The organism is Nocardia sp. NPDC003482, assembly GCF_053588115.1.
Genome location: NZ_JBSFPI010000013.1, coordinates 1 through 54466, shown reverse-complemented (window position 1 = coordinate 54466; position 54466 = coordinate 1). Strand labels below are relative to the sequence as shown.

59 protein-coding genes and 2 pseudogenes (1 of these 61 cut by a window edge) are annotated in these 54466 nt (G+C 69.3%); 27 read left to right on the top strand and 34 right to left on the bottom strand.

The window, feature by feature from the left end:
- Positions 1-544, bottom strand: partial view of a UdgX family uracil-DNA binding protein gene (locus ACWDSJ_RS21240; protein ID WP_450033734.1) — the 5' portion only. Its footprint begins 65 nt before the window's first position; the window shows 544 of its 609 coding nt (coding positions 1-544); its start codon is at positions 542-544; its stop codon lies beyond the left edge, outside the window.
- 115 nt (positions 545-659) lie between these two features.
- Here ACWDSJ_RS21240 and ACWDSJ_RS21235 point away from each other — a divergent pair, with 115 nt between their 5' ends.
- The 4 genes from ACWDSJ_RS21235 (at position 660) to ACWDSJ_RS21220 (ending at position 3207) form a co-directional block, all read left to right on the top strand.
- Positions 660-1223 carry a type 1 glutamine amidotransferase domain-containing protein gene (locus tag ACWDSJ_RS21235; protein ID WP_387370190.1) on the top strand — a complete coding sequence of 188 codons (564 nt, stop codon included), beginning with the start codon at positions 660-662 and terminating at the stop codon, positions 1221-1223.
- Positions 1224-1338: 115 nt separating this feature from the next.
- Positions 1339-1776, top strand: coding sequence for a MarR family winged helix-turn-helix transcriptional regulator (locus ACWDSJ_RS21230; protein ID WP_387370188.1), 438 nt, complete (start codon positions 1339-1341; stop codon positions 1774-1776).
- A 10-nt stretch (positions 1777-1786) separates the two neighbouring features.
- Positions 1787-2209, top strand: a complete 423-nt coding sequence (locus ACWDSJ_RS21225) for an organic hydroperoxide resistance protein (protein WP_450033733.1) — start codon at positions 1787-1789, stop codon at positions 2207-2209.
- A 5-nt stretch (positions 2210-2214) separates the two neighbouring features.
- Positions 2215-3207, top strand: a complete 993-nt coding sequence (locus ACWDSJ_RS21220) for an alcohol dehydrogenase catalytic domain-containing protein (protein WP_450033732.1) — start codon at positions 2215-2217, stop codon at positions 3205-3207.
- A gap of 5 nt (positions 3208-3212) precedes the next feature.
- On the opposite strand, the gene ACWDSJ_RS21215 is transcribed toward ACWDSJ_RS21220, so the two are convergent.
- Positions 3213-3989 carry a VOC family protein gene (locus ACWDSJ_RS21215; protein WP_450033731.1) on the bottom strand — a complete coding sequence of 259 codons (777 nt, stop codon included), beginning with the start codon at positions 3987-3989 and terminating at the stop codon, positions 3213-3215.
- 190 nt (positions 3990-4179) lie between these two features.
- Here ACWDSJ_RS21215 and ACWDSJ_RS21210 point away from each other — a divergent pair, with 190 nt between their 5' ends.
- Entirely contained in the window at positions 4180-5373 is a 1194-nt protein-coding gene (locus tag ACWDSJ_RS21210; protein WP_450033730.1) for an NADH:flavin oxidoreductase, read from the top strand.
- A 42-nt stretch (positions 5374-5415) separates the two neighbouring features.
- On the opposite strand, the gene ACWDSJ_RS21205 is transcribed toward ACWDSJ_RS21210, so the two are convergent.
- The 3 genes from ACWDSJ_RS21205 to ACWDSJ_RS21195 form a co-directional block, all read right to left on the bottom strand.
- Positions 5416-6741 carry a bifunctional o-acetylhomoserine/o-acetylserine sulfhydrylase gene (locus tag ACWDSJ_RS21205; RefSeq protein ID WP_387370177.1) on the bottom strand — a complete coding sequence of 442 codons (1326 nt, stop codon included), beginning with the start codon at positions 6739-6741 and terminating at the stop codon, positions 5416-5418.
- Positions 6742-6911: 170 nt separating this feature from the next.
- A complete protein-coding gene (locus ACWDSJ_RS21200; RefSeq protein ID WP_450033728.1) occupies positions 6912-7454 on the bottom strand; it encodes a TerD family protein in 543 nt (180 codons plus the stop codon).
- Between the two features lie 119 nt (positions 7455-7573).
- Positions 7574-8896 carry a glycoside hydrolase family 1 protein gene (locus ACWDSJ_RS21195; RefSeq protein ID WP_450033727.1) on the bottom strand — a complete coding sequence of 441 codons (1323 nt, stop codon included), beginning with the start codon at positions 8894-8896 and terminating at the stop codon, positions 7574-7576.
- Positions 8897-9025: 129 nt separating this feature from the next.
- On the opposite strand from ACWDSJ_RS21195, the gene ACWDSJ_RS21190 reads away from it, so the two are divergent.
- Positions 9026-10486, top strand: a complete 1461-nt coding sequence (locus ACWDSJ_RS21190; protein WP_450033726.1) for an AMP nucleosidase — start codon at positions 9026-9028, stop codon at positions 10484-10486.
- 13 nt (positions 10487-10499) lie between these two features.
- Here the strand turns inward: ACWDSJ_RS21190 and ACWDSJ_RS21185 are convergent, their stop codons facing one another.
- A complete protein-coding gene (locus ACWDSJ_RS21185) occupies positions 10500-11450 on the bottom strand; it encodes a GlxA family transcriptional regulator (protein ID WP_450033725.1) in 951 nt (316 codons plus the stop codon).
- A gap of 185 nt (positions 11451-11635) precedes the next feature.
- Here ACWDSJ_RS21185 and ACWDSJ_RS21180 point away from each other — a divergent pair, with 185 nt between their 5' ends.
- From ACWDSJ_RS21180 to ACWDSJ_RS21165, 4 genes are all read left to right on the top strand, one after another.
- Complete coding sequence (locus ACWDSJ_RS21180; protein ID WP_450033724.1) at positions 11636-12100, top strand: hypothetical protein; 465 nt, start codon at positions 11636-11638, stop codon at positions 12098-12100.
- 3 nt (positions 12101-12103) lie between these two features.
- A complete protein-coding gene (locus ACWDSJ_RS21175) occupies positions 12104-12376 on the top strand; it encodes a hypothetical protein (protein WP_450033723.1) in 273 nt (90 codons plus the stop codon).
- Entirely contained in the window at positions 12373-12534 is a 162-nt protein-coding gene (locus ACWDSJ_RS21170) for a hypothetical protein (RefSeq protein WP_450033722.1), read from the top strand. The genes ACWDSJ_RS21175 and ACWDSJ_RS21170 overlap by 4 nt, the downstream gene beginning before the upstream one ends.
- A gap of 99 nt (positions 12535-12633) precedes the next feature.
- Complete coding sequence (locus ACWDSJ_RS21165; RefSeq protein WP_450033937.1) at positions 12634-13626, top strand: fused (3R)-hydroxyacyl-ACP dehydratase subunits HadA/HadB; 993 nt, start codon at positions 12634-12636, stop codon at positions 13624-13626.
- Positions 13627-13635: 9 nt separating this feature from the next.
- Here the strand turns inward: ACWDSJ_RS21165 and ACWDSJ_RS21160 are convergent, their stop codons facing one another.
- From ACWDSJ_RS21160 to ACWDSJ_RS21115, 10 genes are all read right to left on the bottom strand, one after another.
- A complete protein-coding gene (locus ACWDSJ_RS21160) occupies positions 13636-14838 on the bottom strand; it encodes a site-specific integrase (protein WP_450033721.1) in 1203 nt (400 codons plus the stop codon).
- Positions 14839-14923: 85 nt separating this feature from the next.
- Complete coding sequence (locus tag ACWDSJ_RS21155; protein ID WP_450033720.1) at positions 14924-15826, bottom strand: pentapeptide repeat-containing protein; 903 nt, start codon at positions 15824-15826, stop codon at positions 14924-14926.
- Positions 15827-15854: 28 nt separating this feature from the next.
- Positions 15855-16337, bottom strand: coding sequence for a hypothetical protein (locus ACWDSJ_RS21150; RefSeq protein ID WP_450033719.1), 483 nt, complete (start codon positions 16335-16337; stop codon positions 15855-15857).
- 383 nt (positions 16338-16720) lie between these two features.
- Positions 16721-17107, bottom strand: a complete 387-nt coding sequence (locus ACWDSJ_RS21145) for a peptidase inhibitor family I36 protein (protein ID WP_450033718.1) — start codon at positions 17105-17107, stop codon at positions 16721-16723.
- Between the two features lie 467 nt (positions 17108-17574).
- A complete protein-coding gene (locus tag ACWDSJ_RS21140; RefSeq protein WP_450033717.1) occupies positions 17575-20331 on the bottom strand; it encodes an ATP-binding protein in 2757 nt (918 codons plus the stop codon).
- Between the two features lie 441 nt (positions 20332-20772).
- Entirely contained in the window at positions 20773-21060 is a 288-nt protein-coding gene (locus tag ACWDSJ_RS21135) for a hypothetical protein (protein ID WP_387370151.1), read from the bottom strand.
- Positions 21061-21176: 116 nt separating this feature from the next.
- Positions 21177-21797 (bottom strand): hypothetical protein, encoded by a 621-nt coding sequence (locus ACWDSJ_RS21130; protein WP_450033716.1) that lies wholly within the window; start codon positions 21795-21797, stop codon positions 21177-21179.
- A 115-nt stretch (positions 21798-21912) separates the two neighbouring features.
- A complete protein-coding gene (locus ACWDSJ_RS21125) occupies positions 21913-22362 on the bottom strand; it encodes a DUF4440 domain-containing protein (RefSeq protein ID WP_450033715.1) in 450 nt (149 codons plus the stop codon).
- Between the two features lie 40 nt (positions 22363-22402).
- On the bottom strand, positions 22403-23512 hold the full coding sequence (locus ACWDSJ_RS21120) for an NADH:flavin oxidoreductase (RefSeq protein ID WP_450033713.1): 1110 nt from the start codon (positions 23510-23512) through the stop codon (positions 22403-22405).
- 41 nt (positions 23513-23553) lie between these two features.
- Positions 23554-24150, bottom strand: coding sequence for an NADPH-dependent FMN reductase (locus ACWDSJ_RS21115; RefSeq protein ID WP_450033935.1), 597 nt, complete (start codon positions 24148-24150; stop codon positions 23554-23556).
- Between the two features lie 118 nt (positions 24151-24268).
- Between ACWDSJ_RS21115 and ACWDSJ_RS21110 the strand changes: the two genes are divergently transcribed.
- Entirely contained in the window at positions 24269-25012 is a 744-nt protein-coding gene (locus ACWDSJ_RS21110) for a TetR/AcrR family transcriptional regulator (protein WP_450033712.1), read from the top strand.
- A gap of 226 nt (positions 25013-25238) precedes the next feature.
- Here the strand turns inward: ACWDSJ_RS21110 and ACWDSJ_RS21105 are convergent.
- Positions 25239-26162: pseudogene (locus ACWDSJ_RS21105) on the bottom strand (carboxylesterase/lipase family protein); the annotation flags it as partial.
- A 258-nt stretch (positions 26163-26420) separates the two neighbouring features.
- Between ACWDSJ_RS21105 and ACWDSJ_RS21100 the strand changes: the two are divergent.
- Together ACWDSJ_RS21100 and ACWDSJ_RS21095 are read left to right on the top strand one after the other, a co-directional pair.
- Positions 26421-27530 (top strand): hypothetical protein, encoded by a 1110-nt coding sequence (locus ACWDSJ_RS21100; RefSeq protein ID WP_450033710.1) that lies wholly within the window; start codon positions 26421-26423, stop codon positions 27528-27530.
- A gap of 140 nt (positions 27531-27670) precedes the next feature.
- Positions 27671-28267, top strand: a complete 597-nt coding sequence (locus tag ACWDSJ_RS21095) for a dihydrofolate reductase family protein (RefSeq protein ID WP_450033709.1) — start codon at positions 27671-27673, stop codon at positions 28265-28267.
- Here ACWDSJ_RS21095 and ACWDSJ_RS21090 read toward each other — a convergent pair.
- The 3 genes from ACWDSJ_RS21090 to ACWDSJ_RS21080 form a co-directional block, all read right to left on the bottom strand.
- Positions 28240-28998 (bottom strand): MerR family transcriptional regulator, encoded by a 759-nt coding sequence (locus ACWDSJ_RS21090; RefSeq protein WP_450033708.1) that lies wholly within the window; start codon positions 28996-28998, stop codon positions 28240-28242. The two genes, ACWDSJ_RS21095 and ACWDSJ_RS21090, sit on opposite strands and share 28 nt — an antisense overlap.
- 88 nt (positions 28999-29086) lie before the next feature.
- On the bottom strand, positions 29087-30415 hold the full coding sequence (locus tag ACWDSJ_RS21085) for a cytochrome P450 (protein WP_450033707.1): 1329 nt from the start codon (positions 30413-30415) through the stop codon (positions 29087-29089).
- 48 nt (positions 30416-30463) lie between these two features.
- Positions 30464-31591, bottom strand: coding sequence for a serine hydrolase domain-containing protein (locus ACWDSJ_RS21080; RefSeq protein WP_450033706.1), 1128 nt, complete (start codon positions 31589-31591; stop codon positions 30464-30466).
- 131 nt (positions 31592-31722) lie between these two features.
- Here ACWDSJ_RS21080 and ACWDSJ_RS21075 point away from each other — a divergent pair, with 131 nt between their 5' ends.
- Positions 31723-32328: a DUF308 domain-containing protein gene (locus ACWDSJ_RS21075; RefSeq protein ID WP_450033705.1), complete on the top strand. Its 606-nt coding sequence runs from the start codon at positions 31723-31725 to the stop codon at positions 32326-32328.
- A gap of 220 nt (positions 32329-32548) precedes the next feature.
- Here the strand turns inward: ACWDSJ_RS21075 and ACWDSJ_RS21070 are convergent, their stop codons facing one another.
- Positions 32549-33706 (bottom strand): epoxide hydrolase family protein, encoded by a 1158-nt coding sequence (locus tag ACWDSJ_RS21070; protein ID WP_450033704.1) that lies wholly within the window; start codon positions 33704-33706, stop codon positions 32549-32551.
- Positions 33707-33767: 61 nt separating this feature from the next.
- Here ACWDSJ_RS21070 and ACWDSJ_RS21065 point away from each other — a divergent pair, with 61 nt between their 5' ends.
- Both ACWDSJ_RS21065 and ACWDSJ_RS21060 read left to right on the top strand, forming a co-directional pair.
- Positions 33768-34736 (top strand): helix-turn-helix transcriptional regulator, encoded by a 969-nt coding sequence (locus tag ACWDSJ_RS21065; RefSeq protein ID WP_450033703.1) that lies wholly within the window; start codon positions 33768-33770, stop codon positions 34734-34736.
- Positions 34737-34849: 113 nt separating this feature from the next.
- Entirely contained in the window at positions 34850-36400 is a 1551-nt protein-coding gene (locus ACWDSJ_RS21060) for an FAD-binding oxidoreductase (RefSeq protein WP_450033702.1), read from the top strand.
- Position 36401: 1 nt separating this feature from the next.
- Here the strand turns inward: ACWDSJ_RS21060 and ACWDSJ_RS21055 are convergent, their stop codons facing one another.
- Positions 36402-37214 carry a cyclase family protein gene (locus ACWDSJ_RS21055; RefSeq protein ID WP_450033701.1) on the bottom strand — a complete coding sequence of 271 codons (813 nt, stop codon included), beginning with the start codon at positions 37212-37214 and terminating at the stop codon, positions 36402-36404.
- Positions 37215-37549: 335 nt separating this feature from the next.
- Here ACWDSJ_RS21055 and ACWDSJ_RS21050 point away from each other — a divergent pair, with 335 nt between their 5' ends.
- The 3 genes from ACWDSJ_RS21050 (at position 37550) to ACWDSJ_RS21040 (ending at position 39021) form a co-directional block, all read left to right on the top strand.
- Positions 37550-38131 carry a pyridoxamine 5'-phosphate oxidase family protein gene (locus ACWDSJ_RS21050; protein WP_450033700.1) on the top strand — a complete coding sequence of 194 codons (582 nt, stop codon included), beginning with the start codon at positions 37550-37552 and terminating at the stop codon, positions 38129-38131.
- Positions 38132-38136: 5 nt separating this feature from the next.
- Entirely contained in the window at positions 38137-38559 is a 423-nt protein-coding gene (locus ACWDSJ_RS21045; protein WP_450033699.1) for a nuclear transport factor 2 family protein, read from the top strand.
- A 117-nt stretch (positions 38560-38676) separates the two neighbouring features.
- Positions 38677-39021 (top strand): hypothetical protein, encoded by a 345-nt coding sequence (locus tag ACWDSJ_RS21040; RefSeq protein WP_450033698.1) that lies wholly within the window; start codon positions 38677-38679, stop codon positions 39019-39021.
- A gap of 155 nt (positions 39022-39176) precedes the next feature.
- Here ACWDSJ_RS21040 and ACWDSJ_RS21035 read toward each other — a convergent pair whose 3' ends face one another.
- The 3 genes from ACWDSJ_RS21035 to ACWDSJ_RS21025 all read right to left on the bottom strand — a co-directional run bounded on the left by ACWDSJ_RS21035 (position 39177) and on the right by ACWDSJ_RS21025 (position 41238).
- Positions 39177-39506 carry a hypothetical protein gene (locus tag ACWDSJ_RS21035; RefSeq protein ID WP_450033697.1) on the bottom strand — a complete coding sequence of 110 codons (330 nt, stop codon included), beginning with the start codon at positions 39504-39506 and terminating at the stop codon, positions 39177-39179.
- A gap of 138 nt (positions 39507-39644) precedes the next feature.
- Positions 39645-40190: a hypothetical protein gene (locus ACWDSJ_RS21030; protein WP_450033696.1), complete on the bottom strand. Its 546-nt coding sequence runs from the start codon at positions 40188-40190 to the stop codon at positions 39645-39647.
- Between the two features lie 163 nt (positions 40191-40353).
- Positions 40354-41238 (bottom strand): helix-turn-helix domain-containing protein, encoded by an 885-nt coding sequence (locus tag ACWDSJ_RS21025; RefSeq protein ID WP_450033695.1) that lies wholly within the window; start codon positions 41236-41238, stop codon positions 40354-40356.
- 287 nt (positions 41239-41525) lie between these two features.
- On the opposite strand from ACWDSJ_RS21025, the gene ACWDSJ_RS21020 reads away from it, so the two are divergent.
- The 3 genes from ACWDSJ_RS21020 (at position 41526) to ACWDSJ_RS21010 (ending at position 45066) form a co-directional block, all read left to right on the top strand.
- Positions 41526-42707 carry a helix-turn-helix domain-containing protein gene (locus tag ACWDSJ_RS21020; protein ID WP_450033694.1) on the top strand — a complete coding sequence of 394 codons (1182 nt, stop codon included), beginning with the start codon at positions 41526-41528 and terminating at the stop codon, positions 42705-42707.
- Positions 42708-42785: 78 nt separating this feature from the next.
- The gene (locus tag ACWDSJ_RS21015) at positions 42786-43715 is read left to right on the top strand and encodes an aminoglycoside phosphotransferase family protein (RefSeq protein WP_450033693.1); all 930 of its coding nucleotides are present in this window, start codon (positions 42786-42788) and stop codon (positions 43713-43715) included.
- 151 nt (positions 43716-43866) lie between these two features.
- On the top strand, positions 43867-45066 hold the full coding sequence (locus tag ACWDSJ_RS21010; protein WP_450033692.1) for a helix-turn-helix domain-containing protein: 1200 nt from the start codon (positions 43867-43869) through the stop codon (positions 45064-45066).
- A gap of 112 nt (positions 45067-45178) precedes the next feature.
- On the opposite strand, the gene ACWDSJ_RS21005 is transcribed toward ACWDSJ_RS21010, so the two are convergent.
- The 4 genes from ACWDSJ_RS21005 to ACWDSJ_RS20990 all read right to left on the bottom strand — a co-directional run bounded on the left by ACWDSJ_RS21005 (position 45179) and on the right by ACWDSJ_RS20990 (position 47263).
- Complete coding sequence (locus ACWDSJ_RS21005) at positions 45179-45373, bottom strand: hypothetical protein (RefSeq protein WP_450033691.1); 195 nt, start codon at positions 45371-45373, stop codon at positions 45179-45181.
- A 104-nt stretch (positions 45374-45477) separates the two neighbouring features.
- Positions 45478-46338 carry a helix-turn-helix domain-containing protein gene (locus ACWDSJ_RS21000; RefSeq protein WP_450033690.1) on the bottom strand — a complete coding sequence of 287 codons (861 nt, stop codon included), beginning with the start codon at positions 46336-46338 and terminating at the stop codon, positions 45478-45480.
- Positions 46335-46874 carry a DUF6879 family protein gene (locus ACWDSJ_RS20995; RefSeq protein WP_450033689.1) on the bottom strand — a complete coding sequence of 180 codons (540 nt, stop codon included), beginning with the start codon at positions 46872-46874 and terminating at the stop codon, positions 46335-46337. Before ACWDSJ_RS20995 ends, ACWDSJ_RS21000 begins: the two co-directional genes overlap by 4 nt.
- A complete protein-coding gene (locus ACWDSJ_RS20990; RefSeq protein ID WP_450033688.1) occupies positions 46871-47263 on the bottom strand; it encodes a hypothetical protein in 393 nt (130 codons plus the stop codon). The genes ACWDSJ_RS20995 and ACWDSJ_RS20990 overlap by 4 nt, the downstream gene beginning before the upstream one ends.
- 300 nt (positions 47264-47563) lie before the next feature.
- On the opposite strand from ACWDSJ_RS20990, the gene ACWDSJ_RS20985 reads away from it, so the two are divergent.
- The 3 genes from ACWDSJ_RS20985 (at position 47564) to ACWDSJ_RS20975 (ending at position 50011) form a co-directional block, all read left to right on the top strand.
- A complete protein-coding gene (locus ACWDSJ_RS20985; RefSeq protein WP_450033687.1) occupies positions 47564-47704 on the top strand; it encodes a hypothetical protein in 141 nt (46 codons plus the stop codon).
- A 109-nt stretch (positions 47705-47813) separates the two neighbouring features.
- The gene (locus ACWDSJ_RS20980) at positions 47814-49550 is read left to right on the top strand and encodes a ribonucleotide reductase N-terminal alpha domain-containing protein (RefSeq protein ID WP_450033686.1); all 1737 of its coding nucleotides are present in this window, start codon (positions 47814-47816) and stop codon (positions 49548-49550) included.
- A complete protein-coding gene (locus ACWDSJ_RS20975) occupies positions 49547-50011 on the top strand; it encodes an NUDIX hydrolase (RefSeq protein ID WP_450033685.1) in 465 nt (154 codons plus the stop codon). The genes ACWDSJ_RS20980 and ACWDSJ_RS20975 overlap by 4 nt, the downstream gene beginning before the upstream one ends.
- Positions 50012-50139: 128 nt before the next feature.
- Here the strand turns inward: ACWDSJ_RS20975 and ACWDSJ_RS20970 are convergent, their stop codons facing one another.
- The 4 genes from ACWDSJ_RS20970 to ACWDSJ_RS20955 all read right to left on the bottom strand — a co-directional run bounded on the left by ACWDSJ_RS20970 (position 50140) and on the right by ACWDSJ_RS20955 (position 52798).
- Positions 50140-50844, bottom strand: coding sequence for a haloacid dehalogenase type II (locus ACWDSJ_RS20970; RefSeq protein ID WP_450033684.1), 705 nt, complete (start codon positions 50842-50844; stop codon positions 50140-50142).
- Positions 50841-51251 (bottom strand): VOC family protein, encoded by a 411-nt coding sequence (locus ACWDSJ_RS20965; RefSeq protein ID WP_450033683.1) that lies wholly within the window; start codon positions 51249-51251, stop codon positions 50841-50843. Before ACWDSJ_RS20965 ends, ACWDSJ_RS20970 begins: the two co-directional genes overlap by 4 nt.
- A gap of 141 nt (positions 51252-51392) precedes the next feature.
- Complete coding sequence (locus tag ACWDSJ_RS20960) at positions 51393-52220, bottom strand: alpha/beta fold hydrolase (RefSeq protein WP_450033682.1); 828 nt, start codon at positions 52218-52220, stop codon at positions 51393-51395.
- Positions 52217-52798, bottom strand: coding sequence for a TetR/AcrR family transcriptional regulator (locus ACWDSJ_RS20955; RefSeq protein WP_450033681.1), 582 nt, complete (start codon positions 52796-52798; stop codon positions 52217-52219). The genes ACWDSJ_RS20960 and ACWDSJ_RS20955 overlap by 4 nt, the downstream gene beginning before the upstream one ends.
- Before the next feature lie 91 nt (positions 52799-52889).
- Here ACWDSJ_RS20955 and ACWDSJ_RS20950 point away from each other — a divergent pair, with 91 nt between their 5' ends.
- Both ACWDSJ_RS20950 and ACWDSJ_RS20945 read left to right on the top strand, forming a co-directional pair.
- Positions 52890-53468 (top strand): TetR/AcrR family transcriptional regulator, encoded by a 579-nt coding sequence (locus ACWDSJ_RS20950; protein ID WP_450033680.1) that lies wholly within the window; start codon positions 52890-52892, stop codon positions 53466-53468.
- A 14-nt stretch (positions 53469-53482) separates the two neighbouring features.
- Entirely contained in the window at positions 53483-54226 is a 744-nt protein-coding gene (locus ACWDSJ_RS20945; RefSeq protein ID WP_450033679.1) for a cupin domain-containing protein, read from the top strand.
- A gap of 108 nt (positions 54227-54334) precedes the next feature.
- Here the strand turns inward: ACWDSJ_RS20945 and ACWDSJ_RS20940 are convergent.
- Positions 54335-54466: pseudogene (locus tag ACWDSJ_RS20940) on the bottom strand (IS110 family transposase); the annotation flags it as partial.

The window sequence follows — 54466 nt, the reverse complement described above, 5'->3', positions numbered from 1 at the left end:
CGCGGTCGGGGGAGCGCAGCACGGCCGAGGGGTGCACGGTGGCGATGGCCCGGTGATCGTCGAGCGAAATGACCTGTCCGCGTTGGCGACTGACGCGGAAGGAGGGGCCGAGGACCGCTCGGGCGGCGATCGCGCCGAGGCAGACGACGAGTTCCGGGCGGATGGCGGTGAGTTCGGCGGACAGCCAGGGGGCGCAGGCGGTGATCTCGCCGCGGGTCGGTTGCTGATGGATGCGGCGCTTGCCGCGTTCGGTGAATTTGAAGTGTTTGACCGCGTTGGTGAGGTAGACGGTGTCGCGGTCGATGCCGACCTCGTCGAGGGCGCGGTCGAGCAAGCGGCCCGCGGGTCCAACAAAGGGGTGTCCGGCGAGGTCCTCGCGGTCGCCGGGTTGTTCACCGACGAAGACGACGTGCGCGTCGCGGGGGCCCTCCCCGAAGACGGTCTGGGTCGCGCCGCGATAGAGGTCGCAGCCGCAGCAGCCGTCGGCGGCCTCGGCCAGGGCGGCGAGGTCGGTGGTGTCGGGAACGAATTCGGCGGCGCTCACGGCGGTTCCTCCTTCTGGTCGACGTGGCTCGTATACCCGGGCCGGACCTGGTGAAACGCCGTTTGGCCCGGTGTGGGCCGGGTAGTGCGGGGGTGGTTCACGAAAGGAGAAGCTCATGGCCGCAGAACTTCAGGGCAAGCGGGTCCTGATCGTGACGTCCAATACCGGTGTCGAGCACGACGAACTCGTGGTGCCGCGGGACCGGTTGCGTGAGCGTGGGGCCGAGGTGACCCATGCCGCGGTGAAGCAGGAGCAGGTTCAGACCTTCCAGCACGACACCGAGCCCGATACGACCGAACAGCCGCAGGCCGCGTTGGACGGCGTGCACGCGAGCGATTTCGACATCCTGGTGATCCCGGGCGGGACGGTGAACGCGGACAAGCTCCGCATTGCCGAGGGTGCGACGGCGTTGGTGCGCGAGTTCACCGACGCGGGTAAGCCGATCGCGGCGATCTGCCACGGCCCGTGGGCGTTGGTGGAGGCGGGTGTGCTGCCGGGGAAGACGCTGACGTCGTATCCGTCGTTGCGCACCGATATCGTCAACGCGGGGGCGGAGTGGGTGGACGAGTCTGCGTGTCGTTCGAACGGGAGCGGGTGGGCGTTGATCACCTCGCGTAATCCCGATGATCTGCCCGACTTCGTGGACGCTATCACGCAGGAGTTGACCGGCAGGTCGTGAGAGACATTGGGGCCCAACACCTTTCGTGGTGTTGGGCCCTTGTCGTGGGGGGAGGTGGGCTGGGTCACGCGGATTTATATTGCGCGCAATCCAATTGCGTCATAGATTGTTGCTCGTGACCGATCCCCTGACCCTCGACCAGCAGGTCTGCTTCCCGCTGTACACCGCCCAACGGGCGATGACGGCGGTGTATCGGTCGAAGCTCGAGGCGTTGGGGCTGACGTATCCGCAGTATCTGGTGATGTTGGTGCTGTGGGAGCGGGACGAGCGCGGTGTGGGCGAGTTGTGCGCCGCGCTGTCGCTGGATTCGGGCACGTTGTCGCCGCTGTTGAAGCGGTTGGAGGCGGCGGGGTTGGTGGAGCGGAGTCGTTCGGCGGTCGATGAGCGCCGGGTCGAGATCCGGTTGACCGAGCGGGGTGCGGCGTTGCGTGCGGACGCGGCCTGCATTCCGCTGGAGATGCTGACCGCCACCGGCCTGTCCGTCGAGGAGCTGACCGCGCTGCGGGAGACCCTGCGGCGTTTGACGGCGGCCCTCGATTCGCATATTCGATAGGAGAACAGCCATGAACGTCGTGTACACCGCCGAGGCGTTGGCGACCGGGGACGGCCGCAACGGGCACGCGCGCACCACCGACGGGAAAGTCGATGTGGCGCTGGCGATTCCGAAGGAGATGGGTGGTTCGGGCCAGGGCACGAATCCGGAGCAGTTGTTCGCCGCGGGGTATGCGGCGTGTTTCCATTCGGCGTTGCGATTGGTCGGCAAGCAGGAGCAGGCGAATGTCGATGATTCGGCGGTCGGGGCGAAGGTCGGGATCGGCACGCTGGACAACGGTGGTTTCGGGTTGACGGTGACCCTCGAGGTGACGTTGCCGCATGTGTCGCCGGAGCAGGCGCGGGAGTTGACCGAGCGGGCGCATCAGGTGTGTCCGTATTCGAACGCGACGCGCGGCAATATCGATGTCGAGCTCGTGGTGGCCGAGGACTGACGGGGATGGATATGCGGGCGGTGGTTCTGGGCCGGTTCGGGGAGCCGAAGGAGGTGTTGGCCGCGGCGGAGTGGCCGGTGCCGGAGCCGGGTCCGGGGCAGGTGCGGGTGCTGACGTCGTTGTCGCCCATCCACAATCACGATCTGGCGATCGTGCGGGGCGTGTACGGGTATCGGCCGGAGCTGCCCGCGATTCCGGGCACCGAGGCGGTCGGGCGGATCGATGCGGTCGGTCCGGGTGTGTTCGATGTGGAGGTGGGGCAGCGGGTGGCCGTGGCGGGTGCGCAGGGCACCTGGGCGGAGTATTTCCTGGCCGAGGCGGCGGCGGTGGCGCCGGTGCCGGAGTCGGTGGACGACGAGACGGCGAGTCAGTTGGTGTCGATGCCGTTCAGCGCGTTGTTGTTGCTCGAGGATCTGGGGGTCGAGCGCGGGCAGTGGATCGCGGTGAACGCGGCGGGTGGCGCGGTGGGCCGGTTGCTGAATCTGCTGGCGGAGCGGCGTGGGGTGGGGGTGGTGAGTCTGGTGCGGAGCGAGGCGTCGGCGGAGTCGTTGCGGGCGGCGGGTTTCGGCCCGGTGGTGGTGACCGAGCAGGCGGGGTGGCAGGAGCGGGTGGCCGAGGCGACGGGCGGGGAGCCGATCGTGGCGGCGGTCGATCAGGTCGGTGGCGCGGCGGCGGGGGAGTTGATGGAGTTGTTGGCCGAGCGGGGTGAGCTGATCTCGTTCGGGGCGCTGTCGGGGCGGCCGATGCTGATCGGGTCGGGGGCGGTGATCTTCAAACAGGCTGTGGTGAAGGGGTTTTGGGCCGCTCGGCGGGGTGAGGAGATCGGGGCGGAGGCGCGGGGCCGGTTGTTCGCGGAGTTGTTCAATCTGGCCGCGGGCGGGGTGTTGCGGATGGGGATCGAGACGAGTTTTCCGCTGGCCGATATCGGTGCGGCGGTGACGGCGGCCGAGCGGCCGGGGCGCACGGCGAAGGTGGCGTTGTCGCCGCGGGCGGGGTGAGATGGTCAGTCGCGCACGGGTTTCGGTGTGGTGAGGGCGAAGCGGGCGCCGCTGGGGTCGGCGGCGATCGCGATCGGGCCGAGGTAGGCGGCGTCGGTGGCGGGGCGCAGGATGGTGCCGCCGTGGTGTTCGATGGTGGTGAGGGTGGTGTCGACGTCCTCGACCCAGAAGTAGGGCAGCCAGTGGGCGGGTTCGCCCTGGGCGAGTTGTTCGTGGCCGAAGGCGGCCTGTTTCGGGTCGCTGTCGGCGGGGGCGAGCAGGGTGTAGCTGGTGCCGGGGACGTCGAATGCCTCGGTGCGCCACTCGAAGACGTCGCGGTAGAAGGCGAAGGCGGCGGCGTCGCAGCTGGACAGTTGGACCCAGCAGAGGGCGCCGGGGGCGCCGACCTTGTCGAGGCCGCCGTGGTCGTCGGCGGGTCGTAGGACGGCGAAGCGGGCGCCTTGCGGGTCGGTGAGGGCGGCGATGCGGCCGCCGCCGGGGAGGTCGGTGGGGGCGAGGCGGATCTCGCCGTCGGCGTGTTCGGCGGCGGTGGCGGTGGCGTCGGGGTCGTCGGTGTGGAAGTAGACGGTCCAGGCGGGGTCGGCGTCGTCCTCGGTGAGGGGGCCGAGGGCGGCGACGGTGGCGTCGTCGTGGGTGAAGAAGGTGTAGCCGCCGGAGTCCGGGTCGGCGTCGCGGGTGTCCCAGCCGAACACCTCGTGGTAGAACGTGGCGGCGGTGTCGGGGTCGGGGCTGCCCAGGTCGAGCCAATTGGGTACGCCTGCAATGTATTTCGTGGTGAGCACGGGATTGTCCTTCGTCGAGCGGGGCCCGGTGTCGCGGTGGGCCACATCACGGGGGTAACACCGGATCGGCGGGATAATCCAGGAATTTGCTCGGTGTCCGTCCTCGGCGCGCTTCCCCCGGGGACGCGAGGCGGAGGACGCTGATCGGCGGACGATTGCCACCTGAAATGAAACGTGTTTCACTTTCGGGGTGACCGAGCAGAACCGGGAGGTGTTCGCTCCCGCGCGTCTGGGGCCGATCACCTTGCGTAACAGGGTGATCAAGGCGGCGACGTTCGAGGGCCGGACGCCGCGCGCGCTGGTGACCGACGAGCTGATCGCGTTCCATCGGGAGATGGCCGCGGGCGGGGTCGCGATGACCACAGTGGCCTATTGCGCGGTCGCGCCGGGCGGGCGGACCGATCGGCATCAGATCTGGATGCGGCCGGAGGCGGTGGCGGGGTTGCGGCGGCTCACCGACGCGGTGCACGCGGCGGGCGCGGCGGCCAACGCGCAGATCGGGCACGCGGGTCCGGTGGCGAACGCGGCGTCGAACCGGGCCCCGGCGTTGGCGCCGAGCCGGTTGTTCAGTCCGCTGGGGATGCGCCCGATGCACGTGCCCGACGAGGCGGCGGTGGCCGAGGTGATCACCCAGCACGCCGACGCGGCCCGGCTGGCCGAGCAGGCCGGATTCGACGCGGTGGAGATCCATTTCGGGCACAGCTATCTGGTGAGCTCGTTTCTGAGCCCGCTGCTGAATCGCCGCAAGGACCGGTACGGCGGCAGTCTCGCCAATCGGGCGCGGCTGGCGCGGGAGATCGCGCGGGCGGTGCGGGACGCGGTGGGCGACCGGCTCGCGGTGACGGCGAAACTCAATATGGAGGACGGTTTCCGCGGCGGCCTGACCGTCCCGGAGTCTTTGCGGGTGGCCGCGTGGCTCGAGGCGGACGGCGCGCTCGACGCCCTCGAATTGACCGCGGGCAGTTCACTGCTCAATCCGATGCTGTATTTCCACGGCGACGCCCCTCGTCGCGAGTTCGCGAAGACGCTGCCGGTGCCCGCCCGCTGGGGGATGCGCGCGGTGGGGCGCTTCTTCTTGCGCGAGTATCCGTATCAGGAGGCGTATCTGCTCGACCGGGCCCGCCAGTTCCGCCGCGAACTGTCCATGCCGCTGATCCTGTTGGGCGGAATCACCAACCGCGACACCATGAATCGCGCGATGGCCGAGGGTTTCGATTTCGTCGCGATGGGCCGCGCGTTGCTGCGCGAACCCGATCTGGTGAACCGCATCCAGGCCGACGCGGCGACGCCGTCGGCGTGTGTGCACTGCAATCTGTGTATGCCGACGATCTACACCGGGACGCGGTGCGTGTACCGGCTGGATCCGGTGGCACCGGGTTCGTGATCGGTGGGTCGTGGGGCGCCCGCGCGGGCGCCCCACGAAACATCAACTGGCGGCGGCGAATCCGGCGCGCAGGTCGGTGAGGATGTCGTCGATGCCCTCGATGCCGACGGCGAGGCGGACCAGGCCCGGGGTGACGCCGGCGTTGAGTTGTTCGTCGGGGGTGAGTTGGGAGTGGGTGGTGGAGGCGGGGTGGATGACCAGGGAGCGGACGTCGCCGATGTTGGCGACGTGGCTGTGCAGGGTCAGGGCCTCGACGAAGCGTTTGCCCGCGTCGACGCCGCCGGACAACTCGAAGCCGACGATGGCGCCGACGCCCTTGGGGGCCAACGTCTTTCCGCGTTCGTACCAGGGGGAGGATTCCAGGCCCGCGTAGTAGACCTTCTCCACGCCGGGCTGTTCGGTGAGGAACCGCGCGACGGCCTCGGCGTTGGCGACGTGGCGTTCGATGCGCAGGCTCAGCGTCTCGAGGCCCTGGCTGATGAGCCAGGCGTTGAACGGGGCGATGGCCGAGCCGAGGTCGCGCAGCAGTTGCACGCGGGCCTTGAGCGCGTAGGCGGGCGCGCCGAGGTCGGCGAACACCGCGCCGTGGTAGCTGGGGTCGGGTTCGGTGAAGCCGGGGAAGCGCGGGTTGCCGTCGGCGTCGCGGACGGTCCAGTCGAAGCGGCCGCCGTCGATGAGCACGCCCGCGATGGCCGCGCCGTGCCCGCCGAGGTACTTGGTCGCCGAGTGCACGACGATGTCGGCGCCGTGGGCCAGCGGCTGGATCAGGTACGGGGTGGCGACGGTGTTGTCGACGATGAGCGGGACGCCCGCGGCGTGGGCGACCTCGGCGATGCCGGGGATGTCGAGGATGTGGTTCTGCGGGTTGGAGATCGTCTCGCCGTAGAACGCCTTGGTGTTGGGGCGCACCGCGGCCCGCCACTGGTCGAGGTCGTCGGGGTCGTCGACGAAGCTGACCTCGATGCCCAGCTTGGGCAGCGTGTAGTGGAACAGGTTGTAGGTGCCGCCGTACAGGCGCGGGCTGGACACCAGGTGGTCGCCGGCGGCGGCGAGGTTGAGGATCGCGAAGGTCTCCGCGGCCTGTCCCGACGACAGCAGCAGCGCCGCGACCCCGCCCTCGAGGGCGGCCAGGCGCTGTTCGACGGCGTCCTGGGTGGGGTTCATGATGCGGGTGTAGATGTTGCCGGGTTCGGCCAGCCCGAACAGCGCCGCGGCGTGGCTGGTGTCGCGGAAGGTGTAGGAGGTGGTCTGGTAGATCGGCAGCGCGCGGGCGTTGGTGGTGCCGTCGGGCAGCTGGCCGACGTGGATCTGCTTGGTCTCGAAGCTCCAGTCGGCGGTGGGGTCGGCGGGCAGGGCAGAATCGGTCATCGGTGCTGATTCTCCAGTCGGCGTGGGATGGGTCGAGTGTGCCTCCGCACGGTAGGAACCGGCGCGGTGTGAGGCGAGTATTCCGCTCGGCTCGATCCGAATTCACGGCGCGGCGCGGGCGGCACACCGAGTCATACGGGCGGTGGGTCGCCCGGGGTTCACTCGGGGTGTCACAGCAGGTATCGCTCGAGCTGGGGCACGACGTCGACGGGGTGCCGCGCCGACAGCGGGCTGGCGATCTGCTGGAACTGCCACGGGTGCGCGCGCACGAGCGCGCCCATGAGCAGTCCCGGATGTATGCGGTCGTGGATGGGGTAGCGCAGCAGTTCGGCGTTGGAGGCGCCGTCGAGCAGGCGGCAGTAGGCGTCGCGCAGGTCGGTGGCCTCGCCGGTGGAGCAGGCGACCGCGAGGAACACACGGGTGATGTCGGGGGCGAGACGGCCGGGTTCGATCGAGATGACCTCGTCGTCGCCCGGTCCTTCCCCCGTGAGATTGTCGCCGTGCAGGCGGACCGCGCCGTCGCTGGAGGTCATCTGCTCGTGGTAGACCACCTCGGCCAGCGACGGCCCGCGGTACAGCAGCGCCACCGCGTTGAGGTCCACGCGGGCGGTGCGCTTGGACAACAGCTTCCAGCGCGTCACGGGTGTCCAGCCCACGCCCAGGAGCAGGAAGTCGATGGCGCTGCCGTCGGTGCGCTGCAAGGCGATCGCCATCCGCTGTCCCCTTCGTCACCGCCGCGACCCGCCCGCGCCGTCGGCGTCCACTCTAGGCCCCGCCGGGGACGGGCAGCGGGCGGGCCGACGAAACCGGGCGGCCGCCAACGGAATCCGGGTCAAGGGACGGTCACCGGGTCGGTGCAACTGTCGGGCGCGTCCACCAGGGAGCAGGCGGCGGGCGCGCGGGTGGGGCGGTAGTCGGCGGGGACGCCGCGCGCGGCGATGATGTCGCGGTAGGCCGCGACGGCGTCGGTGGGGCGGCGGGTCAAGGTCGGGTCGGTGCGCACGTCGACGGTGTAGAGCCCGAAACGCGGTGTGTAGCTGCCCCATTCGTAGTTGTCGGTGATCGACCAGTAGTTGTAGCCGAGGACCGGGATGCCGTCGGCGAGCGCGCGCTGGATCCAGTACACGGTGTCGCGCAGGTCGTCGGCGCGGGTGTAGCCGTCGGCGCGGGGTTCCCCGTCGCGGGTGGGCATGCCGTTCTCCACGAGGTAGAGCGGTGTGCCGGGGAAGCGGCGCGCGTAATGGTCGAGCGCGTAGTAGATGCCCTCCGGCTGCAACGGCAGCGTCCAGAGCTGTTTCATCGCGTCGGGGGACAGCTGTGCGATGGACTGCGGGCTGAACCCGTAGTAGTAGTCGATGCCGACGTAGTCCAGGCGCGCGGCGATCGCGTCGATCATCGGGCCGTTGACCACCGGCTCGGCCGTGCCCGCGATGTAGGCGAGGTTGCTGGTGACCAGCGCGCCCGGCTGCGCGGCGTGGATGTGGTCGTAGATGTCGTTGTGCGCGCGCACCAGGGCCTGCTGCATCACCGGCACCGCCGCGGCGGGCAGCCCGCCGTTGGTGGTCTCGTTGAGCAGGTACGCCGCGGGCTCGTTGAAGGTGACCCACAGCGGATCGCGAGAGGCGTAGCGGTCCACGACCTTTCGCGCGTGGGCGAGCCAGTCGGTGACCATCGCCGGATGCGCCCAGCCGCCGCGCTCGGCCGCCCAGCCCGGATACACCCAGTGGTCGAGGGTCAGCATCGGGCGCATCCCGGCGGCGGTGATCGCGTCGATGACCGCGTCGTAGAAGCCGAAGCCCGCCTCGTCCCATTCCCCCGGCCGCGGCTGCAACCGCGCCCACTCCACGCTGATCCGGTACACCCCCGCGCCGAGCCCGGCGGCCAGACCCACATCGTCGCGGTAGCGGTGGAAGAAGTCGACCGCGTCGCCGTACCGGTCGTAGCTCGGGGTGGCGTCGACGTAACGGCGCCAATTGCTGTCGGGCGCGGAGCCTTCGCACTGGAATCCGGCGCTGGCCACTCCCCACAGGAACCCCGGACCGACCGGGGCGACGGTCGGCGCCGGGGCGGGACGGGCCCCGGCGCGGGCCGGAACGGTCAGGGCCGCAACGGCTCCGGTGGCCAGGGCCAGGGCGTGACGGCGACTCAACGGCATCGAGGCTTTCCCCTTCTCGCGGAACGGACGGTCGGCGGTCACGGTAACCCGGCGCGGTGCCAGAGTACGGGTGACGCCGCCGCACCCGCACCGAATTGGTCAATTGTCCACGTCACTACGATGGTGATCATGCCGGACCGCCGCACCGCCAGCGACCCGACCATCGAGCGCGCCCTCGACGAACTCGAGGCCCGCTACGACAGCGCCGTGACCGCGTTGCGGAGCGCTGTCGCCGCGTTCGTCGACCGCGGCGTCGTCCCCGACGCGGTGGCCCGGGAGGCGGGCGCGTTCGTGTACCCGGAGCTGCGGGTCACCTGGGACGGAAAAGCCGCCGCGCACAACAGGTCTCGCGCGTGGGGGCGGTTGACCCGGCCCGGGGTGTACCGCACCACCGTGACCCGCCCGGCGTTGCGGCGCGCCTATCTCGCCGAACAGCTCGACACCATCGCCCGCGACCACGACATCCGCGTGGAGGTGGGGCCGTCGCAGCAGGAGATCCCGTTCCCGTACGTCATCGACGGCGCGGATCTGGGGTTGGATCGGTCGATGAGCGCGGATCTGGCCGCGCACTTCCCGACCACCGAGCTGTCGCGCATCGGCGACGAGATCGCCGACGGCGTCGTGGACCCGGGCGAGCCGCTGCCGTTGAGTCATTTCGACGCGTTGCGCACCGATTTCTCCCTGGCCCGGTTGCGGCACTACACCGGCACCCCGGTCGAGCATTTCCAGCCGTTCGTGCTGTTCACCAACTACAGCCGATACGTCGACGAGTTCGTGCGGTGGGCGGTGGAACGCATCGCCGACCCCGACAGCGAATTCGACGGATTGTCCTGTGCGGGTGGGGCTTTGATCACCGCGGACACTCGGGACCGGGATGCGGCGATCTCGGATCTGGCGTGGAAGCGGCATCAGATGCCGGCCTGGCATCTGCTCTCGGCGCGCGGGCCGGGCATCACGCTGGTCAATATCGGGGTCGGCCCGGCGAACGCGAAGAACATCTGTGACCATCTGGCGGTGCTGCGTCCGCACGCCTGGTTGATGATCGGGCACTGCGGCGGTCTGCGCGAGAGTCAGGACATCGGCGATTACGTGCTCGCCCACGCCTATCTGCGCGACGATCACGTCCTCGACGCGGTGTTGCCGCCCGATATCCCGATTCCCAGCATCGCCGAGGTGCAGCGCGCCCTCTACGACGCCACCAAGGCGGTCAGCGGGATGCTCGGGGAGGACGTCAAACAGCGGTTGCGCACCGGCACCGTCGTCACCACCGACGACCGCAACTGGGAGCTGCGGTACGCGGCGTCGGCGCAGCGGTTCAACCAGGGGCGCGCGATCGCGGTCGATATGGAGAGCGCCACCATCGCCGCGCAGGGGTATCGACTGCGGGTGCCCTACGGGACGTTGCTGTGCGTGTCGGACAAACCGGTGCACGGGGAGATCAAACTGCCCGGGCAGGCCAACCGCTTCTACGAGGGCACCATCTCCGAACATCTGCGGATCGGGATCCGGGCGGTGGAACTGCTGCGCGCCGAGGGCGACCGGCTGCACTCGCGCAAGCTGCGCACCTTCGACGAACCACCGTTCCGCTGACCGGGTTTCGGGGTCAGTTCTGGTCGCGGCGGGCCCGGAACGCGGCGCGGTAGCCGGTGGGGGTGACCCCGGCCAGGTCGCGGAAGGTGTCGCGGAAGGTGGTCATCGAGGTGAACCCGACCTCGCGGGCGACGCGTTCCACGGGCAGGCCGGTGTGTTCGAGCAGTTCCTTGGCCTTGCGCACGCGCAGGGTGCGCAGATAGGTGATCGGGGTGGCGCCGACCTGCTCGGTGAACCGCCGGTTCAGGGTGCGGGTGCTGACCCCGGCGTGCGCGGCGATATCGGTGAGGGTCAGCTCGCGACGGTAGTTGTCGCGCAACCACATCAGGGTGTCGGCGAACGGTTGGCGGTCGTCGACCTCGGTGAGGTGGTTGATGAACTGCGCCTGCCCGCCCTCGCGTCGCAGCGGCACCACCGCCAGCCGCGCCGCGTCGGCCGCGGCGGCGGCGCCGTAGTCCAGGTTCACCAGGTGCAGGCACAGGTCCAGGCCCGCCGCCGCGCCCGCGGAGGTCAGCACCGATCCCTCGTCGATGAACAGCGGCCGCGGGTCCACTCGCACCCTCGGGTAGCGGGCGGCGAGCAGATCCGCGCCGATCCAATGGGTGGTCGCGCGTTTGCCGTCGAGCAGGCCGGTCGCGGCGAGGGTGAACGCGCCCACGCAGATCGAGGCGAGCCGCGCGCCGCGCGCGGCGGCGGCGCGCAGGGCGTCGAGCACGAATTCCGGTGGGGGGTCGATGTTCTCCGAGCCCGGTAGGACGATGGTGTCGGCGTCGGCGAGCAGGTCGAGCGGGCCGAGATCGGCGAGGGTGAACCGGCCCGCCGACACCGCCGGACGCGGGCCGCACACGGTGACCTCGTATCCGGGGGAGCCGTCGGCGAAGCGGGCGCGGGAGAACACCTCGAGCGGGGCGCTGAGGTCGAAGGGGATCACGCCCTCGGTGGCCAGGATCGCGACCTTGTGCATGGCTGGATTCTAGCGGTCACCGGACGGGTTTCCGAGCTCGAGCGGGGAATGTGAGCTGGTCGTAGGCGATTCGAGGGGGTTGGCAAGATTCCGTTGGAGGTTGGCACTCTCGCCAGTGGTGCGGGTGGGGTGCGGGTTCCTAGCGTGTGCCGCATGGCAATTCCGTTCCCCGCCGTGGCGCGCGCATGACCGCGGTGTTCCTGAGCCTGCACGTGATCGTCGCGATCGTCGCGATCGGCCCGATCACCGTGGCGGGCAGCATGTTTCCCCGCGCGGTGCGCGCCCTGGCCGCCGACCCCGCCGACGCGAGCGCCCGCACCACCGCCGCCCTGCTGCACCGCGTCTGCCGCGGCTACGCGGCGCTCGGGGTGTTTCTGCCCGTGTTCGGCATCATCACCGCGGTGCGCATGGGAGTGCTCGGCGACGCGTGGGTGCTGGTGTCCCTCGCCCTCACCGCCCTCGCCGCGGCGCTGCTCGCGCTGCTGATTTTGCCGCGTCAGCGGGCCGTGCTCGCGTTGGCGGGCGAAAACCGTTCCGTCCCAGCGGATTCCGCGGCCCGGCTCGGGATGCTCGTCGGGATCTTCAACACACTCTGGGCGGTGGTGACCGTCCTGATGATCGTGCGCCCCGGCTCGTCGACGGGAGTCTGACCGATGCGCCTCGCCCTGCGCCTGACCGCCCTCGCCGAAGCGGTCACCCTCGCGATCATGCTGATCAACCTCGCCACCGTGCACGTCGCCGCCGTCGGGAGCGCCCTCGGGCCGTTGCACGGCACGGCCTACGTGGCGATCATCGTGCTCACCGTCCTGCTCACCGACCGCGGTTCGCGCGCCCGGCCGCTGTCGTTCGTGCCCGGGATCGGCGGGCTGCTCGCGCTGCGTGTACTCGACCGACCCGGGACCAGCGCGCAGCGCTCTCGGAAATGAGCTTGCCGTCGCACGGACACGACGGCATCGACACCCGCAGCGTCCGAGGCGAATTCGCGGTGCGGCGGCTGATCCGGGTGGGGTGGGACGCGCATCGACGCGTGCCGGGGAAGGTGAGCGGGGCGATGTTCGGGATCGAATCGCCGCCCGAAATGTGAGAAGGTGAGGTTTCGCTCGTGAATGCCGTTCCCGCGGCGCGGGTTCGGGCGTGACAGGCATGGAGGAACTGGGTGGAAGCGGCGTTGGATGTGGTCGGGATGGTGGGCTACCGCTATCGCGTGGACGACTACTACGAGGTCGGGCGGGAGAAGATCCGCGAATACGCGCGAGCCGTGCAGGACTTCCACCCCGCGCACTGGAGTGAGGCCGCCGCCGCCGACCTCGGCTACGACGGGCTGATCGCCCCGACCACCTTCCTGTCCACCGTCGCCATGCTCGCCAACCGGCGGCTGCTCGAAACCGTCATGGCCGGGTACGACATGTTCGTCCAGACCGATCAGGTCTTCGAGATGTACGAGCCGGTGGGCACCGGTGCGCGGCTGATCAGCGATGTCGAACTCACCGCGGCGCGCCGCGTCGCGGGGAAGGACCTGCTCACCATCACCAACACGTTCACCGACCAGGCCGGGGAGGTCGTGCAGATCATGCACACCACCGTCGTCGGCATCACCGGCGACGACGTCGACTCCGGGATCGCGGAGATGATCGACCGGGTGATCATGAGCGGGTTCGGCGCCACGAGCGCCACGGTCGACGCCTCCTCGCCGGACACGAAACCGACTGTCGCCGCGCGTCTTTCGGCCTACTCGCGGACACGCACCCCGCGCACGACCCTCCGCTTCGCCGACGTCGCCGCCGGAACCGAACTGCCCCCGCGCACCGTGAAGCTGACGCGCGGGGACCTGGTGAACTACGCCGGAGTGTCCGGCGACGCCAACCCGATCCACTGGCACGCCGGGATCGCCGCCCGCGTCGGGCTGCCCGATGTGATCGCGCACGGCATGTTGACCATGGGATTGGGTGCGGGGTTCGTCACCGGATGGCTCGGTGATCCCGGCGCGCTCACCCGGTACGGGGTGCGGCTGTCGAACTACACCGTCATCGACGCGGCCGCCAGCGGGAGCGTCGAGTTCACCGGGCGGATCAAGTCGGTGGACCCCGACACCCGGTCGGCGGTGGTGGTCATCGTCGCGAAATCGGCCGGGCGCAAGATCTTCGGGCTCGCCACCGCGGACGTGCGGCTGGCGTAGGGCGGGAACTCACAAGCCGAGTTTGGTTACCGCGTTGTCCTCCAACGGGTTCGCGGTGCGGATGTAGCCGTGGACGGTGCGGGGGTTGGACCAGCGGCCCTGGCGCATGATCTCGCGGTCGCTCGCCCCGCCGAGGGCGGCCTGGGTGGCGAAACCGGCGCGCAGGGAGTGGCCGGAGAACAGGGCGGGGTCCAGGCCTGCGCGGGCGGCGTAGCGTTTGATCAGTTCGGCGACGGCGCGGCCGGAGACGGGGGTGGCGCCGATATTGCCGTGGCGGTCGACCGCCGGGAACAGGGGGAGGGCGGGGTCGGTGAGGGTCGTGCCGGGGAAGGCGTGGCAGCGGTGGATCGCGGGATCGGGGATCTCGACGTCGGGGGCGGACGCGCGGAACACGGCCTCGCGCAGGCGGATCCAGTCGGCGAACGCGCACACCGGGCAGGTGTGCGGGCGGGAGCCGCGCGGCAGGGCCACCCGGTGTGCGGCCGCGCCGGTCGGGTCGGTCTTCGTGGCGGGCAGTCGCACCAGCAGGATCGGTTCGCCGGTGGCGTGATCCACGTCGACACCGACATCGGCGATCCGCAGGCCCGCCAGCTCACTGCGCCGCAACGCGCCCGCGAAACCGACCAACAGCATCAGCGCGTCACGGCGGCGCGCCGGTTCCCGCGGCCAGCCCGGTTCCGGCAGACCGGTCAACAGCTGTTCGAGGGTGTTCAGCAGCACCGGGCGTTTGCGGCGCGGCTGGGAGCGGCGGGTGCGGCGGATACCCCGCAACGTCAACCGGACCACATCGCTGCGCGTCGGGGAGGGCAATCCGTTGGCCGCGTGCACCGCCGCGATCGCCGCGCTCTTGCGTTCCAGCGTCGCCGCCGAGAACGCCCACCCCCCAGCGGGTTTGCGCGCGTCGGCCGCCGCCGCGAGATACACCGCCACGTCCAGGGGATCCGCGGGCAACGCCTGCCGCCCCTCCGCCGCGCACCACCCCGACCAGCCGATCCAATCCGACCGATACGCCCGCACCGTGTTCGGCGACTGCGACGCCTCCAGATACCGCCGCAACGCCCCGGCCTGCTCGTCGTCGAACCGCTCCCGCACCAGCCGCAACGCCGCCGCGTCCACCAGCACACTGCGCACCCCGTGCCGCAATCGGGTGGCCACGGCATCGGGCACGGCCACCACCGCGCGGGTGTCGTCGTTGTCGGTTGCGCTGGTCATCGCCGGTCACGTTACCCGGTGGCGGCAGGGAGACGGGGGAGGACGCGGCCGAAACGCGCACGGGCGCAGAATGTTCCGCGTGCGGTCAGGGGGCCGGGCGGCTGGGCACCGGCGGTGTGAAGCCCAGCGGCCAGCGAGTGTCCTTGTCGTAGTAGGGGAGTTGGTTCTCGACGTACTCGTTGGGATCCAACGCGTGAGTTCCCAAGTTGTCGGAGGAGAAGAGATCCGCTCCGGCGAGATCGGCCCCGGCGTATCCGCCGTCGCCGAGCTTGCACGCGTGCATCTGGACCTTGGTGAGATTGGCGTCCCACATGGTGACGGCGCTCAGCCGGGAGTCGTTGAACACCGTGCCGGTGAGGTCGGCGCGCTGGAACACGGCGAGCTCGAAGGTCACCTCGCTGAAGGTGCTTCGCGCCAGCACCGCGTCGGAGAACTGGATCCAGCCCAGATTCCCCGATTCCACCGTGGCACCGACCAGACAGGTCCGGCTGAGATCGATCCGCGACCCGGGTCGCGCGTCGGGATGTTCCCGGCGGGCCAGCACGGTCAGTGCCGCCTGGTGGTCGATGGCCAGGCGCGCGGGCTCCGACGGCGGCGGTATCCGGCAGTCCGCGGCGGGGGCGTGCGCGCGCAGGAACGCCGCCAGCACTTCCACTATCGTGTCGCGATCTCCGGGAGAGTCCTTGGCGAGTCGTTCGAGCAGGTAGATACCGGCGACGCGCTGATCGATCCGGTCCGACGCGAGCTGCTCGACGGCCTTCTGGAAACGATCCGACACGGCGACCTGCTGGGCCAGGCCGTACTGATTGTCGGTCGCGCGCAGCGACTGCGCGGTGAACCACAGCGCGCCGATCGCCGCGATCGCCGTCGCCAATGCCGCCACACCGGTCCAGCCCGACCAGGTGACCGCGCCGAGGATCCCCCGAACCAGCCGCGCACGGCGGGTCGGCCGCGCGGTCGGATCGGGCGTCCGGTCCGGGGGTGTCATGCGAGCCCTCACTCGATGGTCGTGTCTGTCAATGTCTTTCGCAGAACACCAGGCACCCCGGCGACAGCGGGGACCCCGGGCGCGGCACCTCCCGGCCGGGTGCGTCTTGGCGCGCGGGGGCGGCCGGGGACTCGCAGAACAACAGGCAGCCCGGCGGCAGGCCCGAACCCGGGCTGGGGTAGTCCGGGCCGGGCGCGGAGCGGGGTGGTGGGGCGGCGGGGGAGTCGCAGAACAGCACGCAGCCCGGGGGCAGGCCCGAGCCGGGGCTCGGATAGGCGGGGCCGGAGGATTCGCGCGGCGGGGGGCTGGCGGGGGAGTCGCAGAACAGGATGCAGCCGGGCGGCAGACCGTTGCCGGGGCTGGGCATGTCGAGACCGTAAGCGCCCGAGGCGGTTTCGCAGACGGCCGCGCAGCCGGGGCGGGCGCTCGCGGCGTCCCCGGCGTATCCGAGGCTCACCGCGGCCGCCGACGCCACCGCCGCTATCACCACACCGATCGCACCGACCATCACCCGGCCGTCCTTTCACCCCTCCGACGTCGATTGTCCTCGCCGGAAGGCGTTGGGGACACGCGAATGTCGATTGTCCTCGCTGGAGGACCGTGGGGACAGATGAACGTCGGTTGTCCTCACCGGAAGACCATGGGGACAGATGAATGTCGACCGTCCCCGCCGGAAGACCGTGGGGACAGCCGACCGTCGACCGTCCCCGCCGGAAAGCCATGGGGACAAGCGACCGTCGATCGTCCTCACCGGAAGACCGAAGGGACAGCCGACCGTCGATCGTCGCCGCCGGAAGACCATGAGGACAGGCGACCGCCGATCGTCCCCGCCGGAAGACGTGGAGACAAGCGAACGTCGATCGCCTGGCCGAAAGGCCATGGGGACAAGGGAACTCAGCCGCACACCCACACCGCGTCGGCGATATTGTCGGCCCAGGCGGGCAGTGTGCCGCGGGTGTTGTCGGCGGTCGAGGCCAGCAACTGCCATTCCTCGCCGGTCCAGTTGTAGATGCCGACGGTCTTGCCGGTGCGGTTCCAGTACGAGGTCAACCGGTCCCCGACACCGCCGTTGCCGATGTCGTGCAGCGCGCAGATCGACTCGACCTGCACGATCATCGGACCGGTGCCGTCGGGACCGTCCCAGCCGCAGAACATTCCGCCCGGGCAGTCGTAGCCGGGGGAGGCCGAGACGGTGGCCGCGGGCAGCGCGGCGGCGGCGAGGGCGCCCACCGCGACGGCGGCGGCGAGCAGCGGGGTGCGGACACGCGAGACAACGGACATGACAGTTCCCTTCGGTTCGGATCCGGCCGAGGCGAATGCGTTGCCGCACTGAGGAATCCCCCCAACTCGACCGTCCCGACCACGGTATCGGCCCCGCGACGAAGCCCGAATCCGCCGAACTACTCAACACCGCTACTCACCACGGCCCGCCCCGGCCGCGTTCTGCGCACCCGCTACGCAGCGCTCCCCGCCCGCTGCGCCAAGCCGCGATCGGGACACACCGATACTCCACAGTCCCCTTGCACCGCACCGGGCCGCGATCTGGGCACACCACTACCAGCGGTCCGCGTCCGCTGCACCCCTGCCCGTCAGCGCACCGCTACTCAGCACTCCGTGTCCGCTGCACCCCCGCGCGTTCTGCGCACCCGCTACTCAGGGCACCCGCCCGCTGCGCCCAGGCGCGATCGCGACACACCGCTACTCGGCACTCCCTTCCACAGCGCCCGGGCCGCGATCCGCGCACACCGCTACTCAGCGTCCCCCGTCCGCTGCGCCCAGGCCGCGATCTGCGCGCGTTTGGTGAATCCGAGCTTGGTGAGGATGTGCTGCACGTGGTTCTGCGCGGTGCGCTCGGACAACACCAGGGCCGCGGCGATCTCTCGATTGCTCAATCCCTGCGCGACCAACCGCGCCACCTCGCGCTCCCGCCGCGACAACCCGTCGCGCTCCTGTGCGGCGGTGTGGAGCTGTTCCAGGCGCCGCACCCACGGCGACATCCCGCGCGCCCGCGCCCCGGGCAGCGCCGCCCGCACCTGGGCGAGCGCCCCGTCGCGATCCCCCTCGCCCAGCAGCACCCCGGCCAGCTCGCAGCGCGCCTCCACCGCGAATCCGGCCGCGCCGTTCCCCTCGCACGCCGCGACCGCCGTCGCGAACAACTCCCGCGCTTCCTTCGAATCCCCCAGCGCTGCAACGCATTTCCCGAGCCACAATTCGACCGGGCCGTGATAGGTGGCGGTGCCGCCGCTGACGCACACATGCGCCCCGCGCCAGGCGGCCAACCGGTCGGCGAAGTATGCGACGTCCTCGCGCGCCCCCACGGCGACCGCGATCGCCGCGCCGATCGCCACCGCGACGGTCAGGAAATACGGCGGGATGTCCCACCGCTCGGGCGGCCCCAACCCGTGGTACACGCTCGCCGCCTCCTCGAGCCGCCCGGACTCGGCCAACGGGAACGCGGTGCCCAGGCCGGTGAACAACCGGTTGCGCACCTCCCCGCGCAGCTGCGCGGGCGGCAGTTCCAACGTCTGCGGGAAATGGCCGATGTGGTGGCCGACCATCGTCAGCAGCGATCGATACGCCCCGTACCCGGCGGGCATCGCGACGGTCTCGGCGAGCGCGCGGGCCCGCTCGGCGGTGCGCACCGCCTCGGTCGTCTCGCCGAGCGACTGGGCGTGGGCGGCCTCGGCGACGAGCAGATGCCATCGCGGCAGCGGGCCGCCGGTCCGTTCCACACACCAGCGCAGCCGCGCCAACTCCGCGCCGACCGCGTCGAGGCGGCCGTGCTCGAACAGGCTGTCCACCGTCCACAACCGCCCCCACATCTCGGTGGCCGGACTGCGCGCCGCCGTTCCCGTCTCGGTCATCCGCCGCGCCAGCTCCACCCGCGTCTGCCGGAATTCCGGTGCGGTACAGGCCAATTGACGCGCCCGCAGGGCCGCCACCAACGTCTCGGTATCCCCGGCGTCCTCGGCCAGCGCCAAGGCTCGCCGACTCGACTCCTCGACCCCGGTGAGGCGGCCCAGATACACCGCCGCCTCCGTGGACCGCGCCAGCAGCCGCGACCGCAACGCCTCCGACAACTCGGGCGCGCGCAACGCCTCCGCGCAGCCGTCGTGAATGTCGCGGTCCCACACCAGATCCCCGATCGGTTCGAGCACCAGCATGCTCTCGGCGAGCACCTCCGGCGCGGCGGCCGCGCGCGCCGATCCGGCGGCGGCCACGCAATCCTCACGCGCGCCGTGCCGGTCCCCCGCCGCCAGCCGCGCCCGCGCCCGCGCCAGCAGCAACCGGCCCCGGTCGGTCGGGGCGAGGTCGGCGGCGTGCTCCAACGCCACCCCGTACCAGCGCACCGCCTCCTCGAACGCCGCCTCGCGCCACGCGATGTCCCCGGCCGTGCGAGCCCACCGCACCGCCGGTGCGCGCTGCCCCACCACCGCGGCCTGCGCGTAATGACGCGCCAGCGCCGCCGCGTACGCGGCCGTCGCCTCCGGATACAGTTCCTCGATCGCGTGAGCGGCCTTGGTGTGCAACAGGATTCGCTCCCGCAACGGCAGCCCGTCCAGCAACGCCGAGCGCACCAGGGCGTGTCCGAATCGCACCTCGCCCGCCGCGTCGGTGAGTTCGAGCAGGCCCGCGTCGACCGCCTCGTCCACGGCGGCCAGGCAGTCCAGGGCCGGTCGGTCGATCAGCCGGGCGGCCACGGCGATCGCGAACTGGCCACCCAGGATCGACGCCGCCCGCAGGAACTGTTGCGCGCGCGGCGACAGTGTCGCGGTGCGGCCCGCGACCACCGCGCGCAAGGTCGCGGGCACGGTGAGCTCGTCGGAGTTCGTCGCGCGCAGCGCGCGGCCCAACTCCCGCAGATAGAACGGATTGCCCGCCGTCATCTCGTGCGCGCGGGCGGTGAGCGGATCGGGGATCGGGCGCTCGGCCTCACCGCGCAGGTACGCCGCCGACTCCGCCGCTGCCAGGCCGTGCAGGGTGAGGGTGTAGGCGTTCGGTTCGGCGAGCAGTTTCGGTTTGATCGCCCGCCAGCCCGGCGCGGCCTCGCTCGGCGCGGCACGTTCGGTGGCGCACACCATGATCGGGCGATCGCGCAACCGGCGCAGCGCGTGCACCAGCGCCAGCAGCGACGGTTCGTCGGCCCAGTGGATGTCGTCGACGACCAGCAGCACCGCCGTGTCGGTGGGCACGAGCCGATCGGCGAACCGGTCGAACAACGCCACCCGGCCCGACACCGGATCGACGGCATCCAGGTCGTCGAGGTCCACGATCTGACGGCACAGCCAGAACGGCGGCACATCGGGCAGTTCCGCGGCGCGCGCCCACACCGTGCGCATCCCCCGCCGCCGCGCCCGCTCGGCCAGTTCGCTCGCCAGCCGGGTCTTGCCGATACCCGCCTCGCCCGCGCACACCACCAGCTGCGCCGCCCCGCCGACCGCCAGCTCCAGGCGGGCTGCGAGATCGGCGAGTTCGCGTGCGCGCCCGATCAACGGCCCCGACACCGATCACCTCCTGCTCCCCACCAGGACGCTACCGGGACGGGTGATCAAACGGCGACCCTCGGAGCGCTGGGCTCGCGGTCCGAGCGGTCGGAGCCGGACCGGTGATCGCTTGCGGCCGCCGGGACCACTCGAGCCCCCACTGCCGCCCCGGCGCGGCGGCGGGCCGGACGGTGGCGCACCGCGACCCTCGCAGCGCTGGGGTCGCGGTCCGAGCCGGCGGGCGGGACCGGCCATCTCGTCGCGGCCCTCGGAGCGCTACGGTCGTCGGCCCGACCGGTCGGGGCGGGACTGGTGATCGCACCGCGACCTTCGGGACGCTTTGGTCGTCGGCCCGATCGGTCGGGGGGTGACCGGTGATCGCACCGCGACCTGGGGGACGATGTGGTCGCGGCTCGAGTGGTCGGGGCGCAAACGGATCACCCGGGCGGGTGGGACAGGTCGTCATCGCGGTAGCTGGTCCACGACGAGCTGCGCCTCGAAGGCGGTGACGGTGTCGTGTGGGCCCGGGGTGATGCCGGTGCGTTCGAATGCCGGGAACAGGCGTTCGGCCGCGAATCGGTCTGCGGCCGTGGCGGATTCCCACACGTCGACCACGTGCAGCGCGCCGTCGCGTTCGCCGACGAGGCTGAGCAGATTCCCCGCGATCGGTTCCGGTCCCATCGCCTCCTGCACGGCGCGGTACTCGCGCAATCCGATTCCGGGACTGTGGGTGATGTGGATGTAGGGCATGAGCGTTTCCTCTCCGCGCGCCTGACCGATGATCGGGTCAGCGTAGGAGCGAGCGGGCGTGGCGCACGTCCGCCGGAGTACTCACGCGCCCTACTCATTTCGGGCGGACCGGTGGTTCACGTCGTCGGGTTGACCACCGACCACAGCGGACCGCCCTCCCCGGAGTCGTCGTCGCAGTCCGCCTTGAACCGATGCAGCCACGGGCTCCCCGATCCCAGGACGAGCGGGTGCAGGGTGCGGGCGTCCTCGAGCGTCGTGTACTGGACCGAGATCGAATCCATGTTCCAGTTGTCCGGGGTGCTGAAGATATCGGGCTGCCCGGAGGACGAGGCGAGTTCGATCGCGCGGATGTCCAGCGGGCTGACCAGGGTGTCGACGGCGTCCGGGCGCGACCCGAGCGAGATCCGTCCGGTGAAGGTGGAGTTGTTCGGGTGCGGGTCGGAGGTCAACACGGCGCTCGCCCGCTGGTCCGACCGGCTGAACAGCGTCCGGAACGTCACGGTCCCGGAAACGCCGGTGCCCGAACGGATATCGTCACCGCCGACATCGATGGTGAAGAAAAGGGTGTCCACGTGGGAGGTGTCGGTCGAGGACAGGGCCTGCCAATCGACGCTGTCGAAATGCCTCCCGCAGTGCGTCGTCGGGGTCGATATCGCCTGCGCGGGACCGGCCGCGACGACCGCGCACGCGGCGACCGACAGGGCGACGAGCGTTTTCTCGATGACGTGACTCGACATGGGGCGACCCTCGTTTCGGTGGACAACCCTCCCCTTCGATGGCCCTGATTCTAGTCCTCGGACACCTCGCTGGACAGCGAAAAGCCAAGTGCGGCAAGCACTTCCATCCGGGTTATTACTCCTGACCGGTCTGTTCGGGCGACGCGTCGCGGCGCGGTGGATCCGTGATCGGCGTGTTCTGGGCCCCCGCGAGCCACCACCCGCCGTCCTTCTCGATCAGGAGATACATGGCGATCTCGGAGAACCCGCCCGGCTCGGTGGCGAGCCTGCGGATCTGGGTCAGCACAACCCCGGGCGCGGGAGACGTCGCGCCGACGACGTCGAAGTGTGACGCCGGGGCGACCTGGGCCTTCATCAAGCGGCGGTGGATGGCGTTCAATTCGTCGTAGCCGGTCACCGACGCGCCATAGGGGCTGCCCCACACCACGTCTGCCGCGAACGCGGCGTCGTAGCCGTCCGCGTCGCCCGCGGCGCCCGCCTGTTGCAGCCCGGCGGCGAACCGTGCGGCCACCTTGTGTGCCGTGGTAGCGCGCGAGGGGTCACCGAGAGTGGGTCGAGTGTGCATGTCTTGCTCCCATCGTTGAAAAAGGTCGGTGGCTCCGCGCTCAGTGCAGACTGCCGAGGACGCCGCCGTGGAAAGGGGTGAGTTCGTCGATCCGCCCGGCGAGGACCTTCGCCAGCCATTCGGGATCTCCCAGCAGTGCCCTGCCGATGGCCACGAGGTCGAACTCGTCGCGTTCCATGCGGTCGAGCAGCGCGCCGATGTCGGTGGCCGCGGCCGGGGACATCTGGGGGAACTCGGTGTCCAGGCCCACCGAGCCGACGCTGATGGCGGGTTTGCCGGAAAGCTTCTTGGCCCAGCCCGCCAGGTTGAGGTCGGATCCCTCGAACTCGGGCAGGTGAAAACGCCGGGTGGAGCAGTGGAACGCGTCGACGCCCGCGTCGGCCAACAGGCCGAGCATGATGTCCAGTTCCTCCGGTGTGTCGGCTATCCGCGCCTGGTAGTGGTTCACCTTCCACTGCGACAGCCGGAACGAGATCGGGAAGTCGCCGGAGACGCTGTCCCGGCAGGCGGCCACGACCCGAGCGGCGAAACGGGTGCGGCCCACGATGTCGCCGCCATAGGCGTCGGTGCGCCGGTTGGTGTGGGCCCACAGGAACTGGTCGATGAGATAGCCGTGGCCGCCGTGGATCTCGACGCCGTCGAAGCCCAGGGCCTCGGCGGTCGCCGCTGCCGTGGCGTACGCGGCGACCACCTCATCGATATCCGCGTGGGTCATCTCGCGGCCGGAGTGCGTGCCGTCCAGGGCGAGGCCGGAGGGGCCGAGCCGGGGGGCGTCGGGGACCGGCGGATCACCGGCCGAGCGCTCCATGCCGACATGCCACAGCTGCGGCATGATCCGGCCTCCCGCCCGATGGACCGCGTCGGCCACCGCCGACCAGCCCGCCAGCGCGTCCTCGCCGTAGAAGTGCGGGACCCGGGCGCTGTTGCCCGCCGAGTCGTGGCCGATATAGGTGCCTTCGGTGATGATCAGGCCGATACCGGCGGCCGCTCGCCGGGCGTAGTACCGGGCCACGTCGGGGCCCGGCACCCCTCCGGGGGAGAACTCGCGGGTCATCGGCGCCATCACGACGCGGTTGGGCAGCGTGAGGCGGCCCAGGGACAACGGTCGGACCAGGACGTCCCTGGCACGGTCGAATGCGTTGGGGGGCATGGGTTTTCGCTTTCGATTCGGGCGGTTCGGGAGTGGCGAGGTCAGACGGCGTACGGGTGGACTCGTCTGGCCTCGCGCAGCGACCGCCCCCACCAGCTGAGCTGATCGAGCATGGCCTTCGCCGCGACATCGCATCCGGGGTCGGACGGGGTGCCGTCGGCACCGAAGACCTCGCCGTAGTTGTGGAAGCTGACGGTGTTGCGGATCGTGACCGCGTGCAGTTCGGCGAGCACCACGCGCAGATGCTCGACCGCCCGCAGCCCGCCGGCGAGGCCGCCGTAGGAGACGAAGCCGACCGGCTTGGCGTGCCACTGCTCCTGGTGCCAGTCGAGGGCGTTCTTCAGCGACGCGGGGAAGCTGTGGTTGTACTCGGGCGTGACGATCACGAAGGCATCGGCCTGGGCCAGCCGCGGCGACACCGCGCCCAGTTGTGCCATGGCCTCCTCGGGCAGTGCCTGCCCGAACGCGGGGAAAACGGTCGGCAGGGGCGTCCGGACGAGGTCGATCAGGTCGGCCGTCATGTCCTCGCGCCGAGCGATGTGTCCGGCGATCCAGTCGGCGGCGACCGGACCGAACCGTCCGTCCCGGGTGCTGCCGATGATCACCGCGGTGCGTAGGACGGTGGTCGTCGCGTCAATCACGACAACCCTCGGCTGTGTACGTTGTATCCATGAGATACACCGTACACATGGCTGTGTACGGTGTCTACTGGAGTTACGCTGTACACACCAGCCTGCGACGGAAGGAATGCGAGCGATGGCCTCCCAGGAGAGACAGTCGGCGAGCGAGGACCCGGTCTCGCTGTGGGAGCGCATCGAACGGCCCACGCCCGCTCCCCGCGCGACCCTCACCCCCCGACGGATCGCCGAGGTCGCCGTCGCTCTCGCCGACGCCGAGGGACTCGACGCGGTCACCATGCGCCGCCTGGCCACCGAACTCGGCGTCGCCCCCATGGCCGCCTACCGCTACGTCACCGGCAAGGACGAGCTGCTCGAGCTGATGGTCGACTTCGTGTACGGGGAGCTGGATCTGCCCGACGGCACGGACGGCTGGCGCGCGGCCCTACGGTCGGTCGCCCTGCGCGTCAGGGAGGTGCTGCTGGCGCACTCCTGGGCGACGCGGGTGGCGTGCGGCGCGCCGACGCCCAACCAGTTGGCCGTGACGGAGGCCGCCCTCGTCGCGCTCGACGGCCTCGGGCTCGACGTGGACACCGCCATGGCGGTCTACAGCACCGTCACCGCCTATGTGCACGGCGCGGTCGACTCGGAGGTCAGGCTGAGCCGGATGCTCGACGCGCGCGGCTGGTCCACCCGCGAGGAGGCCCGCGCGGGGCTGTCCGCCCAGATGGCCTGGCTGGTGAACACCGACCGTTACCCGAGGTACGCGCGGTACATCCAGCACGCCGACCGCAAGGACGACGTGCAATGGCAGTTCGAGGTCGGCCTGGACTCGGTTCTCGACGGCATCGCGGCGCGGCTGGGTGATGCGACGACCGGTTGAACGCCCAGGTGAGCTCGTACAGCCAGGCACGACCACCGCCCGCGTTCCGGGCGGCGGCCAGATGCAGGCTGGGCATGCGAAACAACCAGTCGGCGTGGACGATTCGCGACAGCTCGGCGGGCGACGCCGTGGGGAACGACGCCCGATAGCGGTCGCCGCCCTCGGGGGCGAGCAAGGCCACGGCCGCGTCGACGTCGGCCTCGGTGACCTCGTGATCCGGACGGTCGGTGAACAGACTGAATTCGTCGCGGGTGTGACCGACGAGCAGATCGACGTCACGTGACGAACCGGAAGCCAGTGCCCGCCAGGGGGATTCGGGGAGGAGATCGCCGTCCACGATCGGCGAGAACGGCGTCGGGGTCACCGTCAGCGGCCCCCACCGGTCGGCGTACGACGGCAGCGTTCGGATGAGCGCGGTCGTCGCGTCGATGAAGGCGCGAGGCGGCACGTCGGCGCAGTCGCGGACGGTCGCGGTGCGGCCGAGTCGTCCGGCGATCGTCGCGGAGATGTCGGCGGCGAGTGCGGGGGTGAAGAACGTGCCCGGCACGCTCTGGGCGATGGCGCGCCGAAACAGCCCCGCCGCCTTGGGAATCGCGAGCAGGGCCGCGATACAGCCCGCGCCCGCCGACTGACCGAACACCGTGACGCGGCCGGGGTCGCCGCCGAATTCGGCGATATTGTCCCGCACCCAGGTGAGGGCGGCGATCTGGTCGAGGATGCCGCGATTGTCGGGGGCGCCGTCGAGGTGGGCGAAACCCTCCCAGCCGACGCGGTAGTCGATGCTCACCAGCACGACACCGGAGGCGGCGAGGGCGGTGCCGTCGTGGTCGGGGTTGGCCGAGCCGCCCTCGAGGTAGGCGCCGCCGTGGATCCACACCATGACCGAGAGGTCGGCGGCGAGGTCGGGAGTCCAGACGGTCAGGGTGAGGCAATCCGGGTGCGGGACATCGGGTTCGGGGGCTTGGGGGACGGGCGGGGCGAAGCGGGTGGCGTCGCGGATGCCGGGCCAGGGGAGCGGCGGGGCCGGGGCGCGGAAGCGGTGCGGGCCGAAGGGGGGACGGGCGTAGGGGATGCCGCGGAAGACGGCGAGGGTGTTCTCCCAGCGGCCGCGGACCGTTCCGGCGGTGGTGCGGGCTGTGGGTGTCGTCATGGTCCCCCTATTCGTCTGCGGCGCAGGCTGATTGGTACGGCTGTACCAACGATCCCAGTTTTCACCGAGTTTCGTCGCTGTATCGTTTCGTGTGTGATGACGAAACGAAACGTAACCGAATCGCCGGTCGGAGGGGCGATCTCGCTGACCTGACCTCCGATAAGGTTCACTTATCGGCGGTCAGAAGCGCACGGCGACAACCACTTTCGTTTCGTGTCATTGCGTTGGAATTGACGAAACCAACGCTACGATTCACCGGTGTCCACCGTATGCAACTACCCCGGCTGCACCCGACCGATCACGCGCGGCGGCGGCCCCGGGCGGCCCTCGGAATACTGTGACCACCCCGACCACACGCGCTGGCGGGCCTGGCGGGAACGGCAACGGCGGCAGCAGGAGGAGGCCGAGACACCCGCCGCGAACGTCACTGTGACGCAACAGGGTCCGGTGACCGCGGCGCGGGTTCGCGCCGATGAGCTGCTGATCCAGTTCCGCGCCCTCGCCGAGAACCTCGGTTCCACGCTCACCGCCGCCGTGGCCGAGCTGTCCACCCTCGCCGACCCGTCGGTCGCCGAAGCCCAGGTCCAGGCCGTGCAAGCCGACGCCGCGCGGCGCATCGCCGAGGCCGAGATGACCGCCGTGGCCGCCGAACAGGCCCGCCGCGACGCCGAACTTGCCCGCGCCGCCGCCGAATCCGCCGCCGAGGACGCGGCCGCCGCCGCCGACGCGGCCGAAGCCCGCATCGCCGCCGCCCTGCACGACCGCGAGCAGGCGATGGCCGAGGTGGAACGCATCAGCAAACAGGCCGCCGACGACGTGTTCGCCGCCCGCTCCGAGGCCGAGGCCGAGATCCGCACCCTGCGCCGCGAGACCGCCGAGACCATCGAGCGCGCCCGCGAACAGGCCGCCGAGGAGATCGCCCTCGCCCGCCAGAAGGCCACCGCCGACATCGAACGCGCCAAACGCGAAGCGGCCCAACAGATCACCGCCGCGGCCGCCGAACGCGACCTCGCCGTTCAACGCGCCGCCGACGCCGAACGCGCCATCGAACGCGCCGAAACCGCCGTCACCGAACGCAACCAGGCCGTCGCCGACCTGCGCGCCGAACTCGACCGCACCCGAACCGAACTCACCCGCGCCCACACCGAACTCACCGACACCCGCCGCACCGCCGCCGCCGACCTCACCGCCCTACGCGCCGAATTCGCCACCACCCTCGCCACCACCCAGAAAGACGCCGCCGACCGCCTCGCCGCCCTCGACGACGCCCGCACCCAAACCCTCGTCCGCGCCGAACGCGCCGAACGCCTCCTCGACGAACTCCTCGCCGAGAACCGCCGCGCCGAGCGACCGGCGGTCACGCCGTAGGGCACGGCCTCGTCCGCCGCACGACCCAGGGGCGCCGACGACCGCGCCGGTAAACGACGAGCGCCACCAGCGGGGACGCCCGCACCGATGATTTCCGCGCCCGCGCCCCGTCCGATCCCTCGAAGACGGAAGGAGATGCGATGCGCTCGATCACGGCCATCATGTTCATGACGCTCGACGGCGTCGTCCAAGGGCTCGGCCGACCCGACGAGGACACCCGCGGTGGGTTCACTCACGGCGGGTGGGGGCCGCGGTACAACGACGACATCATGGGTGCGGAGATGGCGCGGGGGATGGCCGCCTCGGGGGAGATGTTGCTCGGGCGGCGCACCTGGGAGGACTTCGCGCGGGTGTGGGGCCGCGCCAGCGACGGCAATCCGTTCAGCGCGCACATGAACGCCGCCACCAAATACGTTGTCTCCCAGACCCTTACCAGCGTGGACGACTGGCAGAACTCGATCCTGTTGCGCGGCGACGCCGTGCAGACCGTCGCCGAGCTGAAGGCCCGGCCCGGCGGCGATCTGTCGGTCAACGGCAGCGCGTCGCTGGTGCGCGCCCTGCACGCCGCCGGGCTCATCGACCACTACACGCTGCTGATCCACCCGCTGACCCTCGGCAGCGGGACGAAGCTGTTCGACGGCCCCGCCCCGCTGCGCGAATTCGACCTCACCGGCTGCGTCACCACCGGCACGGGCGTGATCATCGCGAACTACTCGCTCAAACGCGCCCGCGCGTAGACGATCATCGCGTCGCGCTGATACTCGGCCAGCCCCGCGGCGATCGCCTCGTAGTTGGTCTTGAACCGCTCGTCGTCGACATACATCGCCGCGAGCCCCTCGTAGGCGCAGCGGTTCGGCGTCCAGAACCGGCACACACCCCGATAGTGGGCGTCGACCTCGGCCTGCACCGCCGGATCGTCCACCGGCGTTCCGGCGACCATGAATTCGGCCATCCGGATCATCGCCGCGGTCATCTCCCGCTGCATCGCCTCGGTGTCGGCGTCGGTCATCGTCGCCACCACCCGCTGCGCCCGCTCGTAGTCCTCCGGCCAGCGTTCGCGCGCCTCGTCGTCGTAGCGCGACTGATCGAAACCCTCGAACAGGTTCTCCGGACGGTTGATCTCGACCGCCATCCCGGTCCTCCCTTCCAACTCGGCGATGGTGCGCGCCACGGTATCGGCCATGCGGCCCAACCGTTCCCGCTCGAGGAGCAACCGCTCGTGCTGGCGTTTCAACGCCGCGAGCGTGTCCGGTTCGGAATCCACCGCCTCGGCGATCTCGCCCAGGCTCAGACCCAGCTCCCGCAGCACGAGGATCTGCTGCAACCGCAGCAGCTGCTCAGGCTCGTAATAGCGGTACCCGTTGGCTCCCGAATAGGCGGGCTCGAGCAGACCGATCTCGTGATAGTGCCGCAGCGTGCGGGCGGTGACCCCCGACATCCGCGCCACCTCCGCGATCGACCAGCTCATCGCGTCTCCCATCTGTGTCGCGAGACCGGTCCCTCCGGCCTCGTCATCGACGGTAGAAGTTGCCGTAACGAGAAGGTCAAGCCGGAATTCAGCCCACCCGCGCGGGTGTGATCGGGTCGGCGGTCACCACCACCCGCCCGCCGCCGGCCGGGACGTGGGTGATGTTGCGGACCCGGGCGTGTTCGGCGCCCGCGCCCGGCGGCAACGACAACGCGTGCCGGATGAGGATCTCCCGCAACACCACCGTGCCCTCCAGCACCGAGAACCCCGCCCCGATACAGCGCCGCACCCCGCCGCCGAACGGCAGCCACGTGTGCGCGGGCACACCGCCGTCGAGAAACCGCTCCGGACAGAACGATTCGGGCTCGCGATGATTGCGCGGATCGCCGTGCGCGAGCACGATCGACGTCGCCACCACCGTGCCCGCGGGCAACTCCAGCCCGCACAACGTCAGATCCCGGGTCAGCCGCCGCACCACCCCGCCGATCACCGGCCGCCGCCGCAGCGCCTCCTTGAGCACCGCCTCCAGATACCGGTCGTCGCCCTCGACCGCGGCCCGGCGCGCGCGTCGCTGGATCTCGGGCGCGGCCGCCAGCTCGTGCAGCGCCCACGCCAGCGCCGAGGACGTCGTCTCGTGCCCGGCCAGCAGCAACGTCACCAACTGGTCGCGCAGTTCGGCGTCGCTGAGCGGGGCGTCGGCGGGATCGGCGCCCGCCCCGACCGCCAGCAGCCGCGACAACACGTCCGTGCCCGCACCCGGCGCGGCGCGGCGGCGCGCGATCTGCGCGTACAGCAGGCGATCGAGTTCGATCAGGTTGTCGCCGAACCGTTTCCACGGACCGTACCGGCGCAGCCGCTGCGAGGTCCAGCCCAGGAACGTGAGCGCGTCCAGATCCACGATGCGCCGCAACCGCGGGGCGAGTTCGGCGCCGCCGCGCTCGTCCACCCCGAACACCACCCGCAGGATCACCGCCAGGGTCAGCTCGTTCATCCGGTCCAACGTCACCACCGTCGACCCCGACTCCCACTCGCGCACATGCGCGGCCGCGACCTCGGCGACCAGATCGCGGTAGCCGCGCAGCGCCGACCCGGTGAACGCGGGCATCAGCAGCCGCCGCGACCGCGCGTGCGCCGCCTCGTCGGTCTGCAACAGCGAATGCTCACCCATCACCGGGCGCAGCAACCGATTGGCCTCGCCCGCATGCAGATCCGCCGGGTCGGCGGCGAAGATCTCGCGCACATGCTCCGGGCGGGAGAACACCACCAGATGTCTCGCGTACGGCGGGGCCATGCGCAGGGTGAACACGTCCCCGTAGCGGCGGGCCATCGCCCGCAGGAACGGGGCGCGGCGCCGGTTGTACAGGACAGTTTGCACGACCGAGGGCAGGCGCGGGCCCGGCGGGTACACGGTGGTCATGGCATTCACGGTAGAGCCGAACACCGCCCTGCCCAACCCCTCGCGCGATCAGGGGCACAGGGTGCGCGCCAGCACGGTCGCCACATCCAGCGGCGCGGCGTCGGGCAGCCCCGTCGCCACCACCGTCACCGCGCGTCCCGCGCTCGTCGCGCCCGCGATCGTCCGGAACCCCTGAATGCCGCCGACGTGACCGACGAACCTTGTGCCGCAAGGCAATTCGGTGGTGATCACGCCCAGGCCGTAGAACAGGCGGCCGGAATCGTCGGCGGGTACCCCGTCGAGCATCCGTGCCAGCCACACCGGATCGATCAGCCGCCCGGTCAGCAGCGCGGTGTAGAAGCGGTTCGGATCCGCGCCGCCGGACACCAGCGACCCGGCCGTCCACGGGATCGACGGCTCGATCCGGGTGACATCGGTCGGGGGATCGCCGGAGTAGGCGTGCGGGTGCGGGGCGCGCAACTCCACCTCCCCGGTCGCGGGCAGATAGGTGTGAACCAGGTTGAGCGGGGCCAGGATTCGGCGCTGTAATTCCTCGGCGTAGGAGTGGCCGGTGACGCGTTCGATGAGCATTCCCGCCACGATGTAATTGACGTTGGTGTACCGATAGCGGGTGCCGGGCGGGAATTGCGCGGGCATCCGCAACGTCGCGGCAATCTCCTGTTGGGGGGTGACCGTGTACCCGGCGCGGGCGGCGGCGAATTCGTCGAAGGACGGATCGTCGACGAGTTCGGGGAGCCCGCTGCGGTGCTGGAGGAGCTGGCGGACGGTGATCGCGCGGCCGTCGACGCCGTCGCCGCGCAACAACCCCGGCAGATAGGTGTCGATCGGATCATCCAGTGCCAGAGCGTTTTCCGCGGCCAGTTGCAGCGTCAGTACCGCGGTGAACGATTTGGTGATGCTGCCGACCCGCACGTACTGGGGGCGGTCGGCGGGCATCGGGGTCCCCGTGGCGGTGTCGGCGGAACCGGCGGCGAGGGTGGCGGTGCGGTCCCCGTCGGTGACCGTCGCCAGCGCCCCGACCGCGCCCGCCGCCAGCAGCGAGTCCAGCTGCGCGCGCACCGCCGCCAGACCGTCCGGCGGGGGCGGTGCGGGCGGGACGGGTGCGGGACAGCCGCTCACCAGCATCGCCACCGCCGCCAGGATGGCCGCGGCGGGTGGGAGCAGGGACAGGCGCATGAGTCGACGATAGAAATGCCAAGGGCCGCAGCACATCCGGCACAACCCTGAACGGTACCCCGAATCTCACCGGTACGCCGGAAAATGGCAAATGTTCAGTTATTCGAGCGTGCCGGTCATACCATTGATCTATGCCCATCCTGCGAGTCACCGGGCGCACCGAGGTCTTCCTCGGTGACGCCTGGGCGGCGGCACTGGCCGTCGGCTGCGCTTCGGTGGGCCTGGGAGTGGCGCTGCTGGTGTGGCCGGACAAGTCGGTGCGGGTGGGCGAATACCTCTTCGCCCTCACCCTGTTGCTGACCGCGGCCTGGCAACTCGTGGTCACCTTCCGGGCCCGCATCCGCCCCGGACTGCGGGTCCCGCAATTCCTCACCGCCGTACTCACCGTCCTGCTCGCCCTGTGGTGCGCCCGCAGCGGCGACTCCGTCCCCATGCTCGCGATGTGGGTCGGAATGGGCTGGACCATCCACGGGATCATGTCCGCGATCGTCGCCGTCTGGTCCGAGGACGTCCCCGGCTCCGGGCGGCGGGAGGTTCTGGGGCTGCTCACGCTGCTCGGTGGGCTGATCATCGTCGTGTGGCCCATCGACACCATGACCGCGCTGGCCGCGTTGGTGGGGGTGTGCTCGATTCTGTTGGGGGGCAGCCAGATTCACACCGCCGCGGAGATCGGGCGCGCTGTTCCGAGTGCGCGGCGGGTGCGTGCGCCGCGGTTGGCGGGCGCTCGGGGGCATTGAGGGGAGTGGGCGTGCCTGGCCCGGCGCCCCTGGGGGCACCGGGTAGGGACAGGGGAGGGGGAGCGCCCTGAGGGCAGAGGCTCGTCGAGGGCGGAGGGGGAGAAGCGCCCTGAGGGGAGTGGTTTTGCCCTGCCCGGCGCCCTGGGGGACGCCGGGCAGGGACAGGGGGGGAGGTGCGTGAGGGTGCCAGGCAGGGATAGGGGAAGGAGAGGGCAGCTGCCTACCCGTCGAGGGAACGGAAGAACTCGCGGATGTCGGTGACGAGTTCGGTGGGGGCCTGGAGGGAGGCGAAGTGGCCGCCGGTGGGGTATTCGGTCCAGCGCACGATGGTGTTGGTCATCGCGGCGAGGCCGCGGACGGCGTGGTCGCCCTGGAAATTCGCGACCGCGGTCGGGACTCCCGAGTTCGCGGGCTTGCTGCCCCACGACGTGCCCGACTCTCGGTAGAGGCGCGCGGCCGAGCCTGCGGTGCCGGTCAACCAGTAGATCGTGACGTCGGTCAGGATGGCGTCGCGGTCGACGGGCGTCTGAGCGGTGGCGGTCGGGTCCCAGTCGACGAACCATTCGAGGTTCCATGCCAATTGGCCCGTGGGTGAATCGTTGAGGGCGTAGGCGAGGGTCTGCGGGCGCAGGGCCATCTGCGTGGCGTAGCCGTTGTGCCCGAACCACCACCGCTGATTCTCGATCGCCTTCGCGCGGTCCGCCTCCGACAACTCGGCGAGCTCCGCGCCGGTGCCGCTCGCCGTCGCGGCGTCGGCGAGCGCGTTGACATGGACGCCGATGACCTTGTCCGGCGCGACCCGCCCCAGCGCGGGGGAGATGAGGCTGCCGTAGTCACCGCCTTGGGCGCCGTACCGGTCGTAGCCGAGTCGTTGCATCAACATCGCCCAGGCGCGCGCGATGCGCGGCACATCCCATCCGGTGTCGCGGGTCGGGCCGGAGAACCCGAAACCCGGCACCGAGGGGGCCACCACGTGGAACGCGTCCGCCGGGTCCCCGCCGTATGCCCGCGGATCGGTCAGCGGACCGAGGATGTCGAGGAAGTCGGCGGGCGTGCTGGGCCATCCGTGGGTCAGGATCAGCGGGGTCGCGTCGGGCTCGGGGGAGCGCACATGCAGGAAATGGATGTTCTGCCCGTCGATTTCGGTGGTGAACTGCGGGACCTTGTTCAGCCGCGCCTCCTGCTCACGCCAGTCGAAGCCGCTGCGCCAGTACTCCACCAGGTCGAGCAGATAGTCGCGGTCGACACCGTAGGACCAGCCGACCCCGGGCAGGGCGTCGGGCCAGCGGGTGCGGGCGAGCCGATCGTTCAATTCGTCGAGATCGGCCTGCGGAATGTCGACGCGGAAAGGGACTGTCCCGGAGAGTGTTTCGCTCATGGCACAAGCCTCTCTCCTGTATAGGACAGATCCCGTCCTACACATGGGGCATGATCGAATCATGTCCGAATCCCCACCGGCGCGGCTGCTGCGGCTACTGTCGCTGCTGCAAACGCATCGAGACTGGACGGGAACCGAACTGGCCCACCGACTCGACGTCAGCACCCGCACCATCCGCCGGGACGTGGACCGACTGCGGGACCTGGGATATCCGGTGCACGCGGTGATGGGACCGGTCGGGGGATACCGGCTCGGCGCGGGCACGACGCTGCCGCCGCTGCTGTTGGACGACGACGAGGCGGTGGCCGTCACGCTCGGGCTCCAGACCAACGTCACCGGCAATATCGCGGGCATCGAGGAGACGTCGCTGCGCGCCCTCACCAAAGTGGAACAGGTGCTGCCCACCCGCCTGCGCCACCGCGTCGACGCGCTGCGGGTCGCCGTGGTCGCCATGCCCGCCCGATACGACCAGGGCTCGGCTGTGGACCCCGACTCGCTCACCGCGATCTCCGCGGCCATCCGCGCCGCCGAGATCCTGCGCTTCGACTACCGCAGCCACACCGACCAGAACACCCGCCGCGCCGTCGAGCCCCACCGCATCGTGCACTGGGGCCACCGGTGGTACCTCGTCGGCTGGGACCGCGACCGCGACGACTGGCGCACCTTCCGCATCGATCGCATGGCGTTGCGGACACCCAACGGCGGGCGCTTCACCCACCGCCCGTCCCCTGACGGCGACGTCGCCGCCTATCTCCGCCGCGCCATGGGGTTCACCATGTGGCCGTACCGCTCGGTCCTGCGCGTCCACACCCCCGCGGAGGACCTCGCCGGGCGCGTCGAAGGCATCGTCACCCCCATCGACGACCACACCTGCCGACTCGAAATGGGTTCGGACTCCTACCCTTTGGTCGTGCTGGCCGTCGGCATGCTCGACGTCGAATTCGAGGTCGAATCCCCGCCGGAACTGGTGACCCACCTGCGGACCTTCGCCGACCGGTTCGACCGCGCCGCGCGTCGATGGCGGACCTGACGGCGGCACCCGCGGACAGGACAATGGGGACTCCTCCGCGCGGTGCCGGGGTTCGGGGGGTGGGAAGGGGCTACAGTCTGCGGCTGTCGTTGCCGTCTGCGAGGGGAATGCCGATGTCGTTGTCTCGTCGAGGGTTCATCGCCGCCACCGCGGCCGCGGCCGCCGTCGTGGGGGCCGGGCGGGCGAACGCCGAGACCGCCGTGTTCACCCCCGGCCAGCCGGAGTATCTGCGAGCGACGCTGCGGGGATACAACCGGCGATTCGCCGCGCAACCGGTTCGGGTGTGCGCGCCCACCACCGCGGAGGAGGTGCGAATCGCGGTGGGGCAGGCGGTATCCGACGGATTGCGGGTCACGGCGCGCTCGGGTGGACATTGTTTCGACGACTTCGTCGACAACGCCGAGACGAAGGTGCTGATCGATCTCGAGCGGATGAGCGAGGTGCGCTGGGACGAGCGGTACCGCGCGTTCTCCGTCGCCGCAGGCGCCGAACTCGACACCGTGTACCGGGCGCTGCACCCCTACGGGGTGACCGTGCCCGCGGGCATCTGCAAGGGCGTCGGCGCGGGCGGACACATCGCGGGCGGGGGATACGGGCCGCTGTCGCGGCGGCACGGACTGGTCGCCGATCACCTCTACGGGGTCGAGGTCGTCACCGTCGACGCCGACGGCCGCGCCGCGCTCACCGTCGCGACCGCGGACGGACCGAACCGCGAGCTGTGGTGGGCCCACACCGGCGGGGGCGGCGGCAATTTCGGGATTGTGACCCGATACCTGTTGCGCTCCAACGTTTCCGACGGCGCCGACCCGCGCACCGCGTTGCCGCGCCCGCCTGCCTCGATGCTCACCACCCGGATCATGCTGCCGCTCACCACCGAGGACGCGTTCGTCCGGTTCCTCGGCAACTACCTCGACTTCTTCCACCGCCACCGCGACCCGGGCAACCCCTTCGCCGGACTGTACGCCCCGCTCAGCGTGCGTCCCACCCTCACCGGATCGATCGAGGTGCTGGTGCTGCTCGACGCCGACGCCCCCGACGCGCAGACGAAACTCGACACCTTCGTCGCCGCGCTCACCGACGGCGTCCCCGTCCCGCCGCTGATCGAACCCGCCACCCGCGCCTCCTACCCCGACACCGTCGAGCAGGTCTACTACCCGAAGGCCCCCGTCCCGCCGCGCGTCAAGATCAAAGCCGCCTACCTGCGCCGCCCTTACACCGTCGAGCAGCTGCGAATCTGCTACCGGCACATGGTCGATCCGACCATGATCGGCGAATCCGAACTGGAACTGCTGCCCTTCGGCGGGCAGATCAACGCCGCCGCCCCCGGCGCGACCGCCATGCCCGCCCGCGACGCGTTCATGAAGATGCTCATCCACGCCGCCTGGCGGCTGCCCTCCGACGACGACCACCTCGTCGACTGGGCGCGCCGCTTCTACGGCGAGCTCTACGCCGCCACCGGCGGCGCCCCCGTCCCCGACGACGCCAACGGAGGCAGCTACATCAACTACCCCGACCCCGACCTGGCCGACCCGCGCTGGAACACCTCCGGCGTGCCGTGGCATGTCTTCTACTACGGCGCGGGATACCCACGGCTGCAACAGGTCAAGGCCGCCTGGGACCCCGGCGACCGGTTTCGCCACCAGCTGTCGATCGCGCTGCCCTGACTCACACCAACGCCAGCACCCGGCACGGGCCGCCCGTGCCCCCGGCGTGGGTCGGCGCGCCGATCACCACGCTCGCCCCGATCGGCGGGACCGCGTCGAGCCGCGCCAGCATCTCCACCCCGTAGCGGCCCGCGCCCAGCACCGCGGTGTGCACGCCGTATTCGCGGTCCGCGGCCCGGTCCAGGCTGAGGGTGTCCACCCCGAGTCCGACGATATTCCGTTCGCGCACAAGGTGATTCGCGGTCGTCGCGTGGAAGCCGGGGGAGTGCGGGGTGCCGCCCGGGTCGAGGTTGACGAATGCCCCCGGCGTGGCCAGGCGTCGCTCCCAACCGGAGAACATGGCCACGAACGCGCGCTCGGGAATCCGGCCGTGCCGGTCCTCGAACGCCTCGACGTCGGCGATGGTCACCATCGCGTCGGCGTCGGTGTCGGCGCGGGCGCTGATGTCGAGCACCACCAGCGGCGCCACCAGATCCGCGGCCGGGATCCGGTCCACGCTCGCCCCGCCCGGCACCCGATGCAGCGGCGCGTCGATGTGGGTGCCGGTGTGCTCCCACAGGATCAGGCTCTGCTGGGCGAACCCGCCGAGCTCGTGGCGGGCCACCGGCGCGGCCAGCAACGGCGGATTACCCGGCCACACCGGCAGTTCCGGGGTCAGCGTGTGGGTGAGATCCACCACCGACTCCGCGCTCACCGCCGCCGACGTCGCGGCCGAACCCAACGCCACCACACCGGCCGCGGCGAACAATCCGCGGCGGGTGAGTCGCGCGAGGGCCTGCTCGTGGGCCACGCGGACGATCCGAGGTGCGCACATTGTTGCGGCAGCTTACGCGCCGGTCTGGTCGCGTCGGGTGCGACGCGCGGTGCGGAACGGGGCCGGTGTGGGCCGATCTCGCGGGATGACGGCGCGGCGCAGGGTCGATCCCGCGTCCCCTGACGGGATTGGGCGGTGGCCCGGCAGCGGAGGGAACGGCGCTGCGCGCGTCCGGTGACGGGTCCTGAGGTGGGAGGCAGCGGAGGGAACGACGCTGCGCTGATACGGCTGGACGCGGCCCTGCGGTCGGCCGGGTGACGCTGCTCGCGGTGACGCGGGCTCGGTGGGGACGGCATGATGGGAAGATCGACACACCCGGCGAGGGGAGCTGTTCCGTGGCCAAGGAGTTCACCGGCATCGACGACAAGCTGCGGCGGTTCATCGCCGAGCAACCCATGTTCTTCGTCGCCACCGCCCCCTCCCAGGGTGGCCGGATCAATCTGTCCCCCAAGGGGTATCGCGACACCTTCGCCGTGCTCGACGACCACACCGTCGCCTACCTCGACCTGTTCGGCAGCGGCGTGGAAACCATCGCCCACCTGCGCGACAACGGCCGCATCACGATCATGTTCTGCTCGTTCACCCGCACCTCGAAAATCCTGCGCCTCCAAGGCACCGGCCGCGTCGTGCGCCCCGACGACGCCGAATTCGCCGCCCTGCGCGACCATTTCGGCACCGAACACCCCGGCGTGCGCGCGATCATCGTCGTCGACTGCGAACGCATCGCCGACTCCTGCGGATTCAGCGTCCCCTACCTCGAATTCGTCGACGAACGCGCCGTCCTCGACACCCACCACGCCCGCAAGACCGACGCCGACTTCACCCGCCGCATCAGCGGCGACAACGCCACCAGCATCGACGCCCTCCCCGGCCTCGACGCCGACCACCCCGTCCCGACCCGCGACCCGGTAGCGTGACCGCCATGGCGCGACCCGACTCCGGCCCCCGGGCGGTGCTGGAACGCTTCCGGCAAGCGGCGATCGACCAATCCGTCGAGGCGATGACCGAGCTGTACGCCGAGGACGCGGTGCACGAATTCCCGTTCAGCCGACCGGGATTGCCCACCCGGCTCGAGGGGCGGGACCGGATCGTCGAATTCATCACCGCGGGCTGGCGGTCGGGGGTGTTGCGGTACGAGTCGTATCGCACCCTCGCGATTCACGACACGCTCGATCCGGACACGATCGTGGTCGAGCAGGAGGCGGTGGGGACCAGTACGGTCAGCGGCGCGGTCGCGTTGCCGAACGTCGTGGTGCTCACGGTGAGCGACGGGCGGATCAGGATCTTTCGTGATTACGTCAACATCTTGGCCGCCGCCGAGGCCACCGGGATCACGATCGGCTGACGCGACGGCGAATCCTGTTCCGACACCGCCCGTTTTGCTCTGGAACCGCAGGGGCGCGGCGTGCGTCGAACCACCATGTGAGACAACTGATCGCCGCCCTTCCCCGAGGAGCATCTCGTGGACAGGGCTGAACCCAGCGTGGACGAACTCGCCGACTCGGTGATCCGCACAGCGGCGGAACTGCGATACCGGATCGTTCGCGACGAAACGGGCGGATTGGCGCTGACCGCCGACGGGGATACGCCGGTGGAACCCCCGCTGGTATTCGAGATGACCGAGGACGAACTGCTGGACTACTACCGGCAGGCGGCGGCGGACGCGGGTGATGCGAGCACCTCGTGGAAGACGTGGCTGCTGTTGATGTCGACGCACCTGCAGGAAGCCCTGTACCAGGCGGAGGGTCTCGACCGACCGTGCGTGATCGTGATCGGCGAGACGGGGTTCGAACCACGGCCCCGGTGAGCCGTTTTCGCTGCGGAACACCCGACCGACCCCGCACCTACTCGTCGGATATCCTCAGAATCCTTGTCGCCGAATCGCTTTTCTTCGAGCGGCCCCCGGCCTCGGTGGATAACCCCACGCAGCTTGCGCGGCACGATGGCGCTCAGCAACGGCGCTCAATGGGTCGGTGGTGTCCAGCCGAGCGGCGGCGATTCCGAGGCGTCGCCGTAGGCGGTGACGAACTCCTCGTCGGCCGGGATGGGCTGGGCCCAGAATTTCAGGCCGAAATGGACGGGCAGCGGGCGGGCGTCCACGGTGATCACTCGGCGCGTCGTCTCCAGGTGCAGGGCGGGCAGGGTGGGGTCGAACCGGGCGATCACGAACTCCGTACCCTCCCCGTCGACACGGTTGTAGTTGAACCGCACCCGTTTACCCGGCTCGAGAGGCGGCCCGCCAAACCCCCACCCCGATCTGACGCCGCGGCCCTCGACTCGTATGGAGGTCATCAGCATCTCCTGGCCGGGGTAGGCAGCCCGCATGGTGGAGGGAGGCGGACCCGCGAACACCTGCCACGTCAACCGCCCATCGGATCGACGGTCGGTGACCGGCCGCTGTTCCTCCTCCACCCGGGGACTCCTCTCGGCTCAGCGCTCGATGTCGGCGCACGCGACGCCCGGCCGTCCGATCCAGCTGCCGCACAGCTGTGTCCGGTCCTGCATCGCTCCGGTCGGGCCTTGGTCGTCATAGTAGAAGCCCTCGATCTTCCCCGCGTCGTTCGGCTTCGGGCACGCCGTGTGGTACATCCCCCGCGGCCCGCCCCCGCCCGCTGGGAACCAGTTCCAATGGTTGTCCAGGCACCCGGTGGGAGGCGAGTAGTAGTACAGAGCGGACTTGTCGACGAAAATACTGTCGCCCCACACGTGGATGCACGTGTTCGCGTCGCACTTCAGCGCCCCTTTGACTTCCCGCACCACGTTCGGCGCTCCGACGAGCTGCGGGCGGCCGTCCACGACCGTCAGCCGGTCGGGCAGCACCTCCGGATGCTCCCGTAGGTAGGAGACCGACACCCACGTGAGGTGCCCGTCGTGCCAGTACTGCGCCGCGTTCGTGTGCGGCGTGGACACCGGCGCGGTCGCGACGGCGGCGGCCGCCGCGACCGCAGCTACCAGATATGAGATTGCGCCTGCCATGATCGAAACCCCCCTTGTGCCAAAGCCTTTCACGGCTACGCATGTATTCTAGCTCTCCGGCCCCCGCCGAGCCCTCCGTTTCCCACGGCACCCGACCGGGCCTCGCCCATGCCTGCCGCAATGTCATGACCCGGGATAATGGGTGCTCCGGCCGTCGGTTCGCCTACTCGTCGGATATCGCCAGACTCCTGACCGCTGAATCACTTTCGCTCAATGCCACTCGGCGCAGTTCGGTGATCACGTCGAGGTAGCGGGAGACCTCCGCGGAGCGTTCGAGGTAGAGGTTGCCGACGTATTCCTCGATGTAGATCAGCGGGGGTTCGACGAATTTCGAATGCGGGGTGAGCGGGAATTCCAGCAGCGAGAACGGTCCGGCCAGAGCGCCGATTCGGCTGCGTGCATTGAACGGGACGACGCGGATCGAGACATTGGGGCGTTGGCCGATCTCCACCAGGTACCGGCGCTGCTCGGCCATGACCGCGGGGCCGCCCCATTCCTCGCGCAGTGCCGCCTCGGAGACCAGAATCTCGGCCGAGAAATTCGGATCGTGAAGCCGCTGTTGGTGTTTCAGCGCACCAGCGATGCGCTCCTCGATCTCGGCGGTGGCGGCGTGCGGGGTCTCGGTCCAGGCGACCGCGCGCAGATAGTCGGGGGTTTGCACGAGGCGGGGCAGCAGCAGGAGCGACCAGGATGTCGACCGTTTCATCGTGTCCCGCAGGCAGGCGTAGGGATCGATCCCATCGTCCCGGCGATCCAGATGCGCGAGACACCAACCACCGCCCTTGCGCTTGGTGACTCGAACATCTTGTGCCAGAGCGAGAATCGTGCGGCGGGTGTCGTCGCAGACGTGGTAGTGATCGCACAACGCATTCATGTAGAGATCGCTGGCCGAGGGGCCTGCGATCCCGTCTTCGAGGCGGGCCATCGTCTGGGATGAAATGCCGAGGACGTTCGCGACGTTGTATTGGCTGAGGCCGGACTTCTTCCGCAGTGCCTGCAATTGTCGGCCGAGTACTCGGCGGGCGATTGTGGAACCTGCTGTGCCCATGGCATTCTCTCGCTTTCGGATCGGTTGGAATATCGGAGGGAAGAACTGCTCCTGCTGGTGGTCCCGACCGCGATTCACGCCCGGGTGTGCCAGAGCGCTGGAGCATCGAAACCTCCGAGTGTGGTTTGTCCGGAATTGTGGCTTCGCCATCGAACCCCGATTTCAAGGCTGACAAATCGGTGCCCGCCTGGGTGCCAGAAGAGTGACAGTCCGGCCTTGTGGATCGCACGCGCACGTCTATACCCTCGAGGCAGGAGGGGGACTCCTACACATCGAGGGCCGTTGTCGTGGCAACCGAAGGTATCGGCAGTCGAATCAAGCACGAACGCAAGCTCGCCGGGCTGACACAGGCGCAACTCGCCAATCGCATCGGCTACAGCGTGTCCTACGTCCGGGCCGTCGAGCAAGGTCGCGAGCCCGCCAGCCCGGCTTTCACCGCGGCCGTCGCCGCGAAAGTCGGTGTCGATCCCGATCGGCTCAACGGAGCCCCCTACATCGAGACCTTGGAGGAAGAGGGTCCGATCGAGGGGCTCGAGAAACTGCGCGTGATTCTCGCCGAGGGCACCCATGTGCGGGCGGTCGAACCTCGGTCACCCCAACAACTGCGGGCCGACCTCACCGCGGTGCAGGCGGCACTGCACAAGGACCGCACCCGGCTGTCGCTGTCCTTGGTGCCCGATCTGCTGCGTGAATTGCACGGTGCGGCGCAGGCCGCCCGGACCGACGCGGAACGCCGGACCGCGTACGAAATGCTTTGTGAGGCATACATCGCCGCCGAGGGCGCGGTGTGCCGATTGGGTTTCTCGTCGCTCACCGCACTGATCCTCGACCGTCTCGACGCGGCGGCCGCGCACGCCGACGACCCCGGCTACGCGGTCCGCGGCCTGATGAAACGCGCACGGCTGCTGATGGCGCATGGCTCCACGACTGTGGCCATGTCGTTGGTCGAGCAAGGGTTGGGAATGATCGACGGGAATTCGGAATCGGAGCGAGTCCTGCGAGGCTACGGCCACCTGCGGGGCGCGATCGTCGCGGCCCGAAGTCGTCAACTCGACTCGGCCACCGAGCACATTCGCGAGGCACAACGCATAGCGTCGGCGATGAATCATGAAAGTGCCCTCTACACCACCGAATTCGGCCCAGGGAACACGGCGATACACGCCTGCGCCGTCGAACTGGAAGCGGGCGATCCCGGGAAGGCGGCACTAACGGGATCCCGCCTGCGACTGCCACCCGACGTCGCCGCTCCCCGAGCGGGTCATCATTGGCAGGACAACGCGCGAGCATGGCTCATGGCCGGTAAACCCCACGAGGCATTGCAGGCACTGAACAAGGCTCGCGCTGTCGCACCCCAGCAAACTCGCCTCCACCCCTCGGTCCGCGAGACCGTCTACGGCATCGCCGCCGCCGAACGCTACCGGAGCGACAGTCTGGGAAATTTCACGCGGTGGCTCGGAATGAATGTCTGAGGCCATGGCAGAGGCCGAGGTGGGCAGGTCGCTCATCTGCCAAACTGACGCAGAACGCCGTACCGGGGCGAAAGGTCGATGAGCTTCGCGCTCGGAACGATTCGGCTGTGGGGAGTGAGCGAGATCGGCGAAGACGGGCTGGCTGAGGTACTTCGAAATGCTTGTCTCGCAGCGGGATTCGATCCTTCCGATGCCGATCTTCTGCGGATTGGCGAGAACGCCATATACCGGCTACCCGGCGGCATCGTGGTGCGGATCAGCCGACCACGACAAGAAGCCGCGGCTTCCCGAGAGGTGGCGGTGGCCCGGTGGTTGGAGGGCGCGGGGGTCGAGGCGGTGCGGGTCGCGCCGGGCATCGAGCAGCCGATGGACGTTGATGGGCGGGCGGTGACCTTCTGGCGGGAGTTGCCGCCTCATCGGCCCGGCACGCCCATCCATGTGGCCGAAGCCCTCAGGAAACTTCATCGCCTCGCGCCTCCCAGGGGCTTCGATCTGGCGAAGGTGGCACCGTTCCTTCGGCTCGAGGAGCGGATCGATGGCGCGCGTTTCCTGCCGGATGACGACCGGCGTTGGATGCATGAAGACTTGGCTCTGTTGCGTCAGCGGTGGGAGGGATTGCCGATCGGGTTGCCGTGGTGCGTGATTCATGGCGACGCGTGGGTCGGCAATGTCGTGGTTGCCGACGACGGCCGTGTGATCCTGCTCGACCTGGAGCGCACCTCGATCGGGCCGCCGGAGTGGGATCTGGTGCACACGGCGATCAAATGGTCGTCGTTCGGTTGGATCACGGCGGAGCAGTACGGTGAGTTCTGCGCGGTCTGCGGGTACGACGTCAGCAGATGGGACGGTTTCGAACTGCTGCGGGACATTCGGGAGTTCCGGATGACGACGATGGCGGTGCAAGCAGGGACGACCGATCCCAGGTGGCGAGAGCGGGCGGGGCATCGGCTCGCGTGTATCCGGAGGGGGTCGGGTCGGCCGTGGTCGGGGTGGGAGGCGCTTGGATGACGTCCTGAAATCGGCCGCTCGACGAATCCACTTGCGGCGGTGCGAGTTCCGTCAGATCTTGACGTCGAAACTCGGTAACAGTCGTTACTTCGCCGCCCATTCTCGGTATCCTCGAGGAGGGCGTTGAGGGGCAACGCAGGGCGGCGATGAGTTGGACATCGGGCGGCGGATAGAGATCCAGCGGGAGCGAAAAGGCATGTCCCGGCCCGTTCTCGCGGGTCTTGTCGGGCTGTCCCCGGAGTGGCTGGCGGCCGTCGAGAACGAACGCTTACCAACCCCGAGTCTGTCGGTGCTGCTTCGCATTGCCCGCGCCCTCGAACTCCACGATCTCGCCGAGTTGACCGGGAACGACCACGCCGTACCCGTGGCGGTCTTCGCGGGCGAGCGGCACGCCGCCCTCACCGCGGTAGAGGCGGCACTGCTTCAGAGCGCTCCTTCCGAAACAACCATCACGCCAACGGAACTCGCCGAACGCCTACGACAGGCGTGGATCATCCGCCACGCCAGCCCCGATCATCGAACCCAGTTGGGAGCGTTGCTGCCCGACCTGATCCGGGACGCGCAATCGGCCGCACGCACCCCCGGACCCGACCGGCGGGCGGCGCGGAAGCTGCTCGCGGGCGTCTACCAATTGGCCGACTTCTATGTGGCGTATCAGCCTGCGCCCGAACTGGTTTGGCTGGTAGCCGACCGGGGACTGCACGAAGGGTACGAGGCCGACGACCCGTATGTGATCGCGTGTAGCGCGTGGGCGATGGTCCAGGCCCTGCGCGACTCGGGCCGGTGGGAGGAGGCCATCGGCCTTGCGAAGGACGCGGCCGACCGGTTGCTCCCCTATCTCGAACGAGACACCACCGGCGACGACTGGCGCGGAATCGTCGGCGCGCTGGAGGCCGAAATCGCTTACGTGTACGCGCGGCGCGGGCGGCACGGGGACGCGTGGCGGCACTGGGAGGGGGCCCAGCGGGTCGCCGAGCGGCTGGGTTCGGCGTACCGGCACACACAGACATCGTTCTCGCTCCCGGTGATGGGCGCGCACGCCGTCACCCTCGGGGTGGAACTGCGCCAGCCGGGGGAGGCGTTGCGGGCGGCGCAGCGGATCGACGCCGAGCGGATCGTGTCGGTGCCCCGGCGTAGCCGCCACCTCATCGAGGTCGCCAGGGCGCACGCCTTACGCGACGAGCCTGAGGCGACCTACGCTCTGCTGGCGAAAGCCGAGAGCACGGCGCCTGAGACGATCCGATACAACGGGTTCGCTCGGGAGCTGCTGCTCGTCTTGCAGAAGCGGCCGCCCGCGGGGATGCGGAACGAGGTCCGGGAGATGAGCCGAAGGATCGGTGTCGCCGCGTGACCGAGCGAGACCTCGAGAGTCGAGGGCCGCATCTCGTGGCAGCCGAAGGTATCGGCGGCCGAATCACCTATGCGTGCAACAAGCCGCGTCGGGCCATATGGCCGAGTCGCGGTTAGCCTTGGGACGCTCGGATTTCAAGCGGGAGGAGCGCGGGCGTGGAGAGCCCCGTGGCCAGGATCAGCAGGTCGGCTTCGCGCAGGCGGCCGTCGGCTGTGCGGATGCCGTGGGGTTCGATGCGTTCGATTGCGTCGGTGATCAGGTCGGCATTGGGTGCCGCGATCGCCCGGTAGTAGGTGTCGGAGACCACCTGCCGCTTGCAGAAGGGCTCGTCGTCGGGGTGAGCGATGCCCGCAGGCTCGCCGTGCCGGAAGTGCGTGACTTCTTGTACAGGTGGACGGCGCGCTGAGGCGGCTACCAGGATTTCGTAACGCCGGTGACCTCTGTCTGTCGATGGTCCATCGCCTTGCCGATCAACAGCCGTGCAGCGTCGCCGACGACTGCCTGGTTGAGCAGCGTTTGAAATACCTGCTCGTACAGCGCGAGCTCGCGCGGTTGTGAAATGGTCAGCTCGGCCGAAATGGTTTCGATGTGGGCGACCCTACGATCGAAGATGACGAAGTTCGTCGTCGGCGCTTTGTAGTCGGCCATCGCCGGGACAATGCTCACCACCACGTTGGGTAGCCGCATGACGCTGAGCAGGTGGTCGAGCTGGCCGATCATCACCTCATTCGATCCGACCGTGGTGTACAAAACCTGTTCGGCCAGAACGAAATTGAAGCGATGATTGCCCTGACGCAGAACCTCTTGGCGTTCCATTCGGGCGGCGATCCCGTCCGCGACGGGTTCGGCGTGACCGTAGAAGGCGGCGACCTTGGTGAGCATGGCCTGGATGTAGTCGGGGGTCTGGAGTAGCCCCGGCATGATGACCGGCTCGAACCAGCGCGTCAGCCGGGTGGCTTCTTCCAGGGTGTGTAGTTGCTGCTGCTTGCGCCGAATCCCGGCAATGCGTTTCCACTCGACGTACGCGGCTTCGAGATTGCGCAGGGTGGCGATCAGGTCTGGGGTCTGTTGCTTGGCTTTGCAGTGGCGGCACCAGATACGGATGTCGGCTTCGGTCGGTGTCTGCTTGCCGCGTTCGATCTTCGAGATTTTCGAGGAGTGCCAGCCCGTCAGTTCGGCCAGCTGGACGCCAGAGAGGCCCGCGTCGTTGCGGATGTCGCGTAAGCGGCCGCCTAACGCCTCTCTGGCATCACGAACGCTGGAGCTGGTCACTTGGCAGCAGCGTAGTCGCTTTCCACATAGTCGGCGTGCGGGATGGCCTTGGCCCACACCTCGTCGCGAACAGCCACCAGGTGGGCCGCGATCACCGGATCCTCGGTGACGGCGAACCCGCCGAAGTCGCCGTCGTCTTTGAAGCTGACGAACACGACCAGGCGGTCATCGAACAGCCAGTAATCGTCGCGGGCGAGGGCGGCCGGATCGACCAGGGGCCGCGGGAGCCACTTGATCTCTTCGCCCGCCTCGATGTTCAGCGGGGCGATGGTGAGGCCGAAGCGGGTGTAGTTTACGTGCGGAATACTGACCAGCCGCACACGGTGCACCTGCTTGCCGCGTGAGGTGACGTCGCGAATCAGATCGTCCCAGGAACGGCACCATTCGTAGTCGTCGGGCTCACCGTCCAGGAACTTGCGGAAGGGCTCGCGCTCGTCGGCAACGCGGTACTCGTCCTGGGTTTCCAGGTGGAAGGCCCGCTGCCAGTCACCCTCGCGGAAGAGGTCGACGAAGTCCTCTCCCTGGATCAGTTTCATACCGGCCGGATCTCCTTTCCCATCGGCACTTCGATGGCCGTTTCGCGCGCGGGCAGGTTCATCTGCTGCAGGGCCTCCAGGTCCGTCACTGGGGCACCACGGAGGGTGAACGTGCCGCGCCCGGTATCCGTGAGCGGCGTCCCCAGGCACGTGCCGGTCTCCAAGAATCCCAGCAGCATGTGCGGGATCTCGATCACGGAGCCGTCGGGCCCGGTGCGCCATCCCTGTATGACATAGGTGCCCCGATCGGACGCGAAAAGGGTTGGGCACGTTCCGTTTTGACTACCAACGCCGAGGCATCGTAACCGCATGGCGACCGTCCTTGATCTCGTGATGCGCGAAAACGCTCGAACGATGACATCGTGGCTCGTCGCCGGATGGCCGGTCAATGCTCCGAGCGTGCCCGAAGCAAATCGGAGCAAAAGCCTGGCTGCCCGCTACGTCGCTCTTCTAGCGTCGATGCACAGGCGCTCGGCACCAGGTGAAAGCCCGCTCGGGACAGCACAATTGGCTTGCTTCTCCCTGGTGCCGAGCTGCCCTCACCACGGGAGCAAGGGGAGCGTATGTCGCTGAGCCAGTATCTCGTCAGAGTCCATTGTTGCGGCAGCCGCTGGCTGCTCGAAGTGCCGGCGGTGGGGAGATGAACGACGATCGATGACAAGAAGGCGATTGCCGATACTGCCAGGGCCATGATCGCCGCAGTCACCGACGTGCCCACCGACGCCTTCGGCATTGACTTGGCCGAGGACCGAGTAGTGGGCAGTATCGACGAATTCGCCAGTGCCACACGGCTTCAGCGCTGGCACCCGTCCGCCTCCGTCGTCGCCTGAAATGACGTATTAACCCATCCAACTCTTCCCGGGATGCCTGGTGTTCGAACCAGGCACTCGGTTCGTGCTGCGCCGTCAGGGCGCGACTGAAGCAGGAGCGAACTTTCGCATGCCACAATTCATTCCGTCCCCCCGGGCCGAGAACGTCTTACGCAGAGGCCGGATCGTCGGCGTCGACGAGACGCCGACTGCCATGGTGCAGCGGGTCACGGACGCGCTCGCCCACCAAGAAGCAGCATTCGCGGATCGGCGTGCAGGCGCGCAGTTCGCCGAGGAGTTCGCGGCGGCCCTGGCGGCCACGGATATCGTGATGAGCACTCCCGTCATGACCAATGCGGGCCGCTACCACGACCGACCACTCACCGCCTGCACCATGCCGACCGTCGACGTCGAGCCGGGCAGGCGGGAGCAGCTCAAGAAAGAGATCATTCGGCTGCACGAGCAGGGCATGGGTACCGGCTTCAATCTCGACGCGGCCAATGACCCGGTCGCTACCCTGCGCTTCCTCAACAGCGTGGCGGTGGAGAGCGCCAGTAACGGGCGCGAGGATCGACCGGTCGGCAACATGGCGATCCTGAGCGTGCGCCATCCGAGGATTGACGAGTTCATCGCCGCCAAGCTCGACGCCTCGGCGGACGGCACCGACTGGAAGTTCAACATTTCGGTCGACCTCGACCGCAGCTTCATGGACGCGCTGGAACATGGACGGGCGGTTGATCTGCGTGACGGCCGCCAGGTCGACGCTCACGAGCTGTTCGACAGGTCGTGCGGTGCCGCCGCGGCGTGTGCCGATCCGGGCATCGTCTTCCTCGACCGCATGAATGCCCGAAATCCGTTGCCCTGCATGGGTGCCTACACCACCACCGCGCCGTGCGCCGAGGTCGGCTTGATCGCCGGGGAGACGTGTCAGTTCGGCTACCTCAACGTCCGAAAGTTCGTTTCCACCGACCGCGCGGGCCGGGCGGCCATCTCTACCGACAAGCTGGCGGCAACGACCCGATTGCTGACTCGTGCCTTGGACAACAGCCTCCAGATCAGCCATGCGAATCTGAATAACATTCAGGCGCAACACGTTTCGCTTCAAAAGCGAAAGATCGGCATCGGGCTGTGCGGGGTCGCCGACGCCCTCAGTACGGTGGGCCTGCCCTACGACTCCGCAGCTGCCCGCACGCTCATGGCCGAGGTGCTGTCCCTCGTGAACATCACCTCAAAGGAAGAATCGGTGCGCCTGGCCGAGCAGCGCGGCCCGTTCGGCGCTATGCGCACCAGCCTGATCGGCAACCGCCACCGGGAGGCACCAGGGCACATCGAGCGGCTCTACGGGCAGCTCGAATCGGGCACGGTTCCGGCCGCAGCCTGGCGAGCGCTATCTCGACACGTGTCGGCGACGGGGATGCTGCGCCACGTCTCGACCATCGCGCTGCCGCCGACTGGTCGGAGCGCGTTGGTGATCGACGCTTCGACAGGCATCGAGCCGCACTTCGATACCTTCTCGGCGAACACGGAGGTGCTCGCGGCGTTGGAACGCGTCGTCCAACAGAAGTACCGGGAGTCGATCTATATTGCGCGGCCGAGGCATTCGCAGCCGGTACGGGACATTCTGGCCGCTGCCGCCGAGATCAGTCCAGCCGGGCACATCGGGATGGCCGCCGCCCTGCAGCAATACACCGACGAAGCGATTTCGAAGACGATCAACCTGCCTGCGGGCGCCACAGCCGCAGACGTTCGGTACGTATACTGCGCGGGCTACAAAGCCAACCTGAGCGGCGTCACCGTGTACGTGGACGGCAGCCGCCGGGCACAGCCCAAAGAATTGCAGCCCATGATTGAGCGAGGAGAAGTATGAGCGATACCACCCATTTTCAATACTGCCAAAAGCTGGTCGTGATCGACCCGGAAACCAACAGCGTCCTGCTGGCCCGCCGCAAAGGAGAGGCCGATTACGACGGCGTCTATTCCTTCATCGGCGGCAAGATGGAAACCACCGACAGCTCGATCCTCGACGCCATCCGACGCGAAAAGGAAGAGGAGATCGGCAAGGCGGCCACCATCCTGATCGCCGAAGACCTGTCGTACAACGTGCTGTTTCGCAAGAAGGACGGCAACAGCATGATCCTGCCGCACTTCTACGCTGAATACGCAGGCGGCGACATCGAACTGAACGACGAGTACGCCGATTACGTGTGGGTGCCGGTCGACCACCTGGATGCGTTTGAGCCGAAGATCGACACGATTCCGGTCGCGGTGCGGTGGGCGAGGGAAATCGGCAAGGTGGCGAAGGCGAATCGCGGGCTTACTCAGTTGTGAGCCACGTCGGTCGCCCGGCGTGGGTATGCCTGACACGTCGACGGCCTCAAAGAGAGCAGATATGACGCCCCGACGCCGCCCTGCGGCTGAACCGCCGGAGCCGAACGGCCCGGCCCCGGGACGACGGCTCAACAACCCAGTTGCGTCGCCAAATCGAGAAAGTCGGTGGCGTTGATGTCGAACTCCTCGCTGAACTCGGTGTCCGCCAAGGTGATATCGCCGTACTCGTACGGGCGGGCTACGAAGGCGGTACGGAAACCGAGTGCGGCGGCGGCGCGGATGTCGTATTTGTGGCAGGCGACCATCATGATGTCGGCGGGTGGTAGGCCGAGGTAGGTGGCGGCGAGGTGGTAGGTGCGGGGGTCGGGTTTGAAGGCGTTCGCCATTTCGGCGGTGAAGACGGCGTGCCAGGGGAGGTCGGCGTGGCGGGTGATCTGCACGACGGCGGAGACGTCGGCGTTGGACAGGGTCGCCAGGAGGTAGCGGGTGCGGAGGCGGTGTAGGCCCGCGACGGTGTCGGGCCAGGGGTCCAGGCGGGTCCAGGCGCGGGTCAGGGTGTCACGGTCGATCGGCTCGAGGTGCATGCCGCGGCTGTCCAGGACGGTGTCGAGGGTTCGGCGGTAGATGGAGGCCACGCTCACCCAGGGGCCGTCCTGCGGCTGCCGGGAGGTTCCGGTGAAATAGGCTGCGCGCCAATCGTTCACGAAACGCGACCAGTCCTGGTCCGGGTAGCGGTCACCGGCGAGTCGCTCGGCGGCGCGCCGGATTGTGGAATGGAAATCCGTCGCGGTGCCCTGCACATCGAACAGCAACGCTGTCGGCCGGTCGCTCACGCGCGCTCCGAATGGCTTGGGTAGACGGCGATCTCGATGAGGTTGCCGTCGAGGTCGCGGCAGTAGTGCGAGGTCATCTCGCCCAGCGCGCCGATCTTGGTCACCGGACCGTCGACGATCTCCACACCGCACTCGACCAGATGCGCCGCGACCTGTTCCGGCGAGCTGCCGGTGACGAAACACAGATCCGCTGAACCCGCGGCCTCGACGGCGCCCGTGATCCACGCCGGATCCTGACCGAGCGGACGCAGGTTGATCTTCTGATTCCCGAACGTCAACGCCGTGCGCCCGGCCGGGCCGAATGTCTCGACGGTCATGCCGAGCACGCGCGCGTACCAGCGCGCGGTGGCGGCGACATCACGGCAGTTGAGGACGACGTGATCGAAACGTTCGACGGTCAGGGCCATTTCGGCACGGTAACAGGTCTCCGGTTGGACAATCCGTGCGGCGGTAGACCCCGTGAGGTCGGCGTACCGATGGCGATTCGCTCAGCCCTGCCGAATCGATCGCCCGGCCTGCACGGGGTGTTGTCGCCGGGACAGCGTCGCCTACGTCCGCTCGGTGAAGATCTTGGTCAGCCGCTCCGCGAATTCCGTTGCGTGCGTGCGTGATCCATTGTGCGCGCCGGGGAACTCGGTGACCGACAGGCCCAACCGGAGGGCGATGGTGGCGGCCGGACGGTAGGGGAGATGACCGCGGGTCCGTTCACCGGCGGCCAGCACCAGACGATCCGTCAAACCGTCGAGCGCGCCGAAATCGGGTATATACGAGGTGAATTCGCGGAGTTCGTACTCCATCATGATCGGGCCGTTGGCGGCCAGCCGGGCCCAGGTCTCGGTTTGGCGGGGGGTCATCCGCTCGGGTTGGGGGGTGGGGTCCATGACCGGGCCGATGCCCGCGAGGAAGTGGGCGCCCGCCGCGGCGAGGCCCTCGGTGTGGAACAGGTCCAGCACCTCCTCGATCCAGGCGTGGTGGGCGGCGGCGGTGGGCAGGACGGCGAAGCAGGGGGGTTCGTGGGCGACCACGGTCCGGACGCGCTCGGGGTGGTGGGCCAGCAGATCGAGGGCGGTGATCGCGCCGTTGCTGGTGCCGAACACGAAAGCCGGTTCGCTACACAGTGTTTCGATGATTCGGGCGGCGTCGTCGGCCTGCACGGCTACGTGCTGGGGTTCGGGGTGGCCGCTGGTCAGTCGGCTGCGGGAGTAGCCGCGGACGTCGTAGGCGATCACCGTGAAGTGTTCGGCGAGGCCCTCGGCCAGGTCGTCGAAGTTCGCGGCGTCGCCGCCACCGCCGGGGATCAGCAGCAGCGGCGGGCCGTCGCCGCGGATCTCGGCGTACAGGTCGGCGCCGGGGACGGGGACTGTCTCGGATTTCATGATCTCTCCTTCTCGGGCCACTGCGACAAGGTGCGGTGCAGGGCCTCGACGATGTGGCGCCAGCTGGTGTCGGTGGGCCGGGAATGGGCGAATCCGCCCGCGGCCTCCAGCGTGGCGAAACCGTGAAAGGTGCTGCGCAGCAAGCGGCCCGCGTCGGTGGCGGCGGGTTCTTGCAGGCCGTAGCCGTGCAGGATGGCCTGGGTCAGTTCGATGCTGCGTAACAAGGCGGGTTCGTCGGCGACCTCGGCGGGGTCCATGCGGATCTGCGTCGCCGCGTAGCGGCCCGGATGCTCGAGCACGAATGACCGGTAGGCTCCGGCGAATCCGATCAGCGCGTCCTTGCCGGAGCGGCCCGCCATCGCCGCCGCGATGCGCTCGTTCAACTGCGTCGCCGACGCCAGGGCCACCCGCACCCGCAGGTCGTGCAGATTGCGCACATGGGAGTACAGGCTCGGATCCTTCACGCCGACCGCGCGGGCGACCGCGGACAAGGTCAGATTGTCGAACCCGATCTCGTCGGCCAGCTCGGCCGCCGCCGCGGTGATCCGCTCGGCGGTCAATCCCGTTCGCGGAGACACACATCCACCACCTTTCCTAACTTAATTAGGTTACACCCTAATGGGCTTAGGAAGCTATTCTTCTGTACCTACTAGTATGTATAGTGCGGGTATGAGCACGAGGGACGATCTCATCGAGAGCACCCGGGCGCTGCTGTGGGAGCGCGGGTATGTGGGGACCAGCCCGAAGGCGATTCAGCGGCGAGCCGGGGCCGGGCAGGGCAGCATGTATCACCACTTCGCGGGCAAGGAGGAGCTCGCGCGGGCGGCGATCGATCGGACGGCCGCCGAGTTGCGTGCCGCTGTGGACGCGCGGCTCTCGGGTCCGGGCACTGCACTGCAACGTATTTCGGGGTATCTGCGCCGCGAGCGCGATGTCCTGAAGGGTTGTCCGATCGGTGGGTTGACCCAGGATCCGGATGTGATGGCCGCCCCCGCGCTCCGCGAGCCGGTTCAGGAGACGTTGACCTGGTTGTGCGCCCGCCTGACCGAGGTGCTGAGCGAGGGGCTCGACCGCGGTGAGCTGAGTGCGGCCCTGGATCCGGGCGCTACGGCGGCGGCGATCGTCGCGGCGTTGCAGGGCGGGTACGTCCTGGCTCGGGCCGCGGACAGCACGGCGCCGTTCGAGCGGGCGGTCGAGGGTGTACTCGCGTTGCTTTCCGCCTATTCGGTGAAACCTCAAGAGAGATAAGGACATCGGCGCGCATGCACGTCTCCCATTCTCCGCACACCGCGGTACCTGCCTCGTCGTCGTTCGTCACCGGTGACGTGCGCGTCGAAGAACTCGCCGTCCCTGATGGCCCGTCGCGGACGCAGGTCGACAGCGTTCGGTTCGGCTCGGGTGCTCGGACGCACTGGCATCGTCATCCCGTCGGGCAGGTGCTCGTGGTGACCGACGGGGTGGGGCTCGTGCAACGCCGTGGGGGACCGGTCGAGGTCATTCGGGCGGGCGATACCGTGCGGATCGAGGCGGGCGAATGGCATTGGCACGGAGCGACTTCGGACGCGCCGATGACGCATGTGGCGATCGAGGAACATCCGGGGGACGGCACGACGGCGGAGTTCGGCCAGGCGGTGAGCGACGCCGAATACCAGGCCGCGAACGGCGATCCGGCCCCGCCGCTGAGCCGGGTGATCGTCATGGACCAGCCGCTGCCACGACCGCTGGCCACCCAGCGCGTCGAGATCCGGCGGATCACCATCGCACCCGGACACGCCGCCGGAACGCACACCCACAACGGGCCCGTCTTCGGCACTATCGAGACCGGATCGGTCGTCTACCAGATCGACGGTCACCCGGAAACGGTGCTCGAACCCGGCGACGTCTTCTACGAACCCGAGGGCACCCGCATCGCCCGCTTCGACGCCCGAGACGACGGCGTCACATTCCTCGGCTACTTCCTACTAGGCGACGGCATGACCCCCGAAGTGGCCTTCCCCGACGCCTGACGACCCCCACGATACGAACCCAGCCGCACCCCTTGTTCGAATCCGCACCCGTTTCAGGGCATTACAAGGGGTGCGGATCCGAATAAAGACATCCCAGGGGCTTGGAGGTCAAGCAGCAGTGGCTTGTTCGGTGTATGTGGGCCAGGCGGCCGCTTCGTCGTAGAGGGTGCGTGTTTTGAGGCAGCCGTGGAGGATGCCGACGAGGCGGTTGGCGAGTTGCCGTAGCGCGGCGTGGTGTTC

Bases quoted from the DNA above. Each gene is read 5' to 3' on its own strand.
- ACWDSJ_RS21235 (WP_387370190.1), top strand. From the start codon at position 660: ATGGCCGCAGAACTTCAGGGCAAGCGGGTCCTGATCGTGACGTCCAAT.
- ACWDSJ_RS21225 (WP_450033733.1), top strand. From the start codon at position 1,787: ATGAACGTCGTGTACACCGCCGAGGCGTTGGCGACCGGGGACGGCCGC.
- ACWDSJ_RS21220 (WP_450033732.1), top strand. From the start codon at position 2,215: ATGGATATGCGGGCGGTGGTTCTGGGCCGGTTCGGGGAGCCGAAGGAG.
- ACWDSJ_RS21205 (WP_387370177.1), bottom strand. From the start codon at position 6,741: ATGACCGATTCTGCCCTGCCCGCCGACCCCACCGCCGACTGGAGCTTC.
- ACWDSJ_RS21200 (WP_450033728.1), bottom strand. From the start codon at position 7,454: ATGGCGATCGCCTTGCAGCGCACCGACGGCAGCGCCATCGACTTCCTG.
- ACWDSJ_RS21195 (WP_450033727.1), bottom strand. From the start codon at position 8,896: ATGCCGTTGAGTCGCCGTCACGCCCTGGCCCTGGCCACCGGAGCCGTT.
- ACWDSJ_RS21190 (WP_450033726.1), top strand. From the start codon at position 9,026: ATGCCGGACCGCCGCACCGCCAGCGACCCGACCATCGAGCGCGCCCTC.
- ACWDSJ_RS21185 (WP_450033725.1), bottom strand. From the start codon at position 11,450: ATGCACAAGGTCGCGATCCTGGCCACCGAGGGCGTGATCCCCTTCGAC.
- ACWDSJ_RS21180 (WP_450033724.1), top strand. From the start codon at position 11,636: ATGACCGCGGTGTTCCTGAGCCTGCACGTGATCGTCGCGATCGTCGCG.
- ACWDSJ_RS21175 (WP_450033723.1), top strand. From the start codon at position 12,104: ATGCGCCTCGCCCTGCGCCTGACCGCCCTCGCCGAAGCGGTCACCCTC.
- ACWDSJ_RS21170 (WP_450033722.1), top strand. From the start codon at position 12,373: ATGAGCTTGCCGTCGCACGGACACGACGGCATCGACACCCGCAGCGTC.
- ACWDSJ_RS21165 (WP_450033937.1), top strand. From the start codon at position 12,634: ATGGTGGGCTACCGCTATCGCGTGGACGACTACTACGAGGTCGGGCGG.
- ACWDSJ_RS21160 (WP_450033721.1), bottom strand. From the start codon at position 14,838: ATGACCAGCGCAACCGACAACGACGACACCCGCGCGGTGGTGGCCGTG.
- ACWDSJ_RS21155 (WP_450033720.1), bottom strand. From the start codon at position 15,826: ATGACACCCCCGGACCGGACGCCCGATCCGACCGCGCGGCCGACCCGC.
- ACWDSJ_RS21145 (WP_450033718.1), bottom strand. From the start codon at position 17,107: ATGTCCGTTGTCTCGCGTGTCCGCACCCCGCTGCTCGCCGCCGCCGTC.
- ACWDSJ_RS21135 (WP_387370151.1), bottom strand. From the start codon at position 21,060: ATGCCCTACATCCACATCACCCACAGTCCCGGAATCGGATTGCGCGAG.
- ACWDSJ_RS21130 (WP_450033716.1), bottom strand. From the start codon at position 21,797: ATGTCGAGTCACGTCATCGAGAAAACGCTCGTCGCCCTGTCGGTCGCC.
- ACWDSJ_RS21125 (WP_450033715.1), bottom strand. From the start codon at position 22,362: ATGCACACTCGACCCACTCTCGGTGACCCCTCGCGCGCTACCACGGCA.
- ACWDSJ_RS21120 (WP_450033713.1), bottom strand. From the start codon at position 23,512: ATGCCCCCCAACGCATTCGACCGTGCCAGGGACGTCCTGGTCCGACCG.
- ACWDSJ_RS21110 (WP_450033712.1), top strand. From the start codon at position 24,269: ATGGCCTCCCAGGAGAGACAGTCGGCGAGCGAGGACCCGGTCTCGCTG.
- ACWDSJ_RS21095 (WP_450033709.1), top strand. From the start codon at position 27,671: ATGCGCTCGATCACGGCCATCATGTTCATGACGCTCGACGGCGTCGTC.
- ACWDSJ_RS21090 (WP_450033708.1), bottom strand. From the start codon at position 28,998: ATGAGCTGGTCGATCGCGGAGGTGGCGCGGATGTCGGGGGTCACCGCC.
- ACWDSJ_RS21085 (WP_450033707.1), bottom strand. From the start codon at position 30,415: ATGACCACCGTGTACCCGCCGGGCCCGCGCCTGCCCTCGGTCGTGCAA.
- ACWDSJ_RS21080 (WP_450033706.1), bottom strand. From the start codon at position 31,591: ATGCGCCTGTCCCTGCTCCCACCCGCCGCGGCCATCCTGGCGGCGGTG.
- ACWDSJ_RS21075 (WP_450033705.1), top strand. From the start codon at position 31,723: ATGCCCATCCTGCGAGTCACCGGGCGCACCGAGGTCTTCCTCGGTGAC.
- ACWDSJ_RS21070 (WP_450033704.1), bottom strand. From the start codon at position 33,706: ATGAGCGAAACACTCTCCGGGACAGTCCCTTTCCGCGTCGACATTCCG.
- ACWDSJ_RS21065 (WP_450033703.1), top strand. From the start codon at position 33,768: ATGTCCGAATCCCCACCGGCGCGGCTGCTGCGGCTACTGTCGCTGCTG.
- ACWDSJ_RS21060 (WP_450033702.1), top strand. From the start codon at position 34,850: ATGTCGTTGTCTCGTCGAGGGTTCATCGCCGCCACCGCGGCCGCGGCC.
- ACWDSJ_RS21055 (WP_450033701.1), bottom strand. From the start codon at position 37,214: ATGTGCGCACCTCGGATCGTCCGCGTGGCCCACGAGCAGGCCCTCGCG.
- ACWDSJ_RS21045 (WP_450033699.1), top strand. From the start codon at position 38,137: ATGGCGCGACCCGACTCCGGCCCCCGGGCGGTGCTGGAACGCTTCCGG.
- ACWDSJ_RS21035 (WP_450033697.1), bottom strand. From the start codon at position 39,506: ATGACCTCCATACGAGTCGAGGGCCGCGGCGTCAGATCGGGGTGGGGG.
- ACWDSJ_RS21030 (WP_450033696.1), bottom strand. From the start codon at position 40,190: ATGGCAGGCGCAATCTCATATCTGGTAGCTGCGGTCGCGGCGGCCGCC.
- ACWDSJ_RS21025 (WP_450033695.1), bottom strand. From the start codon at position 41,238: ATGGGCACAGCAGGTTCCACAATCGCCCGCCGAGTACTCGGCCGACAA.
- ACWDSJ_RS21015 (WP_450033693.1), top strand. From the start codon at position 42,786: ATGAGCTTCGCGCTCGGAACGATTCGGCTGTGGGGAGTGAGCGAGATC.
- ACWDSJ_RS20995 (WP_450033689.1), bottom strand. From the start codon at position 46,874: ATGAAACTGATCCAGGGAGAGGACTTCGTCGACCTCTTCCGCGAGGGT.
- ACWDSJ_RS20985 (WP_450033687.1), top strand. From the start codon at position 47,564: ATGATCGCCGCAGTCACCGACGTGCCCACCGACGCCTTCGGCATTGAC.
- ACWDSJ_RS20980 (WP_450033686.1), top strand. From the start codon at position 47,814: ATGCCACAATTCATTCCGTCCCCCCGGGCCGAGAACGTCTTACGCAGA.
- ACWDSJ_RS20975 (WP_450033685.1), top strand. From the start codon at position 49,547: ATGAGCGATACCACCCATTTTCAATACTGCCAAAAGCTGGTCGTGATC.
- ACWDSJ_RS20965 (WP_450033683.1), bottom strand. From the start codon at position 51,251: ATGGCCCTGACCGTCGAACGTTTCGATCACGTCGTCCTCAACTGCCGT.
- ACWDSJ_RS20960 (WP_450033682.1), bottom strand. From the start codon at position 52,220: ATGAAATCCGAGACAGTCCCCGTCCCCGGCGCCGACCTGTACGCCGAG.
- ACWDSJ_RS20950 (WP_450033680.1), top strand. From the start codon at position 52,890: ATGAGCACGAGGGACGATCTCATCGAGAGCACCCGGGCGCTGCTGTGG.
- ACWDSJ_RS20945 (WP_450033679.1), top strand. From the start codon at position 53,483: ATGCACGTCTCCCATTCTCCGCACACCGCGGTACCTGCCTCGTCGTCG.